Below are 57100 nucleotides of genomic sequence, written 5' to 3' on the forward strand. Positions count from 1 at the left end.
GCATGGGGTGCGATACGATCCAGGGTTACTACGTCAGTCGTCCCGTCCCGTTCATGGACCTGATCGATAATATCGAAAGGAAGCACGTCCGAATGAATGGTTAAAAAAGTCTTGCTGACTTCTTAACTCATTGTTATCCATATGGGCAGCCGCAAAAACGCGGCGGTTCACATGGGGAAATACAATGTACAGCTGGCTTTGGGGCGGCCTCGGTCGCTAAAAATCGGACTGTCAGCGACCTCTTCGAGAGTAAATGTCTCGACGGGTCGCGGCGTCTTCCAATACCGATTTCCGAGTATTTATCGCTCTAAATCAGGTATTTAACGGATGCATTTAGCTCCGTAACGAAGCGCTCTGGCCGCGTTGGCTCAGGGCGCTTTTGATATTTTGGCGATAGTAAGGTGCGGGGCGCCTGTTGTTCGCGAGACCTGGTTAACGGGCTGTGGTTCGCGACTCGCCTGAGTCCCGATTCGGGACTCGTTAACGATCCAAGAGGCTCGAAGGGGTGAATTCGTTAACGAATTCAGCTCTCGCCATGGCCGAGCGCAAGATAATCTGCGCTCTGCATTTCATTGAGGCGGCTTACCGTGCGCTCGAATTCGAACCGGCCGGTGCCGGCCTCGTAAAGCTCCTCGGGGGAGGCGTCGGCCGCCACGATCAGCTTTACCTTGTTCTCATAGAGCGCATCGATCAGGGTCACGAAGCGGGCCGCTTCGTTACGACGGTCGGGGCCCATCTTCGGAATGCCGACGAGGATGACCGTATGATAGGCGCGGGCAATGGCAAGATAGTCCGATGCACCGCGCGCTTCGTTGCACAGCCGCTTGAAACTGAACACGCCGACGCCCTTGAGGCTCTTTGGCACGAACAGGGTGCGACCGCCGCCGACATCGATCTCGGCGGATGGTACGTGTTCAGCATCCTCGGGCGGATAGTCGGTGAGGCGATAGAAGGCTTCGCGCGCTTGCTGGGTTGCCGGTTCGCCCAGAGGCATGTGCCAGGTCGGCATGCCGCCGAGGCGTGCAAGCCTATAGTCGGTTGGACCGTTCAGCGTCATCACGTCCAGTTCCTGCTCGATCAGACCGATGAAGGGCAGGAAATGTTCGCGATTGAGGCCGTCCTTGTAGAGCTGCGATGGCGCCCGGTTCGAGGTGGTGACGATCGTCACGCCCTCGTTCACGATCAGGTGCGTGAACAGGCGGCTCATGATCATGGCGTCTGCGGAATTGTTGACCACCATCTCGTCGAAGGCGAGACACTGGACGTTGCGCGCGATCTGGGCTGCGACCGGCGGGATTGGATCCCCGGTTTCCTTCTTGCGTTCGTCGCGCAGCAGCGCGTGTACGTCCAGCATGAAGGCATGGAAGTGGACGCGCTTCTTTTCGGTGATGTCGAGCGTCTGGTGGAAAAGGTCCATCAGCATCGACTTGCCGCGGCCGACGCCACCCCACATGTAGACGCCGCGCGGGGGCTGGGCCTTCTTCCCGAGCAGGCGTCCGAGCAGCCCGGTGGACGAGCGCGCCTTGTACATCTCGCGCTGGAGACGATCCAGGCGTTCGGCTGCCGCTGCCTGCTCCGGATCGACGCGGAGTTCGCCCGTGGCGACGAGCGCCTCGTAACGGTTGAGCATGCCGGTCATCGCGCTGACGGTTTCCGCAAGGTGCCCATGTAGGAAGCGATCAGTTCGCCCCCTTGTTCAAGATTTCCGCGAAGGAAGAACAGGCGACCGGTTTCCTTCATGATCTCGCAGACGGCATCGAGCGGCTCGCCGATGCGCCCGCTTCCAATGAACTGTGTCGACAGGTCGAGGGTCACGGAAGAGGCAGAATTGCCGCCGATCACCTGGTTAACGGTCGCGAACAGGGAGATGTCGATCAGGCCAAGAATCACGGCGCCGTGAATGTTGCCGTGTAGGTTTCCGTGCATCGTCCTGGTGCTGAGCAGCCGCAGACGGGCCGCCCGGTCGGCTTCCTGTCGCACGAGCATCTTGCCCATAACGACAGGGTTGAAGCGTTCCTGGTCGGTCATGTCCCACGTATGCCAACCCGGATGTTCCGGATCGGGGGCGTGGATGAATGCGCTGGTAGGTTCCACCTCGGCTCAGACCGCGAGGATCAGACCTGGCGCTCCGCCTGCATCTTCTTGATTTCGGCGATGGCGCGCGCCGGCGAGAGGCCCTTGGGGCACACGTTGGCGCAGTTCATGATCGTGTGGCAGCGGTAGAGACGGAAGGGATCTTCCAGCTCATCCAGGCGCTCGCCGGTCATCTCGTCGCGGCTGTCGGCCAGCCAGCGATAGGCCTGAAGCAGGATCGCCGGGCCGAGGAACTTGTCGGAATTCCACCAGTAGCTCGGGCACGAGGTCGAGCAGCAAGCGCACAGGATGCACTCGTAAAGGCCATCCAGCTTCTCGCGCTGTTCGGGGCTCTGCAGGCGTTCCTTGCCCGACGGCGTCGTCGAGACGGTCTGCAGCCAGGGCCGGATCGAGGCGTACTGCGCGTAGAAGTGCGTGAAGTCGGGAACGAGGTCCTTGATCACTTCCATGTGCGGCAGCGGGGTGATGCGGATGTCGCCCTTGAGGTCTTCGATCGCAGTGGTGCATGCGAGGCCGTTCGAGCCGTTCATGTTCATCGCGCACGAACCGCAGATGCCTTCGCGGCACGAACGGCGGAAGGTCAGCGAGGGATCCTGCTCGCTCTTCATCTTGATGAGCGCGTCGAGGACCATCGGGCCACAGTTGTCGAGGTCGATTTCGAACGTGTCGTAACGCGGGTTTTCGCCCGAGTCCGGATCATAGCGGTAGACGGTGAATTTCTTCACGCGCGCGGCGCCTTCCGCCTTGTGGACGTTGCCCTGCTTCTTGATCTTGCTGTTGGCCGGGAGGGTGAAGGTCGCCATGAAAGAATCCCCGTGATCTCGCATTGCGGCATGAACCGCTTCTGCAGACCCCTCTAGCGATTCAGCGGGCCGGGGCAAGGGGCCAGAGTGACAGGTTCTGCTGTTTGGATAGGGGGTGCCATTACGGTCATGTAAGGTCTGATTTGCGATTTAAGTCATTGAAAATTATGACATAAGTAACGAATTTCGATCTGTTTGGAGGAGGCTTGTGTGCTTTTGGGCGTGGGGCCGGTGCCCGGATTTGTGTTCAGGGCGATGGAAGATTTGCGCGAATCACAGCTGTTTCGCCGTGGAAGGCGGCCTTCCGGTGCGCCCTTTGAATGCGTTGGTGATCCGGTTGGGTCTGCGTCACACATGGGAACCGCTGCGCCCCGGTAGCGTAGAAGATGACAGGATCACGCGGTTTCGCTGGATTGAGCAAGGAGCGGGATTGATGACATGCGCCTGTGTGTTCGGGGCCGGAGGCGGGATTGGATCGGCGCTTGTGTCAGCGCTCGATGCGCGCGGCGATGTCGAACGGATATACGCTGCCAGCAGAAGCCCGGTGGCGGCCAGCGACAAGATCGTCCCTTTGATCTGCGATGTTACCGAGGAAAGCGCTATTGCCGAGGCTGCACGGCTTATGGAGAGGGAAGGGCGGCCCGACCTCGTGATCGTAGCCAGCGGCGCGCTCGACTTTGCCGATGGGACAGGGCCCGAGCGGTCCTATCGCAAGCTGGACCAGGCAAGGATGGCGCAGCTCTTTGCGCTCAATGCGATTGCTCCGGCCATGGTTGCGCGCCATGTCCTGCCGCTCCTGCCAAGAGACAGGCGTAGTGTCTTTGCAGCGCTATCCGCACGGGTTGGCTCGATCGGCGACAATCGTCTGGGCGGTTGGCACAGCTATCGCGCGTCGAAAGCGGCGCTGAACATGCTCATCCGCAATTTCGCGATCGAACTGCGGCGCACTCACAGCGAAAGCGTGATCGTCTCCCTCCATCCCGGTACCGTGGATACGCCGCTCTCACGTCCCTATCAGCGCAACTTGCCTGATGGCCAGGTAACGGGCGCTGCACAGGCTGCGCAAAGCCTGCTCTCCGTTATCGATGGGCTTGGTTCCGCCGATAGCGGCGGATTCTTCGCCTGGGACGGCCAACCGATCCCGTTCTGACGACGCTACAAATCCAGTCAGCAGTCGCGGATACGAAAAAGCCCCGCAGCACGCGAAGGCGCTGCGGGGCTTTTTCCCGTTAGCTGGGCTTATTCGCCGAACGTGCGCTGCCACCAGCCGCGACGGGGGCGTTCTGCGCTCTCGCCATCGGCAGCTTCGTCGCCCGACGATGCATCCGCAGTCACTTCCTCGCCAGCAGGCGCGGCTTCGGCAGGTGCCGCTTCGGGTGCAGCGGTTTCTACCGCGACCGGCTCGGCTTCTGCGGCCGCCTTGGGCTCGGCCTTCTTGCGGCGGGTGCGCTTGGGCTTGGCCGGCGCCTCCTCGGCAGCAGGGGCTTCCTCGGCGGGAGCTTCTGCCGCTTCCGCTTCGGGCTTGGGCTCGGCCTTCTTGCGGCGGGTGCGCTTGGGCTTGGCCGGTGCTTCCTCGGCAGCAGGGGCTTCCTCTGCGGGAGCCTCGGCAACTTCGGCTTCAGGCTTGGGCTCGGCCTTCTTGCGGCGGGTGCGCTTGGGCTTGGCCGGCGCTTCCTCGGCAACCGGAGCTTCTTCTGCCGGAGCTTCGGCGGCGACTGCTTCAGGCGCTTCCTCGGCTGCGGTTTCGGTTGCTTCGGTCTTGGGCTCTGCCTTCTTGCGGCGCGTGCGCTTCTTCGGCTTGGGAGCCTCTTCCGCTGCAGGTTCAGCCTCGGCTACCGGAGCTTCGGCTTCGACAGGAGCTTTCGCAACACCGGCTTCATCGTCCGAGTCCTGGCTCTCATCGCCGGTTTCGCCGGTCTCGCCTTCGCTATGCTCACCGGCCTCGCCATTGCGACGACCGCGCCTGCGGCGACCGCCACGGCGGCGGCGCTTGCGGGGCGCATCGCCTTCTTCCTCGTCACCGCCGACGAAGGATTCCTCGCCTTCGTTGTCGTTTTCGGCGCTTTCCGAAACCTCGGTCTCGGCGCCTTCCTCACCGGACTGCTCGTCACGGCGGTCGCGATTGCGACCACGGCGGCGGCGGCGGCGCTTGCGGCGACCTTCACCTTCGGCGCGGGATTCGGTTTCCTCGCGCTCGATCTCGTCCTCGTCTTCCTCGAAGATTTCGTCATCCTCGACCTCGACGGCGATCGGTTCGAAGCGGGGGACGAATTCATTGCGCGGACCGGACGAGATGACGCGCATCTTGGCGCCTTCGTTCTCGCCTTCCGGAATGACTTCGACGGCCACGCCGTAACGGGCCTCGATGTCGGCGAGGTCCGCACGCTTGGCATTGAGCAGGTAGACTGCCGCTTCGGTCGACGCGAAGAGCGAGACAATCACGCCCTTGCCCTTGGCTGCTTCGTCCTCGATGAGGCGCAGCGCCGAGAGGCCCGCCGAGCTGGCGGTGCGCACGAGGCCGGTACCGTCGCAGTGCGGGCAGGAGCGGGTGGTCGCTTCCAGCACGCCGGTGCGCAGGCGCTGGCGGCTCATTTCCATCAGGCCGAAGCTGGAAATGCGGCCGACCTGGATGCGCGCACGATCGTTCTTGAGCGCTTCCTTCATCGCCTTCTCGACCTTGCGGACGTTGGAGCCGTACTCCATGTCGATGAAGTCGATGACGACGAGGCCGGCCATGTCGCGCAGGCGCAGCTGGCGGGCGATTTCCTGCGCGGCTTCGAGGTTGGTTGCGACCGCCGTCTGCTCGATACCGTGCTCCTTGGTGGCGCGGCCCGAGTTGATGTCGATCGAAACCAGTGCTTCGGTCGGGTTGATGACAATGTAGCCGCCCGACCTGAGCTGGACGACAGGGTCGTACATCGCGGTGAGCTGGTCCTCAGCACCATAGCGCTGGAACAGCGGAACCGGGTCGGAGTAGGGCTTCACCCGCCGCGCATGGCTGGGCATGAGCAGCTTCATGAAGTCCTTCGCGGCGCGGTAGCCTTCCTCGCCCTCGACGACGACTTCCTCGATCTCGCGATTGTAGATGTCGCGGATCGCGCGCTTCACCAGGTCGCTGTCCGAATGGATCAGCGACGGCGCGGCCGAGTGCAGCGTCTTGTCACGCAGTTCGTCCCACAGGCGGGCGAGGTAATCGAAATCGCGCTTGATCTCGGTCTTGGTGCGCTGGAGGCCGGCCGTGCGCACGATGCAGCCCATCGAACGCGGCAGTTCCAGCTCGGCGATGATCGACTTGAGGCGCTTGCGGTCCGAGGCCGAGCTGATCTTGCGGCTGATGCCGCCGCCATGGCTCGAATTCGGCATGAGCACGCAGTAACGGCCCGCGAGGCTGAGGTACGTGGTCAGCGCCGCGCCCTTGTTGCCGCGCTCTTCCTTGACGACCTGCACGAGCAGGACCTGGCGCCGGTGGATGACGTCCTGGATCTTGTAGCGGCGACGCAGGGCGATGCGCTTGGCGCGCAGTTCGTCGGCTTCCTTCGAACGGCCCTTGCCCTGGCGACGGCGACCGCGACGGCGCGAGCCGCCGTTGTCGTCTTCCGACGTTTCGCCTTCTTCCTCGCTGCCGTGATCGAAGCCGTTCTCGACGTTGCCGTCCTCGATCGTGGCGACTTCGTCCTTCTCGGACGTGTCGACCTCGGTCAGGCCGCCGTCGTCGAAGTCCTCGCTGTCATTGCCGTGATCGTCGTCTTCATCGTCCTCGTCGCCGTCACGGGCGCGCAGGGCGGCCTCTTCCTCGGCGTGGGCCGCTTCCTCGGCGAGCAGCGCTTCGCGGTCTTCCTTCGGAATCTGATAGTAGTCGGGGTGAATTTCGCTGAAGGCGAGGAAGCCGTGACGGTTTCCTCCGAAGTCGACGAAGGCAGCCTGCAGCGAAGGTTCGACACGGGTCACCTTCGCGAGGTAGATATTGCCTTTTATCTGCTTGCGTTCGGTCGATTCGAAATCGAACTCTTCAATGCGATTTCCCTTGAGTACCGCCACCCGCGTTTCTTCCGGGTGGCGCGCATCGATGAGCATGCGCGTTGCCATTATGTGATCTCCAAACGCGCCTTATCCCGGCCGGATCAGCCGTGGTGGCGCGATTCTGTTCGAAAATGCCCGTTGCGTTTCCGAAGGCATGGCCAGTCGCGGCGAAGCTCTTCGTGTTCCGGGCGTGGGTAAGAATGAAGTCGGGGCAATCCAGCGCCCCGTTTTCGGCTATCGTTACGTCCGCTTCGTAAGCGGTGAGCGTGTCTGCGAGAGGAAGGCCGCGTGGCGAAATCGTACACGCGTTGAATTGCGACCAGACCGCCCACGCCCTCGGGGGCGTCGGCTGGCAAGGCGGCAATTGGCTTCTCATGTCTCGCGTCAACCTGTTAGGATCCAGAACAATTTCCGGCTTTGACGACCGGAGCTTCAGTGCTGTCGGTCCTGCCCGGCACCATTTCGTGGCGCTTGTCCGAATTGCAAGGACCGAAGCATTCCTGCCCCGGGTCGGTTCGGCCTAGCATTCATGGCCTTGCACGGCAAGTTACTTGCCTGACAGATATCTGACACGCTCATGGTTAAGGTTTTCTTTGCCGAATTCCGTGGGAACTGCGCAGGCAAAGGATTGTCGAGGCGCGGCGCGGCACTTAGTCACTCGGCCATGTCGCGGGTCGTTCGCCTGATCATACTGCTCTCTGCGCCGCTGTCGCTGGCACTGGCGGTCTTTGTCGTTCACCGCGAGCTCGAGCGCCCGGTCGGCGCACGGCACCACCTGATCCGCTTCGACATGCCGGCGATCGATGCCCCGGTCGACCTGCCCGGGGTCGAGGGGCCGCCCGATGCCAGTCGTCCGCTGGTGGTGATCGATGCCGGTCACGGCGGTTTCGATCCGGGCGCCGGGCAGGGCACGCTGAAGGAAAAGAATGTCGCACTGCAGATCGCGCTCGCCGTGCGCGACCGTCTTCTGGAGGGTGGCGGTGTGCGGGTGGCGCTGACGCGGGATAACGACCGCTTCATCGCTCTTGCCGACCGGCCCGATATCGCCCGGCGCCTAGGCGCGGACCTGTTCGTCTCGATCCACGCCGACAGTGCAGAGAACGATAGCGCGCGCGGGGCTAGCGTCTACGTCCTGTCCGAAAAGGGCTCGGACGAGGCGGCGCGGCGCTTTGCCGCCACCGACAGTCATTCGATCAAGGTGAACGGCGTGCCGCTTTCCGGGATCGATTCCGATGTGAGCAGGATCCTTCTCGACCTGTCGCAGCGCGACACCCAGGTCAGTTCGAGCGAAATCGCCGGGCTCATGCTGCGCGAATTGCAGGACGTGCGCGTCGGCCTTCACCGCGACCATGTCGAAACCGCCGCGCTGGCGGTGCTCAAGGCGCCCGATATTCCCTCGATCCTGCTCGAAACCGGTTACATCAACAATGCGGACGACGCGCAATTCCTAGGCTCGAAACAGGGACAGCGCACGATCGCCGGCGCGACGTCCCGGGCGATCCGTGCCTTTTTCGCCAGGAAAGCGGCGCTGTAAGCGCGTGATATCTGGCATATCGCCGAAGGCTCATGCTAGAGGGCTGGCGCAATGACCGACGAGACGAACGAGCAGGGCAGCCAGCAGCAGCCTGAAGACTTCACTTTCCGGATACGCAGGGAAGCGTCGGGAGGACTCTCTGTAGTCCGCCAGCTCTGGCGCACCAGCAACTGGGTGCGCCGCTTCGCCTATCTGTGCGTCGTGGGCCTTATCGGCCTGATCGGTTTCTGGATCTTCCTGACGCGCGACCTGCCGGACGCCAACAAGCTGCTCGAGTATCAGCCGCCGCTGCCGACCATGGTGCGCGGCCTCGATGGCGAGATCATCTACAGTTATGCGCGCGAAAGGCGCGTGCAACTGCGCTTCGTCGATTTCCCGCGTCCGCTGGTCAATGCCTTCCTTTCGGCCGAGGACCGTACGTTCTGGACCCATGGCGGCGTCGACTTCGGCGGTTTTGCCGGCGCTGTGGTCGACTACATCGCCAAGTACGGCAGCGGTGAACGCGCCAAGGGCGGCTCGACCATCACCCAGCAGGTCGCCAAGAACATCCTTATCGGTGACGAGTACTCGGTCACCCGCAAGCTCAAGGAAATGGTGCTGGCCCGCCGCATTGAAGGCGTGTTGAGCAAGCAGCAGATTCTCGAACTCTACCTCAACGAAATCCCGCTGGGCCGCCGCTCCTTCGGCGTGCAGGCCGCGGCGCGCGCCTATTTCGACAAGGACGTCGACGAACTGACGCTCAGCCAGTCGGCCTTTCTCGCGATTCTGCCGCGCGCCCCGGAGGTCTACGGGCGCAAGAAGCACGCCGACCGGGCGATTGAACGCCGCAACTGGGTGCTCGACCAGATGGTCCGCAACGGTTGGGCCAGCAGGGAAGACGCGGAGAAGGCCAAGGCCGAGCCGCTCGGCCTCGTGACCCAGCGCGGGACGAACTACGATCCGGGTAATGGCTACTTCATCGAGGAAGTCCGTCGCCGCCTGATCGAACGCTATGGCGAAAAGGCTGAGGACGGTCCGAACAGTGTTTATGCCGGCGGCCTGTGGGTGCGTACGTCGCTCGACACGCAACTGCAGGACTCGGTTCGCGCGGCCTTGCGCAAGGGGCTGCTGAGCTATCACGGCAACCGTGGCTGGACCGGTCCGGTCGCGCACATCAAGGACATGGACAGCTGGCAGACCCAGCTCATCGTCTCGAACAAGACGATCGACTACAAGAACTGGAAGGTCGGCGTCATCCTGAGCGTTGCCGACGGTAACGGCCAGATCGGTTTCTCAGATGGCAATACCTTCGCCCTGACCAATATTCCGGACAATGCCAAGGTCGGCGATTTCGTTGCGGCAGAACCGATTTCTTCCGGCACTTACGCCGTGCGCACCATTCCCGAGGTTTCGGGCGGCATGGTTATTGAGCAGCCCTGGTCCGGACGCGTCCTTGCCATGCAGGGAGGCTTCGATTCCGGGCTCGGTTCGTTCAACCGCGCCACGCAGGCCGAGCGCCAGCCTGGCTCGACCATCAAGCCCTTCGTCTACGCGACGGCGCTGCAGTACGGCATGACTCCGGCGACCCAGGTGCTGGACGGGACGTTCTGCGTCTTCCAGGGCGCGGGGCTTGGCGACAAGTGCTTCCGCAACTTCGGCAACGAGGGCGGATCGGGCAGCCACACGATGCGCTGGGGCCTCGAGCAGTCACGCAACCTGATGACCGTGCGCATTGCCAACGATACCGGCATGCCGCGCGTCATCCGCACCTTCCACAATCTCGGCATCGGCGACTACAAGCCCTACCTGTCCTTCGCGCTTGGCGCCGGAGAGACGACGGTGGCGCGCATGGCCAATGCCTATTCGGCGCTCGCCAACAATGGCGTGCAGTTCCCATCTACGGTCATCGACTATGTTCAGGACCGCAACGGCAAGGTGATCTGGAACGGTGACAAGCGCCGCTGCGATGCCTGCAACATGCCCGAATGGGACGGCAAGCCGATGCCGCGCATCAAGCGCAAGGGCAAGCAAGTGCTTGACGCGGACACCGCCTACCAGGTGATCCACATGCTCGAAGGCGTGGTCATTCGCGGCACTGCGGTGCGTCTGCGTGACCTGAACCTTCCGCTGTTCGGCAAGACCGGCACCACCAATGGCCCGACCGACGTATGGTTCATGGGCGGAAACCAGGACTACGTGGGCGGTGTCTATGTCGGCTACGACAATCCGCGTTCGCTGGGCGGTTACGCACAAGGCGGCCGCATTGCCGCGCCGATCTTCAAGGACGTCGTGCTCGACACCCGCTCGCGCTGGAGCGATCAGCCCTTCATCGCGCCGGCCGGGATCCGCATGGTCCGCATCGACCGCGTGACCGGCAAGAAGGTCATGGGAGTCGAACCCACCAACGAGCCCAAGGCTTCCGTCATCTGGGAAGCGTTCAAGGCCGACACCGAACCGCGCCAGTACACTGCCGAGGACGAATTCACCCGTCGCCGGGACGCACTGGTGACGGAAATCCGCGAGGCCCGTGAAGCGCGTGCCGCTGCAACTGCGGCGTCAAGCGAGGCGCGTGACTTCGCCGAGGAACAGGGCGGGGTTTACTAAGTTGCGGGAGTGACGGCGCGCTCGGTCGGGCGCGGCCGTCTTCTTCGCATGTCAGTCCGACTTCGTGACGAGCTTGGCACGCAGGGCCTTGAGCTGTTCGTTGAGCAGTTGAAGCTGTTCGGGCGGCGTGCCCGTGGCTTCCATGACTTCCAGGGGCACGCAGCGGGCTTCTTCCAGGATCGCCTTGCCCCGATCGGTGAGGGAAACGCGCACGACGCGCTCGTCGCGCGTGTCGCGTCGACGGGTGACGGTACCGGCTGCTTCGAGGCGCTTGATAAGCGGCGTGACCGTGCTCGATTCCAGAAACAGGCTCTCGCCCAATTCGCTGACGGTCTGTTCACCGCGCAGGGCGAGGGCGATCAGCGCAAGATACTGCAGATAGGTCAGCCCGTAGCGATCGAGCAGGGGCTTGTAGAGGCGGTTGAAGGCCAGACCCGTCGAGTACACCGAAAAGCAAAGGAAATCCGCAAAGGGATCGGTGGCTGAAGGCTGCGGCAGGTCGGGTTTCTTGGACATGGCTGCAATATAATTCGCGCGCGATTTAATCGCAAGGCTTGACGAATCGCGTCGCTGCGATCATTTAAATCGCATACGAGTTAATCGTGTACGATCTATATCAGGAAAGGTACTCAGCGATGTCCATCAATGCCCTTTACAAGACCAGCGCGACGGCCACCGGCGGCCGCGACGGCAAGGCCGAAACCGACGACGGCAGCTTCTCGATCAAGCTGGGAACGCCCAAGGAACTGGGCGGCAACGGTGACGGCAACAATCCCGAACAGCTCTTCGCTTCCGGCTTTGCCGCGTGCTTCCTCAGTGCGATGAAGTTCGTCGCCTCGCAGAACAAGGACCTTCCGGCGGTCCCTGCCGACGCCAGCGTCAATGCCACGGTCGGCATCGGGCTGCGCAGCGACAAGGGATTTGCTCTCGCAGTCGCGCTTGAAGTGAGGATGCCCGGCGTCGATCGCAGCGCAGCCGAAGCGCTGGTCGCCGAAGCGGACACCGTCTGCCCGTACAGCCATGCGACGCGCGGCAATATCGAAGTGACCCTCGCCGTCGCCTGACACCACGGGCAGTCGCGAAAGGGCCGGGCGACGGTTGTCGCTCGGCCTTTTTCGTTCATGACCGACAGAAACGACAAATCCCTTGGAGGTACTCCAAAAGTCTTGAGCGTTTCGTCCATCACGCGAATGGAGCCTCGCTGCGGATTTCATTAAATTGAGCCAAGTCGCGGGCGTCACGGCGGCGGTCTGGCGTCCGATGTCAAAGCAAGAATCGTAGATCCCGAGGGTGCCGGTGTCATGATCGACCAAGCTTTGCACGTTATCGATAAGGTGCCATTTCTGCTGCTCTCCTATGTGACCGTACTGGTCTTCGGCACGGCCATTTGCGCTTCGGCGGTGCTGCACGGGCAGGACCGATTCTCCCTTCGCGGACTTCTGCGAACCTGCTTTCCGCCTGAATTCTACCTGTCCCGCAGCACGGCCCATGACTGCGTGCTCTGGACGATTTCCAAGCTGCTGACGGTGTCCCAGCGGTACGTTCCGCTCGTCGTCTCGGCCATCATCATCACGCAGTTCCTCGATTACATGGCCGGGCCGGAGCGGGGCGTGGATGCGCGTATCCATGCCGGTGTGGCAATCACCGCGCTCGTCCTGATTTTTGCCTATTCGGGATTGTTCAACAAGGTCATCACCACGGTGACGCTCGATCCCCTGCGTCACTCGCACTTTCCGATCGGGCTGGGGCCGTTCGACCGGATATTCATCAGTCCGCACATGCATCAGGTCCATCACAGCAAGCTGGTCCACCACTGGGACCGTAACTTAGCTACGAACCTGGCCTTGCTCGACTGGATTTTCGGTACCGCCTATCGGCCCGGCAAGGGCGAGATGCTGGTCTACGGGATCGGTGCCGAAGCCGATGACAGGCAGTTCACTTCCCTGAAGGGGATACTGGTCGATCCGGTCGTGAATATGGGGCGACTGATTTTTGCCGGACTGCGCACAGGTCGATTGGCGGCGCACTGAAAGTGCGCCTCAGCGTTGTTCCACGGCGCTATCGAAGTCGCTGGGAGCACGGCTTGACGCTATGGTGCCGCCAATATTCTTGCCCGTCGGTTGACTAATCCCTTTGTGGCCACGACCTTGTGCGCGAAGTGATCCACCGGCAGGGGAGTTCGATGCCGTCACCAGCCTTTCACGCACCCGACACCGTGGAGGGCGTCGTCGCACTCCTGTCCGGCGATCCCACCGCACGGCCGCTTGGTGGCGGAACCGATCTGATCGTTCAGATGCGCTCGGGCCGGATCGCTCCGGGTGCCGTGGTCGACCTCAAGCGGATTGCGGCGCTGTCTGGCGTCAGGCGCGAAGGCGATGTTTTCGTGATCGGCGCGGCAACGCGGTGCACCGCGCTCAAGGATAATGCCGATCTGTGCGCCGCCTGGCCGGGTGTCGTCGAGGCGGCGAACCTGATCGGCTCGGTCCAGGTTCGCAACCGCGCGACGATGGCCGGCAACCTGTGCAATGCCTCGCCCGCTGCAGACAGCGTTCCGGCGCTCGTCGCAGCTGGCGCGACCTGCGTGGTCGCCGGGCCTGCGGGCACGCGCGAAGTCGCCGTGCAGGACATTCCCGTCTCCCCGGGCAAGACCTCTCTTGCGTCCGGCGAATTCGTGGTCGAGTTCCGCCTTCCTGCGCGAGGTGCGCGCGCAGGCGATGCCTATCTGCGCTCCATTCCACGCACGGAGATGGACATTGCCGTGGTCGGCGTGGGCGCCAATCTCGATCTCGATGCCGAGGGCACCTGCACTGCGGCGCGGATCGCGCTGGGCGCTGTCGCGCCGACTGTCGTGCTGGTCGAGGCTGCTGGCGCGGCGCTGGTGGGCACGAAGCTCGACGATGGCGCGCTGTCGGCCATGGTCGAGGCCGTGACAGCGGCTTGCGCTCCCATCGACGACAAGCGCGGGACCGTGGCCTATCGCAAGGCGATGGCCGGCGTCCTTGCGAAGCGCACCGTCCAGATTGCCGCCGAGCGCGCAGGAGCGAAGGCATGAACAGAATTCACGTCAATTCCACGATCAATGGCGATGTCACGGAATTCCTCTGCGATCCCGGCGCATCGCTGCTCGACGTCCTGCGCGATACGCTTCACCTGACCGGCTCCAAGGAAGGGTGCGGCTCGGGTGACTGCGGGGCCTGCACGGTCGAACTCGATGGCGAAATGGTGTGTTCCTGCCTTGTCCTTGCAGCCGAGGCCGAAGGACGCACCGTTGCCACGATCGAAGGCGTTGCCGAAGGTTCGGTGCTGCACCCGGTGCAGCAGAAGTTCCTTGAGCATGCCGCGCTCCAGTGCGGTTTCTGCACGCCCGGATTCATCGTTGCCGCCAAGTCGCTGCTCGATCGCAATCCCAATCCGACCGAGACCGAAGTGCGCTACTGGCTGGCGGGCAACCTGTGCCGATGCACCGGCTACGACAAGATCGTGCGTGCGGTGATGGATGCCGCGGCCGAGCTTCGCCAGGAAAGGACGGCGGCATGAACGCACCCGAAAAGATCGAGACTTTCCGCCATATCGGTACGCGCCCGGTTCGCCCCGACGGGGTCGACAAGGTTACCGGCAAAGCGCTTTACGGCACCGACTTCAAGGCGCCGGGCATGCTGTGGGGCGCGATCCTGCGCAGCCCGCATCCCCATGCGCGGATCCTGTCCATCGATACCCGCGCCGCAGAAAAGCTGGCGGGCGTGAAGGCGGTAGCGACGGGCAAGGACCTGCCGACGCTGGAGTCGCTCGTCATGCACGTGGGCGAGGGCGCTTCGGACATCGTCGACATCTCCCACAATTGCCTGGCCTTCGACAAGGTTCTCTACGAGGGCCATCCGGTCGCGGCGGTCGCTGCAATCACCCCGGAACTTGCGCGTGAGGCGGCGGCGCTGATTTCGGTCGAGTACGAAGTCCTGCCGCATGTCCTTGGGCTCGAGGAAGCGCTGGCCGACGATGCCCCGCTGATCCGGGAGCCGGCCAAGGGGGGGACGGGCGAAACGCCCTCCAACGTGGCGATGGATGTGACCATGGGCAGGGGCGAGGTCGAAGCCGCGCTTTCGGGCGCTGCTGTCGTCGTCGAGGGACGCTACACGATGGAGCCGGTCCATCAGGGCTACATCGAGCCGCACGCCTGCGTCGCTTCGTGGAACGGGGACGGGCAGGCGCAGATCTGGTGTTCGAGCCAGGGCCATTTCATGGTCCGTTCGCTTACGGCATCGGTGCTGGCGATCCCGCAGTCGGACATTCGCGTAACGCCGCTTGAGATCGGCGGCGGGTTCGGCGGCAAGACCACGGTATATCTCGAACCGGTGGCTATGATCCTCTCGCGCAAGTCGGGCCGGCCGGTGCGCCTGGGCATGAGCCGCGAAGACGTCTTCCGCGCCACGGGTCCCGCGCCCGGTGCCATCATTGACGTACGCCTCGGCGCCGATGCGGACGGAACCCTTGTCGCCGCCGAAGTGACGTTCAAGTACCACTCCGGAGCCTTTGCCGCGAACGATGCCGGCGCGGGCGTTTCCAGCGCCATCGGACACTACCGCATCGCCAATACCCGCGTTTCGGGGATCGAGGTTCTGTGCAACCGTCCGGCGGCGAAAGCCTATCGCGCTCCGGGGGCGCCGCAGGTCAACTTCGCGGTCGAAAGCGCGATGGACGAACTGGCGATCAGGCTCGGCATGGACCCGCTCGAACTGCGCATGAAGAACGCGGCCAGGCCCGGCGACCTGCAGACATCGGGTCTGCCCTGGGGCGAAATCGGGTGGATGCAGTGCCTGGAGGCGGCCAAGGCGCATCCGCACTGGTCTGCGCCGCTAGGCCCCAACCAGGGACGCGGCATCGCCGGCGGTTACTGGGGTAACTACGGCGGTCCCTCTACCGTCAATCTCAGCGTTGCCGAGGACGGGACCTTCACCGTCGCCACCGGCAGCCCGGACATCGGCGGCAGCCGCGCCTCGATGGCGATCATGGCGGCCGAAGTGCTCGAGGTGCCGTACGAGCAGGTTCGTTGCGTGGTGGCGGACACCTCGTCGATCGGCCTGTCCTTCGTCACCGGCGGCAGTCGCACCACCTTTGCGACCGGCATGGCAACGGTCGAAGCCGCCAGGGAAGTGAAGCGCCTCCTGTGCGAGCGCGCCGCGCGCACCTGGCAGGTCCCCGCCCAGCACGTCGAATGGCGCGATGGCCATGCCGTGTGCACCTCGGGCGAAAGGCAGGGTTCGAAAATGAGCGCGGCGCAAGTCGCGGGCAGTTCACTGCATTCGGGCGGGCCGGTCACGGCGACCTCGGCGCTCAGCGCGCAGGGCTGGCTGCCGGGCTTCGGCTTCCACATCTGCGACGTCGAAGTCGATCAGGAAACCGGCCACGTTTCCATCGTTCGCTACACCGCCGTGCAGGATGTGGGGCGCGCAATCCATGCCGACTATGTCGAAGGCCAGATCCAGGGCGGGGTCGCCCAGGGCATCGGCTGGGCGCTGAACGAGACCTACATCTACAACAAGGATGGCAAGCTCGAAAATCCGGGCTTTCTCGACTACCGTATGCCGGTCGCATCGGACATGCCGATGATCGATACGGTGATGGTCGAGGTGCCCAATCCCGTTCACCCTTATGGTGTGAAGGGCGTGGGTGAAGTGCCGATCGTGCCGCCGCTGGCTGCCGTCGCCAATGCGGTGCGCGCCGCCACCGGCAAGCGGATGCGTTCGCTGCCGATGTCGCCGGACAAGGTCCATGCCGCGCTTCATGGCGAGGGTTGAGCGCGGGTGAGCGCGTCGCCCTTGCGCATCGTGATCATGCCGCCGTTCGACAAGGAGTTCTTCGGCGCCGAGCGGCTGTCGCTCGATGCGGGCAATCTTTTCGAGCTGATCGAGAAGCTCGACGCACAAGGGCCCGGGTTCGCGAAGATCGCCCGGGCGCGCGTACATCTTGCTGTCGATGGTGTTCTCGAGACAGACTGGACCCGCCCGCTTGCCGATGTCCGCGAGGTGATCGTGCTGCCGCGCGTAGGGGGAGGGTAGGATCTTGGGCGTGACCTTGCAGTTCACCCGGATCGATCCCTTCGGCGTCGAGATCCTGAGCGACCTGTCCCGGCCCTTTGGTCCGTCCGAGGCCTTTCACTTCCGGGATCTTTTCGGCAACCACGGTGTGATCCTTGCGCGCGGCGCCGAGCTTACCGACGAGCGTCGCAACGAACTGCTGGCACAGTTGGGCGACACCGCCCGACTGTGCCCTGCAGGGCCGGCAAAGTTCACCAACGCAGACGGGGTTGTCCTCGAACTGGTGTCGCAATCGGTCGACTTTCTCGTCTGGGACGAGGGAACGCTGACGAGTTCGTGATTCCCGCTCGCCGCCGGATCAGAACGCGCGCGAGGTCAGCACGCAGCGCATTTCCATTTCCTTGCCGGCATCGTCGATCTGGCGCAGGAAGCCGGTCGATACGCGGCGGAACTTCAACCCCTTGAGCTTGCCGCCGGTCATCGCCACCCGGTCACCGGTGTAAAGGTAGCTGCCGCGTACGCCGCCCGCCTTGTAGTTGGAGGCATTGACCACCCGGAACGCATAGTCGGGCAGTTCCTTGCCCCGCGGTCCGCTGGCATCGCCGGGCAGTTCGCAGGTATAGGTGCCGAGAGTGAGCGTGCCGATCGGGCCACCGGGAACCGGGGGAGGCGGGGCCCCGGCGCTCGCACTTGCGGCAAGGGTGCAGGCGGCCATCAGGCCCGTGACGATTCCGGGTGCGCGTTTCATGGCAACCGGCTAGCATTGGCGCGAAGCAATTGCCACAAGGACCGAGCTTCGCTAAGGGCGCATCCTTTCCCGGCCACGCGTGGGCCGGAACCAGGCTCTTTCCCATCGAAGGCATGAACCCATGAAGATCAGCGGCGTCGACATTCGTCCCGGTAACATTCTCGAATACGAAAACGGCATCTGGAAGGTTGCGAAGACGCAGCACACCCAGCCGGGCAAGGGCGGTGCCTTCATGCAGGTCGAGATGAAGAACCTCATCGACGGCCGCAAGACCAACGTGCGCTTCCGCAGCGCCGACACGGTCGAGAAGGTTCGCCTCGACACCAAGGACTTCCAGTTCCTCTACCCCGAGGGCGACCAGCTGGTGTTCATGGACATCGAAAACTACGACCAGATCCAGCTGCCCGCCGACCTGCTGGGCGATGCCGCCGCGTTCCTGCAGGATGGCATGCAGGTTCTTCTCGAACTGTGGGAAGAGCGCCCGATCTCGGTACAGCTGCCCGAGCAGGTCGAAGCCACCATCGTCGAAGCCGACGCCGTAGTGAAGGGCCAGACCGCTTCGTCGAGCTACAAGCCGGCGGTTCTCGACAACGGCGTGCGCGTCATGGTTCCGCCGCACATCGAGAGCGGCACCCGCATCGTCGTCGACGTCTACGAGAAGGCTTACGTCCGCAAGGCGGACTGATTCCTTCCCGGCAAGAACAAGGTAGTTAGAAACATGGCCGCAATTTCCGGTCTCATCCGCGTCATGGAAAAGGCGGCCCGCAAGGCGGGCGCCCGCCTGCGTCGCGACTTCGGCGAAATCGAACACCTGCAGGTGAGCCGCAAGGGGCCTTCCGACTTCGTTTCGAAGGCCGACCAGGCTGCCGAGCGCACCATCTGGGACGAACTCAAGGCCGCGCGCCCGGACTGGGGCTTCCTGTTCGAGGAAGCCGGCGAGATCGAGGGCGACCCGACCAAGCCGCGTTTCATCGTCGACCCGCTCGACGGCACCACGAACTTCCTGCACGGCATGCCGCACTTTGCGGTTTCGATTGCGGTGCAGGAACCGCGCCTTGACGGTCGCGGCTGGGGCGAAGTGACCGCCGGTATCGTCTACCAGCCGATCACCGACGAGAGCTTCTGGGCGGAAAAGTCGCGCGGCGCCTGGCTGCACGACCGTCGCCTGCGCGTTTCCTCGCGCCGTCACCTCGACGAGAGCCTGATCGCCACGGGCATTCCCTTCGCCAACAAGGGCGATGCCGGTCAATGGACCAAGATCTATCATGGTCTTGCCCCGCAGGTCGCGGGCATCCGCCGCTTCGGTTCGGCCGCGCTCGACCTCGCATGGGTTGCCGCGGGCCGCTACGAGGGGTTCTGGGAATCCGACCTCAGCCCCTGGGACACGGCGGCAGGTTGCCTGCTCGTGCGCGAGGCTGGCGGTTTCGTTTCCGACTACAAGGGGCGTTCGCTGCCGATCTGCGACAGCGAAGTCCTGGCCGGCAACGATGCGCTGCACACGCGCCTGCACAAGATCCTGGTGACCTCGCTCAAGGCCTGAGCCGTCCAGAACATCGATCAGGGGCAAGGAGCGGGCAGGCCGTTGAAGTAACGGCGGCCCTGCTGCTTGCCCTTTTTCGCAATTAGTTAGGGCGCAAGGCGCTTGCGTACTTGAATGCGGCAAGACCTGCGGCTAAGCGTCGCCGGCTCATCCCGTGCCCCTGTGGCGGAATGGTAGACGCGAACGACTCAAAATCGTTTGTCGCAAGACGTGCCCGTTCGAGTCGGGCCAGGGGCACCACCGACGCCGCGCTCGGCGCTACGACCGCGGCTTTACGGGCGAATGGGTATTTCCGACCAAGGCACTTGCGACTTTGACAGGCACGCCATAGCCTTGTCTTTCATGAGGAAATCGCCGCACAAGGCCGCAACGCTCGGCCCTCTCGCTTCGGTAGCCCTGGCTGCTTGTGTCACCCCGGTCGCCGCGGAGCCCGTTTCCGATTCGATTGCCCGGGACATGCCCGGCCTCATGGCGATCTATCGCGATCTCCATGCCCATCCCGAACTCAGCTACCAGGAAATGCGCAGTGCCAGGGTCATGGCCGATGCGGCGCGCAAGGCCGGATTCGCGGTTACGGAGAAAGTCGGCAAGACGGGCATCGTCGCAGTGCTGAAAAACGGTGAGGGGCCGACTGTCCTGATCCGCGCCGACATGGACGGCCTGCCGGTAACCGAGCAGACCGGGCTGCCTTTCGCTTCGAAGGAACGGGGTGTCTCAACCGCCGGGGTCGAAAGCGGGATCATGCATGCCTGCGGCCACGATACGCACATGACCGCCTGGATCGAGACCGCGCGGCTCATGGCGGCGCGCAAGGGCGAGTGGTCGGGTACGCTGGTCATGATCGGGCAGCCGGCCGAGGAAGTCGGCACCGGCGCCACGTCCATGCTGGAAGACGGGCTTTACACGCGCTTTCCGAAGCCGGACTACACACTGGCGTTCCACGATACGCCCGAACTGCCTTCTGGCGTTGTCGGTGCGGCCAAAGGCTGGGCGCTTGCCAATGTCGATTCGGTCGACATCCTGGTGAAGGGCGTCGGCGGTCACGGCGCCTATCCGCATACCACCAAGGATCCAATCGTGCTGGCCAGCGCCATCGTGATGAAGCTGCAGACATTGGCGAGCCGGGAGAGCGATCCGCTCGATCCCGTGGTTGTCACGGTCGGCTCGTTCCATGCCGGTACCAAGCACAACATCATCTCCGATCAGGCCAAGCTGGAACTCACCGTGCGCAGTTTCTCCGATGAAACCCGCCGGAAGCTGCTCTCGGGCATCAGGCGCATCGTCGAGGGAGAGGCGATTGCCTCGGGCATCCCCAAGGACCTGATGCCGGTGGTCTCTGTGAAGGAAAACTACACCCGCTCCACCTACAATTCGCCCGAGTTTACAGAGCAGGCGATTGCCTACCTGCAGGACAAGATGGGCAAGGACCGCGCCCTGCTGACTCCGCCGGTCATGGGTGGGGAGGATTTCGGCGAATTTCGCCGGGCGGACGAAGACCGCATCAAGTCGGTGATCTTCTGGGTTGGGGGCTCGTCACCGGAGAAAATCGCCGTTGCCAAGTCCGGCGGAGCGCCGCTGCCCTCGCTGCACAGCCCGTTCTGGGCCCCCGAGGCGGACAAGGTTGTCGGCGCCGGCTCGCAGGCCCTGACGCTCACCGCTCTGCGGTTGATGGCAAAGTAGTTCAGGTCGGGCAGGACCCGCGTACCGATTAACCAAGGTTGGAGTGCCGCACCCCGATATCTCCGGGCGCCGGAGTCGATGCAGGCAAGTGACGGCAGCGGCCGGGGAGGGCCGGCCACTGTAATCGTCGCCGACACTGCGGGGCATTAAATCGAGAAATTGCAAGAAACTGGTCGCCGGCAACGAGAATTCGATTGTCGGCCACTGTCAGTTTTACCGACATTTTACGCCTTTGCCTTAGGCAAGGCTCTCGAAGCCCCCCTTGCGGCCTTTGAGATTGGTTCGATGCGACGATGATTCGTCTTTTTAAACATTACATCCCGCATTCGGTCGTGCTGCTCTGGCTCGTCGACATCGTGCTGCTGATCAGCGCGAACGAAATTTCGTGGCGGGTGCGAGCCGGGCAGATCGGCATGGACGCCGGAGACATCGGCGATCGCCTGCTGCCGCATGGCGCCTTTGCCGCCGTCCTCGTGCTCTCCATGATCTCGGTGGGGGTCTACGGCACCGATGCCCTGCGTTCGATGCGCTTCGCCGCCGCGCGCCTGCTGGTGGCGATCTCGCTGGGGGTGATCGCGCTGTCCTTCGTCGATTTCCTGGCGGCCGGGCAACACTTCTGGCGTTCGACGCTGGCCTATTCGATGGGCATTGCGATCGCGCTGCTGATCCTGAACCGCCTGCTTCTGAGCGGTATCCTCGGCACGTCGGCATTTCGGCGCCGCGTCCTTGTCCTCGGGGCCGGCGCGCGCGCGCAGCGCCTGCGCGAACTGGGTGAGCGGCCCGAGAGCGGCTTTGTCATCGTCGGCTACATTGCCATGAGCGAGGCGCATCCCGTCGTCGAGGAAGCCATCGCGCGCGGCGCTATCCACAACCTTACCCGCTACGTCGAGAACCTGGGCGTGAGCGAAGTGGTGCTGGCGCTGGAAGAGCGACGCAATGCGCTGCCGCTCAAGGACCTCCTGCGCATCAAGACGGCAGGCGTGCACGTCAACGAGTTCTCCAGCTTCCTGGAGCGCGAGACAGGGCGTGTCGATCTCGACACGGTCAATCCGAGCTGGCTGATCTTTTCGGACGGCTTCTCTTCGGGCCGCATGATCTCCAGCGCCGCCAAGCGCGTCTTCGACATTGCCGCCAGCGCCCTGTTGCTGGCCCTGACGGCTCCGGTGATCGTGCTTTTCGCGATCGTCGTGAAGATCGACAGCAAGGGACCGGCCTTCTATCGCCAGTCGCGAGTCGGCCTGTTCGGGCAGTCGTTCAACGTCATCAAGCTGCGCTCGATGCGCACGGATGCCGAGGCGGCAGGCGCCCAGTGGGCCTCCAGGGACGATCCGCGCGTAACCCGCGTCGGCAAGTTCATCCGCCTCACTCGCATCGACGAACTCCCGCAGGCATGGACTGTCCTGAAAGGTGAAATGAGCTTCGTCGGACCGCGTCCCGAGCGTCCCGAATTCGTCGCCGATCTTGAGGATCAGCTACCCTTCTATGCCGAGCGCCACATGGTGAAGCCCGGCATCACCGGCTGGGCGCAGATCAATTATCCCTACGGTGCCTCGATCGAGGATTCGCGCAACAAGCTGGAATACGATCTCTACTACGCGAAGAACTACACGCCGTTTCTCGACCTGTTGATCATTCTCCAAACCTTGCGCGTCGTCCTCTGGCATGAGGGAGCCCGCTGATGACGGGTAGCGACAAGTTCTGGGCGCTTCTGGGCATCGGGCTCGATCTTTCGGGAGCCATTGCGGTGGCGAGCCTCGCAATCTGGCTCTGGCCGCGGCGTGAGCGCTTCGGCAATGTCGGAACCCCGGTCGTCGTCGCCCTGTTCCTGACGGCGGCATGGTGTCTGGCGATTGCTTCCGCGATGACCGGACGCCTCATCCTGCTGCCATCGCTGGCCGAAAGCGCCCGCAACCTGGGTTGGCTTTTCGTAATCTACCGATTCTTCGCCAGTGACGGGCGTCACGCCAGTCTCGCGCCGATCCGTCCGGTGATCGTGGCGCTGGCTTTCGTGGAACTGTTGCACCTTGGCGTGGATGCCGCGCTGACACGTGCCTCCTTTGACGGAGCTTTCCTGCGCGTTGCGTTCGAATCCAATGTCCTGTTCCGCTTGTTGGTGACCGTCGGCGGGCTGGTTCTCGTCCACAATCTCTACGCCGGCGCCTCGCGCGAGACGCGGCCGGGACTGCGCTGGCCGGCGTCGGGTTTGGCCTTTCTCTGGGCTTTCGACCTCAACCTTTACACGATCGCCTATCTCGGCGGGGACTGGCCGATCGAGATCGCGGCCTTCCGCGGCGTGGCCGCACTGGCGCTTGCCGGGGCTTTCTTGCTGGCCATCGCGCGCAACCGCGACGAACTGCGCCTCAAGCCTTCCCGCGCCGTTACCTTTCAGACTTTTTCGCTGCTCGTGATCGGCGTCTATCTCGTGGCGATGGTGTCGGTGGCGCAGTGGCTGTCCTATGCCGGAGGTGACTTCGCGCGCCTGATCGAACTGACTTTCCTGACTCTGGCGAGCGCCTTCGCGCTGGTCGTCCTGCCATCGCGCCGCGTGCGCGGCTGGTTCAAGGTCACGCTGACCAAGCATTTCTTCCAGCACCGCTACGACTACCGCGAGGAGTGGCTGCGCTTTACCCGTACCATCGGCAGCAGCGGTCTGGAGGCCAAGCCGCTGGGCGAACGCGTCGTCCAGTCGATTGCCGACGTTACCGACAGCCCCGCTGGCCTGTTGTTGGCGCCGGGCGAGCAGGGCGAACTGACGCTGGCCTCGCGCTGGAACTGGGCGGAGATCGAGGTGCCCGCCGAAGCCATGCCGATGCGCGCGCTCGAGGTCTTCGAACGGACCGGCTACATCACCGATCTCGACGACATTCGCGCCGGCGACGATTCCACCAGTCCGGGCATCGTCGTGCCGCAGTGGCTGATCGACGAACGCCGGGCCTGGGCACTGGTGCCTCTGGTCCACTACGAGCGTCTTGTCGGCATGGTCGTGCTGGCGCGGCCGCAGATCGTGCGCAAGTTCGACTGGGAGGACTTCGACCTCCTGCGCGTCATCGGCCAGCAGGTCGCCAGTTACCTTGCCGAGAATTCGAGCCAGGAAGCGCTTGCGGAATCCAGCCGCTTCGAGGACTTCCACCGCCGCATCGCTTTCGTGATGCACGACATCAAGAACCTCGCCAGCCAGTTCAGCCTTCTGGCGCGCAATGCCGAGCTTCATGCCCACAAGAAGGAATTCCGCGACGACATGCTCGTCACCCTGCGCAATTCCTCCGAGAAGCTGAACGCCCTGATCGCTCGCCTTTCGCGCTACGGAAACGGCGCCGTGGAGAAGCTGGAGCAGGTTCCGGTACTCGACGTGATCGATGCCGTGGCCCAGCGGTTCAAGGACAATCCGCAGGTAGTCGTTGCGGAACGCCACGATCTGACCGTCACCGGCAACCGTCATTCGCTCGAGCAGGTGCTCGTCCACCTCATCCAGAACGGGCTCGACGCCAGCGGGCCCGACAGCCCAGTCTTCCTTGCGGTGAGCGCGGACGGCCTCAATGCCCGCTTCGAAGTGCTCGATGCCGGCTGCGGCATGAGCGCGGAGTTCGTCCGCAACCGACTGTTCAAGCCGTTCGTGTCGACCAAGAACGGCGGTTTCGGCATCGGCGCATTCGAAGCGCGCGAGTTGGTGCGGGCGATGCGCGGCCGTCTCGAAGTGGAATCGCGCGAGGGCCTGGGATCGCGCTTCGTCGTGCGCGTGCCGCTCGCCGCGGCCCAGGATCTCTATGACAACATTGCCAACAAGGACCAGAGGGTAGCCTGATGACCGACGCCCGCAGCAAGGTGCTTCCCAAGCTCCTGATCGTGGAGGACGATGCCGGCCTCCAGGCCCAGCTCAAGTGGGCCTACGAGGATTTCGACGTGCTGATCGCGGGAGACCGTCAGTCGGCCCTGACGCTGTTGCGTTCGGAAATGCCGGACGTCGTGACGCTTGACCTCGGCCTGCCGCCCGATCCGGACGGCGTGAGCGAGGGCTTTGCCGTTCTCGACGAGATCATGGCGCTCAAGCCCGATACCAAGGTGATCGTGGCAAGCGGCCACAATGCCCGCGAATCCGCGCTGCAGGCGATCGCGCGCGGGGCCTATGACTTCTACCAGAAGCCGGTCGACATCGATGCTTTGGGCCTGATCGTTCGGCGCGCGCTGCAGCTTCATCGGCTGGAAGAGGAAAACCGACGTCTCGCCGCCAAGGTGGAGAAGGACGAGAAGGTGCTGGGCCGGATGATCACCGGCGCGCCGGAAATGATCCGTGTTGCCCGTACCATCGAGCGTGTCGCGAACACCAATGTCTCGGTCATGCTGCTGGGGGCGAGCGGCACCGGCAAGGAACTGCTCGCGCGCGGGCTCCACGATGCCAGCGACCGCGCCAAGGGCGAGTTCGTGGCAATCAACTGTGCGGCGATCCCGGAAAACCTGCTCGAAAGCGAGCTGTTCGGGCACGAGAAGGGCGCCTTCACCGGTGCGGTAAAGACTACGCCGGGCAAGATCGAGCAGGCCGGCGGGGGTACCCTGTTCCTCGACGAGGTGGGCGACATTCCCCTCCAGCTCCAGGTCAAGCTGTTGCGCTTCCTGCAGGAGCGCGTCGTCGAGCGGGTCGGTTCGCGCGAATCGATTCCGGTCGACACGCGGATCGTCTGCGCTACGCACCAGGATCTGGAGACGATGATCACCGATGGACGGTTCCGTGAAGATCTTTACTACCGCCTCGCCGAGATCGTGGTGAAGATCCCCAGCCTGGCCGAACGTCCCGGGGATGCGACGCTGCTCGGCAAGGCGTTCCTCAACCGCTATGCCAAGGAGATGAACCCGCGCGTGCGCGGCTTTGCCTCCGATGCGCTGGCCGCGATCGATTCGTGGGGCTGGCCGGGGAATGTGCGCGAACTGGAAAACCGCGTGAAGCGTGCGGTGATCATGGCCGACGAGAAGCTCGTTTCGGCAGCGGACCTCGATCTCAACGAACCGGACGAGGAAGTGATCAACGCCCTCAATCTCAAGTCCGCGCGCGAGCAGGCCGACCGCAAGGTGATCCGTCATGCGCTCGCCCGCAGCGAAGGGAATATCTCCAGCACCGCCAAGATGCTCGGGATCAGCCGCCCGACGCTTTATGACCTGCTCAAGCAGTACGATCTCCAGGCCTGACCCATCCCTTGCGCCGAAACGACGCAGGGCAGGGGGCTGGCAGCGCAAGGCGCTTACGCTGCTGCTGCCGGCCTTGCTTGCCGTCCCGCTTGCGCTCATGGCGAGGCCGGGGCGCGGTGAGGAGACTTCGGTCGCGGCGCTGATCGAGGAAGCGCGCGGCGCGATTGCCCGGGGCGACGGGATCGACGGCGAGGCCAAGCTGCGCAGCGCGCTGGATCGCGGGGCGAGCCGCGCGGATGTCGCGGCCTTCATGGGCGAGGCTTACCTTGCGCAGGACAATCGCGACAAGGCGCGCGAGTGGCTGGCGTCCGGGACATTCTCACCGCAGAGCGCGGCCGGGGGCTGGCGCGCACTTGCACGGCTGGAACGGCTCGACGGCAATCTGGGCGCCGCAGGCAAGGCTTTCGACAAGGCTCTTGCCATAACGCCTGACGATGCCGGGCTGTGGGTCGAGATAGCCCGTCTGCGCTATTCCGGCGGGCAGCACCGGCTTGCCATAAGCGCGGCGGGACATGCCCTGCAGCTCGATCCCGGCAATGTGCGCGCACTCGAGTTTCGCGGCCAGTTGGCCCGCGATCGCTACGGCCTGCTTGCGGCGATCCCCTGGTTCGAAAAGGCTCTCCGGCAGGCACCGGACGATGTGTCGGTCATGCTCGAATATGCCGCGACGCTGGGGGACCTGGGACGGGCAAGCGATTGCCTGACGCTGACGCGGCAGGTTTTGAAGATCAGCCCCGGACACCCGCGCGCCTATTACCTGCAGGCGGTTCTCGCCGCGCGTGCCGGGAACCATGAGTTGGCGCGTAGCCTGCTCGCGCATACCGATGACCGGCTCGACGGGCAGCCCGGCGTACTGCTGCTGCGCGGGGTGAGCGAGCTGGGCGTGGGCAACCCGGCAGCCGCGTCTGAGCTGTTCGAACGGGTCTTGCGGATGCGGCCCGACAACCGGCAGGCGCAGGAGCTGCTTGCCCGGTCCATCTACCTGAGCGGCGAATACCGTTACGCAACCTTACGCTTTCGCGACCAGATCGCGCACGACGATGCCTCGCCCTACCTTCTGACCGTGGTTGCGCGCGCCTACGAGGCACTGGGCGACCGCCAGCGTGCCGGAGAACTGCTGGACCTTGCGGCACGACCGCAGGCAGCGGCATTGCGCGTACTTCCCGGCGGCAATGCCATTGGCGCGATGCTGGCCCGGGGCGAGGCGTCAGCGGCCGAAGCGCAGGCCGAAGCGGCGCAGCGCAGCGATCCGGGCTTCTTCGACAACCTGTCGCTCGCCGGTGACGTCCAACTCGCGCTCGGCAGGCCGCAGGCAGCGCAGGCGCGCTATATCGCAGCTGCGCAGATCCGCATGCCTGCCCATCTCTTCGCGCGGCGCTTCGAAGCCTACATGATGGCGGGCGACATCCGCGGCGCGCAGCAGCTCGTGGGAAGCTATCTGCGGGAAAGCTCGAGCAGCCGCGAAGCCCTGCGCGCCGGGGCCCGGTTGGCCATGGTGCAGGGCGATACCGTAAGGGCGCTCGCCGTCCTGAGGTGGCTGCGCGACAACGGCGGCGCGCGCGATGTCCGGCTCTTGTGCGATCTGGCCCTGATCGAGGCCGACACCGGCGATGTGGAGGCGGCAGAGGCCGATGCCCGCGCGGCCTACCGCCTGCAGCGCTCCAGCCCCGTCGCCACGCAGGCACTCGCTTACAGCTACGCGTCGAGCGCGCGCAATTCGCGGATGGCGGCGGCGCTGCTCGACAAGGCGCAGGCGATGCTCGGCGATACGCCACTCATAGCCGCTACCCGGCGGAAGCTGTCGACGCCGGGCGAGGGCTAGTGCTCCTGAGCGACCTCAGGCAGGCTTTTTCGGCTGGTAGGTCTGCTCTACGCCGGGGAACGTGCGCGCGCGCACTTCCTGGGCGTATTGCTCGGCAGCGCCCGAGATCAGGCCGGCGATGTCGGCGTAGCGTTTCACGAAGCGGGGCACGCGCTCGAACATGCCGCACATATCCTCGGTGACGAGCACCTGGCCGTCGCACTGCGCCGAACCGCCGATGCCGATGCTGGGGCAGGTGATCGCCTTGGTCGCCTCGATCGCGATGGGCTCGACTACGCCTTCGATGACGATGGCGAAGGCTCCGGCGTCGTCGAGTGCCTTTGCATCGGACACGATCTTTGCCGCTTCCGCGTCGCTGCGGCCGCGGGCGTTGTAGCCACCCAGCACGTTCACCGCCTGCGGGGTCAGGCCGATGTGGCCCATGACCGGGATGCCGCGATTGGAAAGAAATGCCACCGTTTCGGCCATGGCTTCGCCGCCTTCCAGCTTCACGCCCGCGCAGCCGGTTTCCTTGAGCAGGCGCGACGCGCTTTCGAAAGCCTGTTGGGGCGATTGCTCGTATGTGCCGAAAGGCATGTCGACGATGACGGCGGAATGATAGCTCCCGCGTACGACTGCGGCGCCATGGGCGGCCATCATGTCGAGCGTCACCGGCACGCTGGATGGCAGCCCGTAGATCACCTGGCCAAGACTGTCGCCGACCAGAAGCAGGTCGCAATGGGCGTCGAGCAGCTGTGCCTGCCGGGCGGTATAGGCAGTCAGCATGACGATGGGTTCATCCGTTACGCCATCCTTCTTGCGGCGGCGAATGGCCGGAATCGTCAGGCGCTTCATGGGCGCGGGCGTGGGATTGGCGCGGCTGGTCGCGGTGTCGAGCTGGAAGGTCGTGGACATGCAATGACTTCTAGCCGCCGGACGCGAGTCTGGCAAAGGTACTTGCACTCGGTTCCGACGCGCCACATTGGATCCCAATGATGACCGCAGAGTGACAAATGAACGGGTCCAGACCTGTTCGCTCTTGCCAAGCGTTTGCATGGCGCTAGCTTCGCGCCATCCATGGAAATTCCGGGGGTTCACCGCATGTTCGGTCGCGTAAAGCCGTTAGACGCCATTCTGGCGACGGCTGAGAAAAAATCACTACATCGTTCGCTGGGCGCAATCCAGCTCACGCTCCTGGGTGTCGGCGCCATCATAGGCACCGGTATCTTCGTGCTCACGTCGGAGGCCGCGCAAAAAGCGGGGCCGGGGATGATGTGGGCCTTCGTCATTGCTGCCGTGGTCTGCGGCGTGGCGGCCCTGTGTTACTCCGAGATCGCCTCAATGGTTCCGGTTTCGGGTTCGGCTTATACCTATACCTATGCGGTTATGGGTGAACTGCTGGCCTGGATGGTCGGCTGGGCGCTCATCCTCGAATATGCCGTTGCCGCCAGTGCGGTCTCGGTCGGCTGGTCGGGCTATTTCGTCGGCCTGCTGCACAGTTGGGGTATCGAGTTGCCCCACGCGCTGATCGTCGGTCCTTACGCCGACGGCATCGTCAACCTGCCGGCGCTTGTCATTGCGCTTCTGGTCACCCTTCTGCTGATGATCGGCACAACCGAGAGCGCGCGGGTCAATGCGATCCTCGTCGGCATCAAGGTGACAGCGCTGACAGTCTTCATCGTGCTGACCATCCCGGTGATGAAGGGCGCGAACTTCGAACCGTTCATGCCCAACGGCTGGTTCGGCAACGGACATGGCGCGGGCCTTGGCGCCGTCGGCGCGGCGGCCTCGATCTTCTTCGCCTACGTCGGTTTCGATGCGGTCTCGACCGCGGCCGAGGAAACCAAGAACCCGCAGCGCAACGTGCCGATCGGCCTGATCGGCAGCCTCGGCATCTGCACGGTGTTCTACCTGCTGGTGGCCGCGGGCGCGATCGGTGCACTGGGTGCGCAGCCGGTCAACGGACCCAATGGGGAAATCCTCGCCCCGGGCACGCCCGAACTGGCCTCGCAGTGTCAGGCGATCGCTGCCAGGACGATCGAACCCCTGGTCTGCTCGCGCGAGGCGCTGGCCCATGTCCTGCGCTCGATCGGCTGGGAGCGGATCGGTGACCTTATCGGCGTGGCGGCCTTCCTGGCGCTGCCGTCTGTCATCCTGATCATGCTTTTCGGTCAGACCCGCATCTTCTTCGTCATGGCCCGCGACGGCCTGCTGCCCGAGAAGCTCGCGTCGATCCACCCGCGCTGGAAGACCCCGCACGTCGTGACGATGATCACCGGCGTTGCGGTGGCCTTCTTCGCGGCCTTCCTGCCGGTCGGTCAGCTGGCCGACATCTCGAACTCGGGCACGCTCTTCGCGTTCTTCATGGTCGCTTTGGCGGTGATGATCCTGCGCAAGACCCAGCCTGACCGGCATCGTCCGTTCCGCACCCCTCTGGTGTGGGTGGTCGCGCCGATCGCGGTACTGGGCTGTCTCGGCCTGTTCTTCAACCTGCCGTTCGAGGCGAAGATGGTGCTCCCGGTCTGGGGCGGCATCGGTCTCGTGGTCTATTTCTCCTACGGCTATCGCAAGAGCCACGTGGGCCTCGGCAAGATCGAGGTGCACGAGGAGGATCCCGACGCACCGCCGCAGCCGGTTCCGCCGATGTGAGACGTCCGATCGCGCATTGAGGAAAAGGGGGGCTTTTGCCCCCCTTTTCTTTGCCTTGGCAGAGGCGGATGCGTTCCGTCACCGCGTTGGCCCATGGCCTTGCCGGGAAGTTATCCCGGGTTGTCCCGGAGTTTTGCGCCGGCTTTGCCCGAGTTTTGCGCCGATCATCCCCCGGGTTGTCCCCAGGGCTGTCCACATCCGCACCATTGCCAGTCACGGCAAATGAGAACATAATAAGAACATTATTTCTCCGGTGCGATTCGATGGTTGAAATCAGTTCCATTCCCACTGCCGCCAGCCTCACTGTCAGGCAGGCCGATGCATGGCGCCCCGACCTGGTTTCCGGGGAAGTCCCCCACGGTGAAGTTTTCGCCGCGGGAAACGAAGGCGCCGGGGCCGGCCTTGCCCTTGCCCTTGCGCTCGATCGCATGGCTGCCCGGTCTTCCGATGGGCCTTCTGCCGATGCGCAGGAGGATCGCATGTGGCTTTGGGTGCAGGACCGCGAGGCGCTCCGGCGCAGCGGCCGGCCCTATCTTCCCGGCTTGCCGCGCGCCTTGCGTCATCGCCTCGTCCATGTCTCCGCCCGTAGTGCAGAAGATGCACTCTTCGCACTGGAAGAAGGGCTGCGCTGCCGCGACTTCGCTTTCGTCGTCGGCGAAGTGACCGGCAATCCCCGCGCGCTCGACTTCACCGCCTCGCGCCGTCTCAGCCTTGCTGCCGAGCGTCACGGCGTGCCGCTCTGGCTGGTCCGTCTCGACGCGAAGGCCGACCTGTCGTCCGCCCGCATGCGCTGGCGCGCGCAGTCCTGCGCCTCGCCGCAGCCGCGCTGGAATCCGCAGGCTCCCGGCGTGCCGAGCTGGCAGGCCGAACTGTTCCGCGCCCGCCGCCATCCCCCGGGAACCTGGGTGCTGCGTGACGATGGCCGGTTGGTGGCCGAACGGGCAGGGGGCATCGCGGCCATCGCTCCATCCCGCTTTTCGTCCCACCATGCCCAGCCGGTCGAAGCCCGCGGGTAATGCCGCCCCGCCTCGCCGGATCCTCGCCATCTGGCTGAGGCAGCTTGCGCTCGACCGCTGGCGGCTGGTCGAGGGGCTGGCCGCGGGTGAGGGCGTCGATGCGCAGCCGCTGGCGTTGATCGCCGAGACCGCGCATGGGCCGCGCCTTGCCGCGGTCAACGATGCGGGGCTGAACGGCGGGGCACAGCCGGGCGCGATGCTGGCCGATGCCCGCACGCTCTGTCCGCAACTGGCTGTCGCGCCTTCGGACCCGGCGGGCGATCTTGCCTTTCTCGAAAGCCTTGCCGCCTGGGCGATGCGCTGGGGACCGTGGAGTGCGCTCGACCCGCCCGACGGGCTGCTTGTCGACGTTACCGGCGTCGCTCACCTGTTCGGGGGCGAGGCGGCTCTGCTGGCCGATGCGCGGGCTGCTTTCGCCCGGCGCAGGCTGTCGGTGCGCCTGGCCCTTGCGCCGACCGCCGGAGCAGCCTGGGCGCTGGCCCATCATGGGCCGGACGGGGCGATCCTGCATCCCGACGACGATCCTGCCGCGCGCCTGTCCGGCCTGCCTGTCGCGGCGCTGCGACTTGACGATGACGTGCTCACGGTGCTGCGCCGTCTTGGTCTCAAGCGTCTTGGCGATCTGGGCGGGGTGGCGCGCGATGCCCTTTCGCGCCGGTTCCGCAACCGCCGCTCGGCTGCCGCCAATCCGCTGCTGCGCATGGACCAGTTGCTTGGCCGCGTGCCCGAGCCGTTGCTGCCGGTCACCGTCATCCATGCCCCGCTGGTGCAGCGCCGGTTGCTGGAGCCGATCCGCCATCGCGACCTGCTCGACCGTGTCGTCGCCGATCTGGCGCAGGACATGGCCCGCCAGCTCGAAGGGGAAGCGCTGGGCGCGCGGCGGCTTGAGCTGGGGCTGTGGAAGGTCGACGGGGAAGTCCTCGTGCGCCGTCTCGAACTGGCCGCCCCGAGCCGCGATGCCGAACATCTTGCCGGTCTCTACGGGCGCAAGCTGGAAGGGCTCGACGCAGGCTTCGGCATCGAACTGGTTCGCATGCGCGCGCCCTGGTGCGAGCCGCTGGCCCTGTCCCAGCAGGATTTCGAAGCGGCGGCCGAAGCCCATGGCACCAGCCTTGCGGCCTGTATCGACCGGCTCTTGGTGCGGCTCGGTGAGGAGGCCGTGCGCCGGCCGGTGCCACGCGCCAGTCACCTGCCCGAACGGGCGCAGCGCTGGCAGGGGCCGCTGGAGCGCGAGACATCTTCGCAAGCTGCTTTCGATTTTTACTTCAGGCCCCTGAAAATGCTGGATCGGCCTGAGCAGATCGCGGTGATCTACGAGACCCCCGACGGTCTGCCCAAGCGGTTTCGCTGGCGGGGGCAGGTTCACGAGATCGCCCGCGCCGAAGGCCCCGAACGGATCGCGCCCGAATGGTGGCGTGAACGCGGGACGGCACGCCTGCGCGACTATTACCGCATCGAGGACGGACAGGGCCGGCGTTACTGGATCTACCGTAGCGGCGTGATCGGCGACGGGCGCGGCGGCACGCCGGCTTGGTTCCTCCAGGGCATCTGCGCCTAGGACCGCCGCCATGCCCGAAGCCCCGCTGACGCCAGAGCGCCATCGCGTCGAGATCGACCCGGACAGCGTCGTTCCGCCCCGGCGTGCGCCTTTCGTCGAGCTGGGCGTGGCGAGCTGCTTTTCGTTCCTGCGCGGGGCCTCGGACGCGGCGGATCTGGTCAGCGAAGCCTACAGGCTGGGCTACGATGCGCTCGGGATTGCCGACGTCAATTCGATGGCCGGCGTCGTGCGGCTGCACACCGAGGCGCAGACGCTCAGGCTGAGGCCGGTGATCGGTTGCCGGATCGAGACGGTCGAGGGGCTGGTGTTCCTTGCCTATCCCGCCGACCGCACGGGTTACGGGCGCCTGTGCCAGATGATTTCCGCAGGGCGCATGGGCACGCTTTCGGGCCAGTGGCAGGAGAAGGGGGTATGCGAGATCTCGCTGGGGATGCTCGCCGCCCATGCGCAGGGCGTGCACCTCGTGCTGGTGCCGCCGCGGGACCTCGACACGCGGCTTACGGTTGCGGTGGAAAGCAACGTGGTAGCCTTTCCCCGTCCTGCGGGGGGCGAGGATCCGGGAAAGCGCGACATTGGGCCTGACCGGAATGGCGAACGGCAGGTGACCGGCCCGCTCTCGACCCTCCTGCCGCATCTGGCTGCACGCCTGCCGAGCCTGCGCCACGTGGCAGTCTGCCGCTTTCACAAGGGGGACGACATTGCCCGGATCGAGGCGCTTGACGTCATGACGCAGGCCCATGGCCTGTCGATCCTGGCCACCAACGACGTGCTCTATCACGCGCCCGACCGGCGGCCCTTGCAGGACGTCATGACCGCCATTCGCCACCGGACGAGCGTGACCCGGGCGGGATGGGCGCTCGAAGCCAATGCCGAACGGCACCTGAAATCGCCCGAAGAGATGGTGCGCCTGTTCGATCGCTGGCCGCATGCCGTCACGGCGGCGCGCGAACTGGCCGATGCCTGCACTTTCAGCCTTGAGGAACTGCAGTACGAATATCCCGAGGAGATCTGCCCGGGCGGTCTCGATCCGCAGGCGCATCTCGACAGGCTGACATGGGAGGGCGCGGCGCGGCGCTATCCCTCGGGCGTGCCCGAAGGCGTAAGCGAAACGCTGGTGCGCGAACTGGCACTGATCGGCAAGCTGAACCTCGCAAGATACTTCCTGACCATCAAGGACATCGTTGATTTTGCGAGAAATCAGGAACCGCCAATCCTGTGTCAGGGACGCGGCTCGGCAGCCAATTCAGCAGTGTGCTACTGCCTGGAGATCACTGCCGTTGATCCGGCCAAGCATGCCCTCCTGTTCGACCGCTTCATTTCCGAGGAGCGGAAGGAGCCGCCCGACATCGACGTCGATTTCGAGCACGAGCGGCGCGAGGAAGTGATCCAGTACATCTACCGCCGTTATGGTCGCCACCGTGCGGGGCTGTGCGCGACGGTGATCCACTACCGCCCGCGCATGGCGATCCGCGAGGTGGGCAAGGCCATGGGCCTGTCCGAGGACGTGACCAGTGCGCTCGCCCGCACCGTGTGGGGCGGTTACGGCAAGGAGATCGGCGAGAAGCATGTCCGCGAGACGGGCATGAACCTGACCGACCCGCACCTCAGACGCGTTCTGAAGTTGACCGAGCAGATGATCGGCATGCCCCGCCATCTTTCGCAGCATGTCGGCGGCTTCATTCTTACGCAGGGGCCCCTGACCGAAACCGTGCCGATCGGCAACGGCGCCATGCCCGAGCGCAGCTTCATCGAATGGGACAAGGACGACATCGATGCGCTGGGCATTCTCAAGGTCGACGTCCTGGCCCTAGGCATGCTGACCTGTATCAGAAAATGCCTCGATCTTCTTGAAAAACATCATGAAAGGCCGCTGACCCTGGCCACTGTCCCGCGTGAGGATCCGGAGACTTACGCGATGCTGCGCCGGGGGGATTCGCTCGGCGTGTTCCAGGTCGAAAGCCGGGCGCAGATGAACATGCTGCCTCGCCTCAAGCCGCGCGAGTTCTACGATCTGGTCATACAGGTGGCGATCGTGCGGCCCGGGCCGATCCAGGGCGACATGGTCCATCCCTATCTCAAGCGCCGACGCGGCGAGGAGGCGGTGGCGATCCCGGCGCCGGCACCCGAGCACGGCCCGCCCGACGAACTCTCCTCGATCCTCGGGCGCACGCTGGGCGTGCCGATCTTCCAGGAGCAGGCGATGAAGATCGCGCTCGATGCGGCGCGCTTCACCAGCGCCGAGGCGAACCGGTTGAGGAAGGCGATGGCGACGTTCCGTTCGCGCGGGATGGTTTCGGAACTGCAGGACATGATGGTCGGTCGGATGATCGCGCGCGGCTACGATCCCGACTTTGCCGAGCGTTGCTTCAACCAGATCAAGGGCTTCGGTGAATACGGCTTCCCCGAAAGCCACGCGGCGAGTTTCGCCCACCTCGTTTATGTCTCGAGCTGGCTCAAGTGCCACTTTCCGGGGGCCTTCGCCTGCGCCCTGCTCAATTCGCAGCCGATGGGCTTCTACGCCCCGGCCCAGATCGTGCGCGACGCGCGCGAGCATGGGGTCAGGGTGCTGCCCGCCGACGTCAATCATTCGGATTGGGACTGCACGCTGGAAGTGATGGACAAGCCGGTTTCTCGGTTTGCGCATCATCCCCGCGAAGGTGGGGGGGGCGCTTTCCGCAAGGATGAGGAAGCAGGGCGGGCTTCCCGCCTCTGCAGGGACGACGGGACGGGGCGGTTGGACCGTCACATTGCGCTTCGCCTGGGCCTGCGCCAGATCGACGGCTTTCCGGAACACGCCGCCGCCCGCCTCGTCGCAGCACGGGCGGAGCAGGGGGCTTTCGCCGATGTCGGGGCCTTGCGGGAGCGGGCGGGACTATCCCCGGCGCTGGTCGAGCGGCTTGCCTCTGCCGATGCCTTCGGTTCTCTGGGGCTGTCGCGGCGTCAGGCCCTGTGGGATGCGCGCAGCCTGATCGCCGCGCCCGACCTGCCGCTTTTCGCCGCGGCCGCCGCGCGCGACGAGGGGGCCGAGAAGGCTGCCACGCGCTTGCCGCGGATGCCGCTCAGCGAGGAAGTGGTGGCCGACTACCAGACGCAGCGCCTGTCGCTCAAAGCCCATCCCATGGCCTTCCTGCGTGCCTCGCTGGCCGAGCGCGGATTCGTGCGCGCAGCGGACCTGCTGGCGCGCAAGTATCGCTCGATGGTGCAGGTCGCGGGTGTCGTGCTCATCCGCCAGCGGCCGGGCAGCGCCAAGGGGGTGTGCTTCATCACGCTCGAGGACGAGACCGGCGTCGCCAATGTCGTCGTCTGGCCGCACGTCATGGAGCGCCAGCGCAAGGTCATCATGGGCTCGCGGCTGATGGAGGTGCGCGGGCGTGTCGAGTACGACGACGAGGTGATCCACGTGATTGCCGCGCACCTCACCGATGCGACGCACGACCTGCACCGCCTTTCCGAAGACCTGCTGCCCGCGACCATCGCCCGGGCCGATCACGTGAACAACCCGCTCCCCACGCGCGCGCAGCAACTGGGGGTGAAGGAGGATGCGCCGTTCGAACCGGTAGAGCCGTGGCAGCCCCCCGGGCCCGGAAACCGCGACTGCGGCTACCACCAGGGCCATCCCCGCGACACGCGCGTGATCCCGAAATCGCGAGACTTCCATTGAGGAAGGAGGCGGCGTAGCCCGATCTTAACCATTCGCTGCGACACTGGCGCCGCAGTCGAACATCAATCAGGTAGTCATCATGGCATTCCTCAAGGGTCTCATTCCCGGATTTCTGCTGACCTGGGTCGTGTCTTTGATCATCGGTTCCAACGGCTCGAAGGGCGGTATGCTCACGATCCAGCACACCTATATCGAGGGGCACAGCTTCTATTGGTCCTGGCCGCTGTTCATTGCCGGGACCGCGCTGTCCTGGGCGCTGTTTGCGATGATGGACTGAACGCCGCCCTCGCTTCGCCGCACCGTACTGCCATATCCTTGGCGCGGTGCGGGCTTCAGAATGCAGTTTGCCTTAATATCAGGTTCTAAAGTGCCGTTCTTGCGAGGGCGTCAACGCAGCGTCTTGCTTCTTCGATCGACCAGTCGTGCAAGGGGCCCCGAACATGGGGGGACAGGACCTCGCAGACGCCGAGGCGCATGTGCGCTTCGAGTGCATCGTCGGCGATCGCCTGCCCGGCCCAGAGCGTGACTGCGCTTACCATGCGCATCGTGACCAGCCCGTTGAGCACGTCGATGACTGCCGGGTCCAGCGCATCCCGGTCGACCAGTTCCTCCAGCGCTCTTCCGACATAGCGGCGATAGACTTCGTGCAGGGCGACGAGATCCGTCTGCTGGACGAGCACCGGCGCCAATGCCCGCGCCACTTCGGGCGCTTCAAGGGTTCGGCGCGAGAGCGTTTCGCATAGGGAAAGGAAGAAGCCGATGCCGTGATCGGCCGCCTTGCTCCAGGCTTCCTCGATGAAGCCCTCGCTGCGTTCGCGCGCGGCGGTGGCGATCAGGGCGTCCTTGGTCTTGTAGATGTTGAACAGGGTGCGCTCTGCAACGCCCGCTTCGCTGGCGATCATCTTCGTCGACATCGCGTCGTAGCCATGGCGGACCAGCAGGGCATAGGCCGCATCGAGAATACGCGCGCGTCGTTCCCGCTGTCGCGGCGTCAGGCTGCGGATGTGATTCGCAGCTCGGGCTGCCTCTGCCAGATCGGACATCGGCCATCCTTAGAGGGATGTCGCAGGTCAGATCAATCGCGCGAACGAAATCGCGTATCGCTTTGCGCGGTATGGAGGATTTTCGGGGGTGCGAAAGGTCGCTACGGCGCCGGTCGCGCCGGAAGAGATGGTGACCCCTACGGGACTCGAACCCGTGTTTCAGCCGTGAAAGGGCCGCGTCCTAGACCGCTAGACGAAGGGGCCATGAAAGCCATTCGCATGGCCTGTCTGGCATCTCTTACGGCTGGTGACCCCTACGGGACTCGAACCCGTGTTTCAGCCGTGAGAGGGCCGCGTCCTAGACCGCTAGACGAAGGGGCCATATAGCCATTTGAAAGCCTGCCTGGCGCAGCACCGGATGGTGACCCCTACGGGAATCGAACCCGTGTTTCAGCCGTGAAAGGGCCGCGTCCTAGACCGCTAGACGAAGGGGCCATTCCGAGCTGCGCCGGAGGCAGGACCGGCCCTCTAGCGGTGGGTTGCGGGGGGGTCAACCCCCTGATCGCAGATAAATTGCACTCTTTGTGGCACGCCATTGAGGCAGGCTGATTTCAGTCCGCGAATGCGGCGTCGTCGATGTGCAATTCAGCCTGAGGGCGGCTGCCCCAGTCGTCGATCTTCGCCCGTCCGGCAAGCCAAAGGCGGCGACCCTGCGAGGCATGGAGCAGGGCCTGGCCCATCTCGGTTTCGGCAGAACGGAAGGCCATGGCCTTGAAACGGCCGCCATCCGTGCCGCCGACGATCAGCCGGACGTGGTCTGCGCCCACGACGTCGGCCTTGACGATCCGCACCGGCCCGACCGCCACGCGCGGTCCCGGCCAGCCCATGCCGTAGGGGCCGGCGCTTTCCAGGGTCTCGACCAGCGTGGGCGTCAATCCGCCCGGCGCGAGCGCGAGATCGAGCAGCATCGCCTGATTTGCGCTGGCGTGTGAAACGTCGGTGGCAAGACGCGAATCGAGCCATTCGGACAGGGCTTCGAGCTTGTCGGGCGCGATCGTGAGGCCCGCTGCCATGGCATGGCCGCCGCCCGCCACCAAGAGGCCCGTCTCGCGTGCGGCAATGATCGCTGCACCAAGATCGACCCCGGTGATCGAGCGTCCCGATCCCTTGCCATTGCCCGCTTCGTCCGCGTCGAGCGCGATGACGAGCGTGGGCTTGCCGGTCTTTTCCTTGATCCGTCCGGCCACGATACCGATGACGCCCGGGTGCCATCCGGCGCCGGCAAGTACGAGGACCGCGCGGTTGTGCTGGCGATCGATCTGCGCTTCGGCGGTTTCCTGAACCGCCTGCTCGATCGCACGCCTTTCGTCGTTGAGGCGCGAGAGCTGGGCGGCGATGTCGCGCGCTTCGTCCGGATCGGTAGTGGTCAGCAGGCGGACGCCCAGAGTCGATTCGCCCACGCGGCCCCCGGCATTGATGCGCGGGCCGAGCGCGAAGCCGAGGTCGCTGCAGGTGGGCGCGCGGTTGAGGCGGCTTGCGTCGATCAGGGCCGACATGCCGATGTTGTCGCGCCGGGCCATGACCTTGAGCCCCTGGGCGACGAGCGCACGGTTGAGGCCATGAAGCGCGGCAACGTCGGCCACGGTGCCCAGTGCCACGAGGTCGAGAAGGGCGAACAGGTCAGGCTCGCGGCGTTCGGCGAAGAAGCCCTGACGACGCAGGGTGCGCACGGTGGCGACGGCGAGCAGGAAGGCGACGCCAACAGCGGCAAGATGGCCGTGATCTGCGCCTGTGGCGCTCTCGTCGAGGCGGTTCGGATTGACCAGAGCGGCGGCGCGCGGCAGTTCCGGTGAGCACTTGTGATGGTCCACGACGATCACGTCGACACCCACGCCATGTGCCATTTCCAACGCTTCATGGGCCATCGCACCGCAGTCGACGGTGACGATCAGACTGGAGCCTTCCCCGGCAATGCGCACGAGCGCTTCGCCCGAGGGGCCGTAGCCTTCGAGCAGCCGGTCGGGAATGTAATAGCGGGCATCGTGGCCCAGCGAGCGCATGAGCAGGATCAGCAGGGCCGCACTCGTTGCGCCGTCGACGTCGTAGTCCCCGTAGACCGTCACGGCCTCGCCGGTCATGATCGCCTGCGCCAGCCGTTCGGCGGCCGCGTCCATGTCACGGAATTCGGACGGATCGGGCAGGAAGGCGCGCAGCGAAGGGGTGCGATGCCGGTCCAGGTCCTCACGCGGAACGCCGCGCGAAAGCAGGAGCTGGGTGACGATGTCGTTTTCCAGCCCGCCGGGACCGTCCGAGAGGTCCATGTTGCCGCCGCGCCAGCGCCAGGCCTTGCCGGTGAGGGATTTGTCGATGCCGAAGAGCGAAGCAGATCGAGAAGCCATGCCTTTCCGATTATACGAGCGCGTGACCAGCGGGAAGGCTTGAGCCCACAGGTTCATGCCCTTTCAACAGCACAAGGCGTGACAGCAGGCCACTAACGCGACTAGTTTTGACGGATGGCAGCGCCCCGTTCCACGCCCGCAATGCGGCCCATCGGCCCTGACTTGCCGTGAGCGAGCCTGTCCTTGCCGTGATCTGGCATTCCCGGACCGGCGCCTCGCGGGCGATGGCGGCGCAAGTGGCAGAGGGAGCTGGCAGCCGCGCTCGCCTGATTGCGGCCGCCGATGTCTTGCCGGAGGATTTGCTGGCTGCGGGGGGCTACGTCTTCGTCTGCCCCGAAAACCTCGCGACGGTGTCGGGCATGATGAAGGAGATGTTCGACCGCTGCTATTACCCGGTGCTCGGTCGGATCGAGGGCAGGGCCTATGCCACGGTCATCGCCGCGGGATCGGATGGATCGGGCGCGCAGGCCCAGATCGATCGCATTGCCACGGGCTTGCGTCTCAAGCGGGTGGCTGACCCGATGATCGTCAATCTGCAGGCGCAGACGCCCGAGGAAATTCTTGCCGATAAGACTGTCCCTCGCGAGCGTCTGCAGGAATGCCGCGATCTCGGCGCGGCGATGGGCGAGGGGCTTTCGCTCGGCATCTTCTGAGACGGCGGCCATCGGGATTAAGTTTCGGCAACCGGCTCGACGGTTTCGGGAACAAGCGGAAGAATCCCGATTTAACGCCTAAGTCTCTGAAAGTAAGTTCCATGTCGCCCCCGGACAGCCCTGTCGAAAATTCCAATCCCGGTGCTACGCTCGTCTTCGCGGAAGGTGCGCGGCCAACAGCCTGCGCTCTTGCGTCCCTATTCGATTCACCGGCGATGCTGGGGATCGGTTCCGTTGTCGCCAATCGATCCCATCTCACCGGAAATGGGATCGAGGTGCTTGCTGGCGGTCTGGCATTCGACCTGCGCTTCGCGGATGGTCCAGCGCCGGACGGACAGGTCATCCGGATCGAGCCCGGCGAGCATGTTGCCGCTGGCGTGACCTTGCTCCCGGTCGTCAGGGCGCTCGCGGGGCTCGTCGCCAACCTGGCGCTTCACTTGCCCGTCGCAGCGATCGCCTGGGACATGGCGGGGACCGTCGCACAACCGCAGGAGTTCTCACGCGCGGCACTCAACTGGCTGGCCGGGGGACCTTTTCCGGCGCAGTGCCTGACCTCCCTGACGGTCAAGTCGGACGGCAGCATCGCCAGCGAAGGGCTGGTTCACTTCACCGGACAGGAAATGTACCTTGTCGGTGCGGAGGGCGAGGACGAGGCGACGGCGATACGGCTCGCCGTTGGCGTGGTCGATCAACTGGTTCGCCAGGGGCGCCTGCTGGCCCCGCGGGAGTTTACCATTGCCGGCACCGGATTGCTGGCCGAGCCCTCGCAATATGAGGATCGGGTCTGGGTCTGGCGCAAGCGCTAGGCTTTGCCGGTCAAGTTCCTCCGGTGCGGGCCCGCAGGTCTGCCTTGGCAGCCTCGTACTCGGCATGGAGCTTGGCGACGCGGTCGGCAACCGGTTCGATTGCCTTGATCGCGCCGATGCCTTGCCCTGCGCCCCAGATGTCCTTCCAGGCCTTGGCTTCCATCTTGCCGCCCGAACCGAAATCCATCTGGCTCTTGTCGCCCTCTGGCAGATTATCGGGGTCCATGCCCGCTGCCTCGATCGAGGGGCGCAGGTAATTGCCGTGGACACCGGTGAAGAGGCTGGAATTTACGATGTCGGCGGCGTGGCTGTCGACGATCGACTGCTTGTACCCTTCGACGGCATTCGCCTCCGGCGTCGCGATCCAGGGCGAGCCGATATAGGCGAAGTCGGCGCCCAAAGCCTGGGCTGCGAGAATCGAGCGACCGCAAGCGATGGCGCCCGAGAGGGCGAGCGGGCCGTCGAACCACTCGCGGATTTCCTGTACCAGCGCGAAGGGCGATTGCGTGCCCGCATGACCGCCGGCTCCCGCAGCCACTGCGATCAGGCCGTCCGCGCCCTTTTCCATCGCCTTGCGTGCAAAACGGTTGTCGATGACGTCATGTAGGACGAGCCCGCCCCAGCCGTGAACCGCGGCATTGATGTCTTCGCGTGCGCCCAGCGAGGTGATGACAAGCGGCACTTTCCACTTCGCACACATCGCCAGATCCTCTTCCAACCGGTTGTTGGAGCGGTGAACGATGAGATTGACGGCGAAGGGCACGCCGCAATCGGCGGTTTCCTCGTTGATCCGGTGCAGCCATTCGTCGAGTTGGCTGGCGGGGCGCGCATTGAGGGCGGGAAAGCTGCCGACAATTCCCGAGCGCACTTGAGCGATGACGAGGTCCGGATTGGAAACGATGAACATCGGCGAGCCGATGACCGGGAGGCGCAGATTGTCGAAGAGTGCGGGCAGGGCCATTTCAGTTCCGTTTAATCGAGCAATTAAACGGCAGGCTAATGCGGTCCGGCAGCGCTGTCGAGAGGCTGCATAAACCGATCCGGCAAGGGAAAGCCGGGGGCGTTAAAAGCGAAAGGGGCCTGCCATCCGGCAAGCCCCTTGTCTTGATCGGTCGGATCAGGCGGCGTTGCTGGCAGCATTGGCCGCGCTGAGCACGGCCCTAACGCTGGCGGTCGCGACGTCCTCATCGATGCCCACGCCCCAGATCGTGCGGCCATCGCTCGTCACGCACTCGACGTAGGCTGCCGCGCGCGCGTCCGAACTGGAGCCCATCGAGTGTTCGGCGTAGTCGCGCACTTCGAGGGTGACGCCAAAGCTTTCGGCCAGGGTCGCCGTGACCGAGGAGATCAGGCCGTTGCCACGACCCGATACGGTCTGTTCCTTGCCGTCGACGCCGATCTTGCCGGCAAAGACGCGGGTCCCGTCGGATGCGCGCTTCTCGTCCCAGTCGATGAGCTGGAAGTGCTGCGGTTCATCGATGCGATAGACCTTCCGGAACACGTCCCAGATATCGCCGGCCTGCAGTTCGCGGCCCAGTTCGTCTGCCAGGTCCTGCACGTGCTTGGAGAAGTGCGCCTGCATGCGCTTGGGCAGCTTGAGACCCTGATCCTGCTCGATCACCCAGGCAAAGCCGCCCTTGCCCGACTGCGAGTTGACGCGGATGACCGCCTCGTAGTTGCGGCCCAGATCCGCCGGATCGATCGGCAGGTAGGGAACGGCCCAGGTCTCGTCGTTGCGCTTCTCGCGCGCGGCAAAGCCCTTCTTGATCGCATCCTGGTGCGAGCCGGAGAAGGCGGTGAAGACCAGTTCGCCGCCATAAGGATGGCGTTCGGGGACCTTGAGCTGGTTGCAGTACTCGACGGTCTGGATGACTTCGTCGATGTCCGAGAAATCCAGCTCCGGATCAACACCTTGCGTGTACATGTTGAGAGCGACTGTCACCAAGCAGCAGTTGCCGGTGCGCTCGCCATTGCCGAACAGGCAGCCCTCGACGCGGTCGGCGCCGGCCATCAGCCCCAGCTCGGCAGCAGCCACGCCGGTGCCGCGGTCGTTGTGCGTGTGCAGGCTGATTACCGCGCTCTCGCGGTTGGGCAGGTTGCGGCAGAAGTATTCGATCTGGTCGGCGTAGATGTTCGGCGTTGCCGCCTCGACCGTCGCCGGCAGGTTGAGGATGATCGGATGCTCAGGCGTGGGCTGGAGCACTTCCATCACCGCTTCGCAGCACTCGATCGAGAAATCGAGTTCCGCGGTCGAGAACGTCTCGGGCGAGTACTCGAAGTGCCACTTGGTCTGTGGGTACTTCGCCGCCTGGTCACGCATGACCTTGGCGCCGTTGACCGCGATCTGGCGCACTTCGGACTGGTCCATCCCGAAAACGACCTGACGCCACAGCGGCGAGACTGCGTTGTAGAGGTGGACGATGGCGGCATGAACGCCGGCCAGGCTTTCGAACGACTTTTCGATCAGGTCCTGCCGCGACTGGGTCAGCACCTGCACCAGTACGTCCTCGGGGATACGTCCGGTGTCGACCAGACCGCGGATGAAGTCGTAGTCGGTCGCGCCCGAGCTGGGGAAGCCGACTTCGATCTCCTTCAGGCCCACCTTGACCAGCAGGTCGAAGAAGCGGGTCTTCTTCTCCGAGCTCATCGGGTCGATGAGCGCCTGGTTGCCGTCACGCAGATCGGTGGAGAGCCAGCGCGGTGCCTTGGTGATGACCTGCGAGGGCCATTGGCGATCCTGCAGCTGGATCTGCGGGAAAGGGCGATATTTGACCGAAGGGTCTTTCAGCATAGTCATGGGTAGTGTCTCGCTCGGGAAAGTCTGCGCTTTGCGTGTCGTCTTATCAGGTCCCTTGAGCGCCGAGCGCGCCGACCGGACGACGCGTCACCTCACGCCCAAGGGCGGGTAAGTCGCAGAAGAAGGCCAAGCCGGAGAGTCATGACAGTGCCTATGGGGACAGCCGGAGGAGATGTAAAGGGGGAAACGCGGTCAGGCCCGCGCGCTGCGCAGCGTCTGGGGATGTCGCCGATAAGCGCGCGCGGGCGTGGGATCAGGGCGTCAGTTGCACCCGAACTTTTCGATCATGCCCTTGTCGTCGAGGAACACGTTGAGGCGGTTCGGGCGGTAATCCATGGTCATGGCCGAGCCGGGCTTGAGTACACGGATCGGGTTGTCGCCGCGCCATTGCCGGATCAGGCCCAGCACTTCCTCATTGGCTGGCTGTCCGACATAGGCGCCGAGCTGTTCGGCGCCGCAACTTTCGGCGATCGGCGGCGGCGGTGCGGTTTCGGGCGCAGTCTGGTCCCCGGTACAGGCGCTCAATGCCAGGACACTGGCGCCCAGTACGCCAGCAAGCATCAGCGAACGCGGTGCGGTCATATTTTCGTACTCCATTTCAAGAGGTTGTCCTGAATGAATTCGTGCGCTGGAGCAATGCACCTGTACAGATAGTGACCTGGAGTATCAGGCCGCGTTCAGGACCCCGGTTTGTCCGCGGCAGCTTTCATGAAGGCGGCAGCGATCTTGAGTTCGACCTCGTCGGAAACCATCGGAATTCCGAAATCGAGCCCGAAGTCGCTGCGCTTGAGCGTACCCGTCGCATCGAAGCCAAGGCCCTCGCCGCCGCCCATCTGTGGCGGCATAGTCCCGGCGCCGTGGAAGAGCACCTGCAGGGTGACGGGCTTGGTGATGCCGTTCAGAGTTAGATTGCCGGTCATCTCTGCCTGCTGGTCTCCGGTGATCCTGACCAAGGTGGAGACGAAGCGCGCGTCTTCCGGCTTGGGGCCGAAGAAGTCGGGCTTCCCGCCTTCGCTGGCGGGGGCCTTGAGCAGGTGGCTCTTCAACCCGGCGCTGGCAACGGTGACGCTTGCCACGGGAATGCTCATGGCGACGCGCGCCTGTTCGGGGCGTTTGGGATCGATGTCCAGCGTTCCGGCGACGTCGCCGAAGATCCCGAAATAGGGCGTGAAGCCGAGGTGATCGACGCTCCATTCGACGAGCGTGTGGTGCGGATCGGCCTCGTAGTGCCCACCGCTTACCAACGATGGATCGGGTTTGCCGAAAGCGGAGGGTGGCGCAGCAGGTGCGGGGTCGGCTTCCGCTTCCTGCGCAGGGAGCGGCGTGGAAAGCGCGAAAGCAGCTGCAAAGGCAATTGCGGGCGGAAGCGCGCAGACAGCGCCGAGCAGTCGGTTCATCAGGAAGTCCTCCCGGTCGTTACGTTCTGTTGCGAACGGCCCGGCCGGGAGTTTGTTCCGAAAAGACGAACGACGCAAGCCGTTCGTCTTTTCCGTCTGTTTTGAATTAGTTCTTGGTCTTGTCGACCAGTGCGTTGGCACCGATCCAGGGCATCATGGCGCGCAGCTTGGCGCCGGTTTCCTCGATCGGGTGACGCAGGGCAGCCTTGCGCGAAGCCTTCAGCTCGGGCTGGCCGGCGCGGTTGTCCATCACGAAGTCCTTGACGAATCGGCCCGACTGGATGTCTTCCAGAACGCGCTTCATTTCCTTCTTGGTCTCTTCGGTGATGATGCGCGGACCGGTCTTGATGTCGCCGTATTCGGCGGTGTTCGAGATCGAGTAGCGCATGTTGGCAATGCCGCCTTCATACATCAGGTCGACGATCAGCTTCAGCTCGTGAAGGCATTCGAAGTAGGCCATCTCGGGAGCGTAGCCGGCTTCGACGAGGGTTTCGAAACCAGCCTGGACGAGCGCGGTCGCACCGCCGCACAGAACGGCCTGCTCACCGAACAGGTCGGTTTCGCACTCTTCACGGAAGTTGGTTTCGATGATGCCCGAGCGGCCGCCACCGACGCCCGAAGCGTAGGCGAGGGCGATATCCTGCGCATTGCCGGTCACGTCCTGATGGATCGCGATGAGGCAGGGCACGCCGCCACCGCGCTGGTATTCCGAACGCACGGTGTGGCCCGGGCCCTTCGGCGCGATCAGGAACACATCGATGTCGGCGCGGGGTTCGATCAGGCCGAAGTGGACATTGAGGCCGTGGGCGAAGGCAAGCGCCGCGCCGGGCTTCAGGTTCTCATGGATGTCGGCGGCGTAGATCGCGGCCTGGTGCTCGTCGGGCGCCAGGATCATGAGCACGTCGGCCCATGCGGCTGCTTCCTTGTTCGTCAGGACCTTGAAGCCGGCGGCTTCGGCCTTCTTGGCAGTTGCCGAACCTTCGCGCAGCGCGATGGCCACGTCCTTCACGCCGCTGTCGCGCAGGTTCTGCGCGTGGGCATGGCCCTGGCTGCCGTAGCCGAGAATGGCGATCTTCTTGCCGGTGATCAGGTTGATGTCGCAATCGGCGTCGTAATAGACTTTCATTGGTCTTTCCTTCCGTCATCCCGACACTGGCCGGGATCGCTGTCGATCATGCGCCGCCGCTCGGGACGGAGATCCCGAAATTCGGTTCGGGACGACGCAAACTCAAAAAAATCAGGCTTCTTCCGCCCCGCGGATCATCGCCACGATACCCGTTCGTCCGACCTCGACGAGGCCGAGTTCGCGCATCAGCGTGACGAAAGTGTCGATCTTGTCCGGCGCACCCGTCAGTTCGAAGATGAAGCTGCCGGTGGTCGTGTCGACCGGCTTGGCCCGGAACACGTCGGCGATGCGCAGCGCCTCGACGCGCTTCTCGCCAACGCCGGCCACCTTTACCAGCGCCAGTTCGCGCTGCACGTAAGGGCCGACTTCGGTCAGGTCGACGACCTTGTGGACCGGAACCAGACGCTCGAGCTGGGCGTGGATCTGGTCGATCTGGCTCGGCGGGCCGTGCGTGACGATCGTGATCCGGCTCACCGAATGGTTCTCGGTGATGTCGGCCACGGTCAGGCTGTCGATGTTGTAGCCGCGCGCGGTAAACAGGCCCGCGATCTTGGCGAGGATACCGGCCTCGTTGTCGACCGTGACGGTCAGGACGTGCCGTTCCTCGGCCTCGTGCTTGATATGCATCATCATGTTTTCCTTCGGGGCCGGCTCAGACGAGTGCCTTGGCTTCGTCGTCCATGGTGCCGGCCACGGTGTCTCCGTAGAGGATCATCTCGGTGTGCGAGGCGCCCGAGGGAATCATCGGGAAGCAGTTCGATTCCTTGGCGACCAGGCAATCGACGATCACCGGGCCGTCATGCTCGATCATGGCCTTGATGCCGGCGTCGAGCTGGCTTTCGTTCTCGATGCGGATGCCCTTCCAGCCATAGGCTTCGGCGAGCTTCACGAAGTCGGGCAGGCTGTCCGAATAGGAGTTCGAATAGCGGCTCTCGTAAGTGAGTTCCTGCCACTGACGGACCATGCCCATCCACTCGTTGTTGAGGATGAAGACCTTGACCGGCAGGCGATACTGCGTGGCGGTGCCCATCTCCTGGATGTTCATCTGAATCGAGGCGTCGCCGGCGATGTCGATGACGAGGCTGTCCGGGTTGCCGCACTGCGCGCCGATCGCGGCGGGCAGGCCGTAACCCATGGTGCCCAGACCGCCCGAGGTCAGCCACTTGTTCGGACCGAAGAAGTGGAAGTGTTGCGCCGCCCACATCTGGTGCTGGCCCACTTCGGTGGAAATCACCGGGTCCTTGTCCCTGGTCAGCTCGAACAGCCGCTGTATCGCCAGCTGGGGCATGATCGCCTCCTTGCTGAGCGGGAACGACAGGCTCTTCTTCTCGCGCCAGCCGTCGATGCGGGCCTTCCACGCGGACAGGTCCTGCGGCTTGCGGCTGCCCCAGCCTTCGAGGATCTGCTCGATCACCGAAGCACAGTCGCCGACAATCGGCAGGTCGACCTGCACCGTCTTGTTGATCGACGAACGGTCGATGTCGACGTGGATCTTCTTCGAGTTCGGCGCGAAGGCGTCGAGGCGACCGGTGACGCGGTCGTCGAAGCGCGCGCCGAGACAGACGATCAGGTCCGCCTGGTTCATCGCCAGGTTCGCTTCGTAGGTGCCGTGCATACCCAGCATGCCCAGCCAGTCGGCGTGGTCGGCCGGGAAGGCACCAAGACCCATCAGGGTCGAGGTGACCGGCGCGCCGGTCTTTTCCTGCAGTTCGCGCAGGAGCTGCGTGGCGCGCAGACCCGAATTGATGATGCCGCCGCCGGTATAGAGGACCGGAGCCTTGGCCGAGGCGATCATGTCGATGGCCTGCGCGATCTCGTCCGCCCCGCCCAGCGTCGGGGGCGAGTAACGGTTGCGGCGCTGCGCCGGAGCGTCGGTCCAGGGCGCGGTGGCGATCTGAACGTCCTTGGGGATGTCGATCAGGACCGGGCCGGGGCGGCCGGTCGTCGCGATCTGGAACGCCTCGTCGATGGTCGCGGCAAGGTCGGCCGGGTCCTTCACGAGGTAGTTGTGCTTGGTGCAGTGGCGCGAGATGCCAACGGTATCGGCTTCCTGGAACGCGTCCGAGCCGATCAGCGCGGTCGGAACCTGGCCGGTGATGACGACGAGCGGAATCGAATCGAGGAAGGCATCGGCGATGCCGGTGACGGCATTGGTCGCGCCCGGGCCCGAAGTGACCAGGACGACACCGGGCTTGCCGGTCGAACGGGCGTAGCCTTCGGCCGCATGGGCCGCGCCGGCTTCATGGCGCACGAGGATGTGGCGAAGCCGTTCGTCGCCGAAGAGAGCATCGTAGATCGGAAGCACGGCACCACCAGGATAGCCGAATACGAACTCGACTCCCTGACGGACCAGGCTTTCAACCAGGATGTTCGCGCCGCTGCGCTCTTCACTCACAACACATTCCTCTTCGTATTCCGGTGCACGGCCCCCGAAAGGCCGCTTCAGAAAGCCCGCTTCCATAGGAGGATCGGCCCCGGAAACAAGCATTTCCGCAGGCCACGCGCTCTCTAATGAAACCGACCCGACACGACAATCGTCGCGCCGGGTCATCCTCTCCTCCCTGCATAACTTCCATCAGCAGGTGCTGGTGGCCTCTACGGGACCGTAAATGTTACGTCAAATGAAAAATTCGAAATAAAATTTCACGCATTGCATTGGAATCAAAATTTTCAAACGGCAATCTTGGCCAATCTTCCGGGGGTTGGTGCCGCAGCCATGTGAACTGTCGTTTGGCGTAATTGCGGGTTGCCTGGCTGCCGCGGGCTGTGGCTTCCCCGAGCGTCCATTCGCCGCGCACGACTCCGGCAAGCTCAGGGACGCCGATGGCGCGCATGACAGGCAGGGTGGGATCGAGATCGCGGGCAAGGAGCGCCTCGACTTCGGCAAGTGCGCCGCGCTCCATCATTCGCTCGAAGCGCAGATCGCAGCGCCGGTAGAGCGCCTGCCGTTCGGGCAGGAGAATTGCGGGAAACACGGTGACGGTATCGGCGATGCCGCCTGTGGTTTCGGTCTGCCATTGTGCCAGCGTCTTCCCGCTCGACCTGACGACTTCGAGTGCGCGGGCGATGCGGGCGGCGTCGGCGGGGGCGAGGCGGGCGGCGCGTTCCGGGTCCTCCTGCCGGAGCGCGGCATAGGCATCTTCGACGGGCAGCGCGCGAACCGCCTCGCGAATTCCGGGCTCGATAGCAGGTACCGGCGCGATGCCTTCCAGCAGTGTCCTTATATATAGGCCGGTACCGCCAACGAGGATGGGCAGGGCGCCGTCGGCGTGGATCTGGCTGATCGTGCGGCGCGCGGCATCGGCCCAGTCTGCTGCTGAGCAGCTTTGCGCCCCGTCCCAGTCTCCGAACAGGCGGTGCTCGATTCCCCCCATTTCCTCAGGCGTCGGCCGTGCGCTGAGAACCTGCAGGTCGGCGTAGACCTGCGAGCTGTCGGCATTGACGACGACGCAGCGACGGCCGTGCCTCTCGAGTTCCTGCGCCAGCATGACCGCACAATCGCTCTTGCCGCTGGCGGTCGGCCCTGCGATGAGCGCCAGCGGTGGCCGGTCTCCGGTTGCAATATTCAACGATGCATCAAGGATATTCGCAGTGCTCATTGCCCGGCTGATAGCAGAACCGGATCATCTCTCCGCAAGAATCGACGCGGCCCGGGCCGATATGGAAAAACGGGGTGTGCGCCTCGCCGAGGCTTCCATGCTCGATTTCTGCGGACAGACGATGCAGATCGAGTCGCCCGACAGCGATGCTTCGGCCATGCGCGCCTCGCTCGATGCCCATTTCGAGGAGACCGACGGCCTCGTTTGCGAGAGCGAGCCGCAAGTGCCCGCGCTGTTCATTTCCGACATGGATTCGACCATGATCGGGCAGGAATGCATTGACGAACTGGCCGACTTCGCTGGCCTCAAGGACCGCATTGCCGACATTACCGAGCGCGCCATGCAGGGCGAGCTGGACTTCGAACAGGCCCTGCGTGAACGCGTTGGACTGCTCGAGGGTCTGTCGATCGAAGCGATCGACCAGTGCCTCGCCGGTCGCATCCAGCCCATGCCGGGATCGAAGGTCCTGGTGCAGACGCTCAAGAAGCTGGGTTGCCGTACCGTTCTGGTGACGGGTGGCTTCCACCACTTTGCCGATCCGGTCGCCGAGTGGCTGGGCTTCGAAGAGGTCGTGGGCAATCGCCTGGAGGTCGCGGATCGCAAGCTGACCGGTGGCCTTGTCGGCGGCATCGTCGACAGCTCGGTCAAGAAGGGCACGCTGCAATCGATCATGGCCGAACTGGCGGAAGGCGCGACCAGTCTCGCCACCGGCGATGGCGCCAACGATATTCCGATGCTTGAAGCGGCCACGTACGGCATCGCCTATCACGCCAAGCCCAAGGCGCGCGCTGCCGCCAATGGCTGGATCAACCGCGGTGACCTGACTTCGGTTTTGCGCCTGCTCGGCATTCCCGAGAAGGACTGGGTTCGCGATTGATGCGATGACCTGACCTGGCCCTCATCCTCGATGTTGCTTAGCGGCGGGGAGGATGAGGGGAGGTCGTTGCTGATCCAGTGGTAGCGCCGAAGAGGGATTCGGGTAAGCAATCTCACGCGCTTGCTCGAAGCGCTGAGATTGCCCCTGCGTCAGTCGATTTCGCGACCGCCCCCTTCCCATTTTGCCATGCAAGACAGGGAGGAGTTTCCAGAATGAGATCCTCCCCATCGCGATGATCGGGGGAGCGAAGCCAACCGCAGGCTGGCGGAGGGTTTTACGCCTCCATCCAGTCCCGGAAGAATGCCTCGTTGGCTTCGCGAAGATCGGCGATTTCGACGCCGGCAACCTTGCTTCCGCCGACGGTGCCGATCTTGACCGCGCCGGGCAGATCGGTTCCGGCCGGGGCGGTCACGACGTAACGGCCCTGGTCTTCACCGAAGGCTTCGGCGGTGGTGAGGTCGGTGTCGAGCGTGCAGCCCTTGCCGCTCGCAAGGGCCATTTCGGCCAGCGCGACGAGCAGGCCGCCGTCGCTGACGTCGTGGACGGCGGTAACCTTGTCCTGACCGATCCACTCACGCACGGTTGCGCCGTTGGCGCGTTCGGCTTCGAGGTCGACCTTCGGCGCTTCGCCCGCTTCCTGGCCGGCAATCTCGCGCAGCCACAGCGACTGGCCGAGGTGCGTGCCCGAACCGCCCAGCACGAAGATGGCGTCGCCTTCGTTCTTGAAGGCGATCGTGGCCATCTTGTCGTGGTCGACGAGCAGGCCGACGCCGCCGATCGCCGGGGTCGGCAGGATGGCCGATCCGCCGCCGGTGGCCTTCGATTCGTTGTAGAGCGAGACGTTGCCGGACACGATCGGATAGTCGAGCGCGCGGCAGGCATCGCCCATGCCGTTAAGGCAGCCAACGATCTGCGCCATGATCTGCGGACGCTGCGGGTTCGCGAAGTTGAGGCAGTTGGTGATCGCCAGCGGCAGACCGCCGACCGCGCAGATGTTGCGGTAAGTCTCGGCGACAGCCTGCTTGCCGCCCTCATAGGGGTCGGCATAGCAGTAGCGCGGGCTGCAGTCGGTGCTGATCGCCAGCGCCTTCTGCGTGCCGTGGACACGCACGACCGCGGCGTCGCCGCCGGACTTCTGCATGGTGTCGGCGCCGACCTGGCTGTCGTACTGTTCCCAGATCCACTTGCGCGAGGCGAGGTCCGCGCCGCCCATGAGCCTCAGCAGGTCGGCTCCCGGATCGGTGGTTTCCGGCACGTCAACCAGCGCAGGCACCTGGGCCCAAGCCTTGTATTCTTCGGGGCTGACGTAAGGACGCTCGTATTCCGGCGCATCGTCGGCGAGCGGGCCGAGCGGAATGTCGCAGACCACTTCGCCGTCGAATTCGAGGACCATGTGACCGGTGTCGGTCACTTCGCCGATCACCGCGAAGTCGAGTTCCCACTTCTTGAAGATCGCTTCGGCCATGGCTTCCTTGCCCGGCTTGAGGACCATGAGCATGCGCTCCTGGCTCTCCGAAAGCATCATCTCGTAAGGCGTCATCGCCTCTTCGCGGCACGGCACCTTGTTCATGTCGAGCCGGATGCCGGCGCCGCCCTTGCTGGCCATCTCGACCGAGGAGGAGGTGAGGCCGGCCGCGCCCATGTCCTGGATCGCGACGATCGCGTCGGTGGCCATCAGCTCGAGGCAGGCCTCGATCAGCAGCTTTTCGGTGAAGGGGTCGCCGACCTGCACGGTCGGGCGCTTCTCGTCCGAATTCTCGTCGAAGTCGGCCGAGGCCATGGTGGCGCCGTGGATGCCATCACGGCCGGTCTTCGAGCCGACGTAGACGATCGGGTTGCCGAGGCCGGTGGCGGCGCAGTAGAAGATCTTGTCGGTTTCGGCCACGCCCACGGTCATCGCGTTGACGAGGATGTTGCCGTCGTAGGCCTTGTGGAAGTTCGTCTCGCCGCCGACGGTGGGGACGCCCACGCAGTTGCCGTAGCCGCCGATTCCCGCGACCACGCCCTGGACGAGATGCTTCATCTTCGGGTGCTCGGGGCGGCCGAAACGCAGCGCGTTCATGTTCGCGACCGGGCGCGCGCCCATCGTGAACACGTCGCGCAGGATGCCGCCGACGCCCGTCGCCGCGCCCTGGTAGGGCTCGATGTAGCTGGGGTGGTTGTGGCTCTCCATCTTGAAGATGGCCGCCTGGCCGTCGCCGATGTCAATGACGCCGGCGTTCTCGCCGGGGCCCTGGATGACCCAGGGCGCCTCGGTCGGCAACTTCTTGAGGTGGAAGCGACTCGACTTGTACGAGCAATGCTCCGACCACATGACCGAAAAGATGCCGAGTTCCACAAGGTTCGGCTCTCGGCCGAGCGCATGAAGGACGCGCTCGTATTCCTCGGGGCTGAGGCCGTGGGCCTCGACGACTTCAGGGGTGATTCCGCTCATGCGACGCGCCTTAGCCATGTCCACGCGCGCGCGCTAGTCCGCTTCACGCGCTGAATGGTCCGCATCGTGCCCTGAAGCGGCGTTCCGGGCCTCAAGAACATGGCAAAACGCGTTTCTCCGGTTCCTACCTTGACCGTCCGACACGAGACGGCCATTGCTGCGGCATGAACGGAGAGACCCCGAACATCGACGCCTTGAGCTTTGAGGATGCGCTGCGCGCGCTGGAAGACGTGGTGCGCAAGCTGGAAAGCGGCGATGTGCCGCTTGAGGATTCGATCACGCTTTACGAACGTGGTGAAGAACTGCGCAAGCATTGCCAGAAGCGCCTCGATGCGGCCCAGGCGCGGATCGAGAAGATCGTCGCCGGACCCGATGGAGTGCCGTCCGGCACCCAGCCTTTCGATACTGCGGATCGCTGAGTCGTGGCCCAGGGCGTAGCCGACTCGCTGCTCGCAGAGGGTCTTGTGCGCATCGCGTCCGAGATCGACGGCGCATTCGATGCACTCCTGCCGGTACCCGAAGATGCGCGCGCGCGACTGGTGGAAGCCATGCGTTATGCCGCGATCGGCGGCGGCAAGCGGCTGCGTCCGCTGTTGCTGACTTCGGTCGCCGAATTGTACGGGGTCGACCGCGGGGCCGCAGTGCGGGCCGCCGTCGCGATCGAGGCGATCCACGTCTATTCCCTTATCCATGACGATCTGCCGTGCATGGACGATGACGCCCTGCGTCACGGCAAGCCGACCGTTCACATCGCTTTCGACGAGGCGACGGCGGTTCTGGCCGGGGATTCGCTGCACGTTTTCGCTTTCGAGGTGCTTGCCGATCCGGCGACCTGTGCCGATCCGTTCACCCGGATCGAACTGGTCCAGGCGCTTGGCCACGCGAGCGGCGCTCAAGGTATGGCCGGCGGCCAGATGATGGACCTCGTCGCCGAGACGAGCGAGTTCGACCTGCAGACCGTCACGCGCCTGCAGCAGCTCAAGACCGGGGCGCTGCTTGGCGCGGCGGTCGAGATGGGCGCCATCCTGGGCCGGGTTTCGCCGGAAGGGCGTACACACCTTCGCGGCTATGCGCGCGACATCGGTCTCGCATTCCAGATCGCCGACGACTTGATCGACTATGAAGGCGATGCCGCCACGGCGGGCAAGGCCGTGGGCAAGGATGCCGGCGCGGGCAAGGAAACCTTCGTTTCGCTGCTCGGGCCCGAACGCGCGCGTGAGCAGGCGCGGCTGCTGGTTGACCAGGCGATCTCGTACCTTGCGCACTACGGCAAGGAAGCGGACCTGCTGCGTGCCGTGGCGCGCTACATCATCGAGAGGGATCATTGATGACGGCCTTGAAGACTGCTGGCGAACGTGTCGGCGTTTATCCCGGCACTTTCGATCCGATCACGCGCGGTCATGCCGACATCATCCGGCGCGGGGCCAAGCTGGTCGATCGGTTGATCATCGGCGTCACCACCAACATGTCGAAGAACCCGCTTTTCACGCCAGACGAGCGTATAGCGATGGTGGAGCGTGAAGTGGCAAGCCTGGGCATCGAGAACGTCTCGGTGGTGGGTTTCAACGCACTGCTGATGAAATTCGCCGAAAAGCAGGGCGCAACGGTGATCGTGCGCGGCCTGCGCGCCGTGGCTGACTTCGAGTACGAGTACCAGATGGCTGGCATGAACCAGCAGCTTAACTCGAACATCGAGACCGTCTTCCTCATGGCCGATGTCAGCCTGCAGCCGATCGCATCCAAGCTCGTGAAGGAAATCGCGATGTTCGGCGGCGATATCACCAAGTTCGTCAGCCCCGCAGTGCGCGACGACGTCGTCGAGCGCATTGCCGCGACGGGTCTCAAGGGCGACTACTGAACAGATCGGTCCGTTTCGTTCATTGTCACGTCATCGCCGGCGCTCTATCGCCCCCACGATGACTGGCTTCAGCTTGTGAGTAATCGATGAAATTTCGCCTTCCTCTCACCGCGACGATGATCGGGCTTGCGCTGGTGGCTGCACCGGCCCTGGCGAAGAAAAAGGATGTACCCGCTCCTGCTGCGCCGGCGCTTTCGTCGGTCGTCGACACGGACATGTCGCACGATCCGCAGAACATCCTGTTGCTCGATCTTTCGGACGGCGGCCGCGTGGCGATCCGCCTGATGCCGGAATGGGCGCCCCACCACGTGGAGCGGATCAAGTCGCTTGCCGAGCAGGGCTTCTACAACGGTGTCATCTTCCACCGCGTGATCGACGGCTTCATGGCGCAGACCGGCGACCCGACGGGAACCGGTCAGGGCGGCTCGCAACTGCCTGACCTGCAGGCCGAGTTCAATTCGCTGCCGCACTTGCGCGGCACCGTTTCGATGGCGCGCACCAACGATCCGAACAGCGCGAACAGCCAGTTCTTCATCGTGTTCTATCCGCGCTTCTCGCTCGACCACAAGTATACCGTGTTCGGCCGCGTGATTTCGGGCATGCAGTACGTCGATGCGATCCAGCGCGGCGAACCGCCGCAGAACCCGACGCGCATCGTTCAGGCGACGCTCGCCTCCGATCACAAGGCGCCGCCTGCACCGGGTACTGTCGCAGCATCGGCCACGGCGGCTCCGATTACCGCGGACCAGCTCAGCAATTCGACATCCGACTGAGCTGCGCACAGGGCCCTATTGCAACGCCCGATCTTGTCGAAGTCCGCGCGCTGCTCTAGCGCGCGGCCATGCGCGTTGACCTCTTCGATTTCGACCTTCCCACCGAACGCATAGCCCTTCGTCCGGCCAAGCCGCGCGATGCCGCGCGCATGCTGGTGGTGGAGGGCGATGCACTGTTCTCCGACCGCCATGTACGCGACCTGCCGCAGAGGCTGCGCAAGGGCGACGTGCTGGTCTTCAACGATACCCGCGTGATCCCGGCCCAGCTGGAAGGTCGCCGCGGAGAGGCCCGGATCGGTGCGACCTTGCACAAGCGCATCGACCTGCGCCGCTGGCAGGCCTTCGTGCGCAATGCCAAGCGGCTCAAATTGGGCGACCGGATCGAATTCCCGGCCGAAGTGACGGCGATTGCCGAGGCACGGCACGACGACGGCAGCTGGACGCTAGCCTTTGAGGGCGACGAGCCGGTCGAAGTGCTGCTCGAGCGGGCAGGGCGCATGC

The 57100-nt window shown here is 64.5% G+C and carries 49 protein-coding genes and 4 tRNA genes (2 of these 53 cut by a window edge); 32 read left to right on the plus strand and 21 right to left on the minus strand.

The annotated features are described in order from the left end of the window. On the plus strand, nt 1-104 hold the 3' end of the coding sequence (locus tag B5483_RS03030) for an EAL domain-containing protein (protein WP_245828801.1). Its footprint begins 2089 nt before the window's first position; 104 of the gene's 2193 nt are visible here — the last part of the coding sequence; the start codon falls outside the window, past its left edge; its stop codon occupies nt 102-104. Between the two features lie 419 nt (nt 105-523). Here the strand turns inward: B5483_RS03030 and zapE are convergent, their stop codons facing one another. Genes zapE through B5483_RS03045 form a run of 3 tightly spaced genes read right to left on the minus strand, consistent with a single transcriptional unit; the run spans nt 524 to nt 2897 of the window. Next, nucleotides 524-1639, minus strand: coding sequence for a cell division protein ZapE (zapE, locus tag B5483_RS03035; protein ID WP_054946483.1), 1116 nt, complete (start codon nt 1637-1639; stop codon nt 524-526). Further along, the gene (locus B5483_RS03040; RefSeq protein ID WP_079729429.1) at nt 1636-2094 is read right to left on the minus strand and encodes a PaaI family thioesterase; all 459 of its coding nucleotides are present in this window, start codon (nt 2092-2094) and stop codon (nt 1636-1638) included. The genes zapE and B5483_RS03040 overlap by 4 nt, the downstream gene beginning before the upstream one ends. A gap of 20 nt (nt 2095-2114) precedes the next feature. Next, the gene (locus B5483_RS03045; protein ID WP_054946485.1) at nt 2115-2897 is read right to left on the minus strand and encodes a succinate dehydrogenase iron-sulfur subunit; all 783 of its coding nucleotides are present in this window, start codon (nt 2895-2897) and stop codon (nt 2115-2117) included. 433 nt (nt 2898-3330) lie between these two features. On the opposite strand from B5483_RS03045, the gene B5483_RS03050 reads away from it, so the two are divergent. Then, nucleotides 3331-4047, plus strand: coding sequence for an SDR family NAD(P)-dependent oxidoreductase (locus tag B5483_RS03050; RefSeq protein WP_079729430.1), 717 nt, complete (start codon nt 3331-3333; stop codon nt 4045-4047). Between the two features lie 89 nt (nt 4048-4136). Here the strand turns inward: B5483_RS03050 and B5483_RS03055 are convergent, their stop codons facing one another. Beyond that, nucleotides 4137-6983 carry an Rne/Rng family ribonuclease gene (locus B5483_RS03055; RefSeq protein WP_079729431.1) on the minus strand — a complete coding sequence of 949 codons (2847 nt, stop codon included), beginning with the start codon at nt 6981-6983 and terminating at the stop codon, nt 4137-4139. A 598-nt stretch (nt 6984-7581) separates the two neighbouring features. Between B5483_RS03055 and B5483_RS03060 the strand changes: the two genes are divergently transcribed. Further along, nucleotides 7582-8451 (plus strand): N-acetylmuramoyl-L-alanine amidase family protein, encoded by an 870-nt coding sequence (locus tag B5483_RS03060; protein ID WP_079729432.1) that lies wholly within the window; start codon nt 7582-7584, stop codon nt 8449-8451. A gap of 51 nt (nt 8452-8502) precedes the next feature. Then, nucleotides 8503-11034, plus strand: coding sequence for a penicillin-binding protein 1A (locus tag B5483_RS03065; RefSeq protein WP_079729433.1), 2532 nt, complete (start codon nt 8503-8505; stop codon nt 11032-11034). A 51-nt stretch (nt 11035-11085) separates the two neighbouring features. Here B5483_RS03065 and B5483_RS03070 read toward each other — a convergent pair whose 3' ends face one another. After that, nucleotides 11086-11550 carry a MarR family winged helix-turn-helix transcriptional regulator gene (locus B5483_RS03070; RefSeq protein WP_079729434.1) on the minus strand — a complete coding sequence of 155 codons (465 nt, stop codon included), beginning with the start codon at nt 11548-11550 and terminating at the stop codon, nt 11086-11088. Nucleotides 11551-11669: 119 nt separating this feature from the next. On the opposite strand from B5483_RS03070, the gene B5483_RS03075 reads away from it, so the two are divergent. The 7 genes from B5483_RS03075 (at nt 11670) to B5483_RS03105 (ending at nt 17406) form a co-directional block, all read left to right on the plus strand. Continuing rightward, complete coding sequence (locus tag B5483_RS03075; protein WP_079729435.1) at nt 11670-12098, plus strand: organic hydroperoxide resistance protein; 429 nt, start codon at nt 11670-11672, stop codon at nt 12096-12098. 237 nt (nt 12099-12335) lie between these two features. Further along, complete coding sequence (locus B5483_RS03080) at nt 12336-13064, plus strand: sterol desaturase family protein (RefSeq protein ID WP_079729436.1); 729 nt, start codon at nt 12336-12338, stop codon at nt 13062-13064. A 152-nt stretch (nt 13065-13216) separates the two neighbouring features. Further along, nucleotides 13217-14086: an FAD binding domain-containing protein gene (locus tag B5483_RS03085; protein ID WP_054946514.1), complete on the plus strand. Its 870-nt coding sequence runs from the start codon at nt 13217-13219 to the stop codon at nt 14084-14086. Further along, nucleotides 14083-14571 carry a (2Fe-2S)-binding protein gene (locus B5483_RS03090; RefSeq protein ID WP_079729437.1) on the plus strand — a complete coding sequence of 163 codons (489 nt, stop codon included), beginning with the start codon at nt 14083-14085 and terminating at the stop codon, nt 14569-14571. Before B5483_RS03085 ends, B5483_RS03090 begins: the two co-directional genes overlap by 4 nt. Next, nucleotides 14568-16826: a xanthine dehydrogenase family protein molybdopterin-binding subunit gene (locus tag B5483_RS03095; RefSeq protein ID WP_079729438.1), complete on the plus strand. Its 2259-nt coding sequence runs from the start codon at nt 14568-14570 to the stop codon at nt 16824-16826. The genes B5483_RS03090 and B5483_RS03095 overlap by 4 nt, the downstream gene beginning before the upstream one ends. A 30-nt stretch (nt 16827-16856) precedes the next feature. Beyond that, the gene (locus B5483_RS03100; RefSeq protein WP_245828843.1) at nt 16857-17087 is read left to right on the plus strand and encodes a MoaD/ThiS family protein; all 231 of its coding nucleotides are present in this window, start codon (nt 16857-16859) and stop codon (nt 17085-17087) included. 10 nt (nt 17088-17097) lie between these two features. Continuing rightward, complete coding sequence (locus B5483_RS03105; protein ID WP_079729439.1) at nt 17098-17406, plus strand: hypothetical protein; 309 nt, start codon at nt 17098-17100, stop codon at nt 17404-17406. A gap of 18 nt (nt 17407-17424) precedes the next feature. On the opposite strand, the gene B5483_RS03110 is transcribed toward B5483_RS03105, so the two are convergent. Further along, entirely contained in the window at nt 17425-17814 is a 390-nt protein-coding gene (locus B5483_RS03110; RefSeq protein ID WP_245828802.1) for a hypothetical protein, read from the minus strand. A 121-nt stretch (nt 17815-17935) separates the two neighbouring features. Between B5483_RS03110 and efp the strand changes: the two genes are divergently transcribed. From efp to B5483_RS03150, 8 genes are all read left to right on the plus strand, one after another. Continuing rightward, the gene (gene efp, locus B5483_RS03115; RefSeq protein WP_054946498.1) at nt 17936-18499 is read left to right on the plus strand and encodes an elongation factor P; all 564 of its coding nucleotides are present in this window, start codon (nt 17936-17938) and stop codon (nt 18497-18499) included. Between the two features lie 33 nt (nt 18500-18532). Continuing rightward, the gene (locus B5483_RS03120; protein WP_054946499.1) at nt 18533-19354 is read left to right on the plus strand and encodes an inositol monophosphatase family protein; all 822 of its coding nucleotides are present in this window, start codon (nt 18533-18535) and stop codon (nt 19352-19354) included. Nucleotides 19355-19510: 156 nt separating this feature from the next. Beyond that, nucleotides 19511-19594 (plus strand) — tRNA-Leu (locus B5483_RS03125). A 102-nt stretch (nt 19595-19696) separates the two neighbouring features. Beyond that, complete coding sequence (locus tag B5483_RS03130) at nt 19697-21034, plus strand: amidohydrolase (protein ID WP_079729440.1); 1338 nt, start codon at nt 19697-19699, stop codon at nt 21032-21034. Between the two features lie 293 nt (nt 21035-21327). Then, entirely contained in the window at nt 21328-22713 is a 1386-nt protein-coding gene (locus B5483_RS03135) for a TIGR03013 family XrtA/PEP-CTERM system glycosyltransferase (RefSeq protein ID WP_079729441.1), read from the plus strand. Beyond that, on the plus strand, nt 22713-24836 hold the full coding sequence (gene prsK, locus B5483_RS03140) for an XrtA/PEP-CTERM system histidine kinase PrsK (RefSeq protein ID WP_079729442.1): 2124 nt from the start codon (nt 22713-22715) through the stop codon (nt 24834-24836). Before B5483_RS03135 ends, prsK begins: the two co-directional genes overlap by 1 nt. Then, nucleotides 24836-26212 carry a PEP-CTERM-box response regulator transcription factor gene (prsR, locus tag B5483_RS03145; protein WP_054946503.1) on the plus strand — a complete coding sequence of 459 codons (1377 nt, stop codon included), beginning with the start codon at nt 24836-24838 and terminating at the stop codon, nt 26210-26212. Before prsK ends, prsR begins: the two co-directional genes overlap by 1 nt. 97 nt (nt 26213-26309) lie before the next feature. Then, nucleotides 26310-28034, plus strand: coding sequence for a tetratricopeptide repeat protein (locus B5483_RS03150; protein WP_245828803.1), 1725 nt, complete (start codon nt 26310-26312; stop codon nt 28032-28034). Between the two features lie 15 nt (nt 28035-28049). Here B5483_RS03150 and panB read toward each other — a convergent pair whose 3' ends face one another. Next, entirely contained in the window at nt 28050-28928 is an 879-nt protein-coding gene (gene panB, locus B5483_RS03155; protein WP_054946505.1) for a 3-methyl-2-oxobutanoate hydroxymethyltransferase, read from the minus strand. A gap of 186 nt (nt 28929-29114) precedes the next feature. On the opposite strand from panB, the gene B5483_RS03160 reads away from it, so the two are divergent. From B5483_RS03160 to B5483_RS03180, 5 genes are all read left to right on the plus strand, one after another. Continuing rightward, entirely contained in the window at nt 29115-30662 is a 1548-nt protein-coding gene (locus B5483_RS03160; protein ID WP_079729856.1) for an amino acid permease, read from the plus strand. A 263-nt stretch (nt 30663-30925) separates the two neighbouring features. Then, a complete protein-coding gene (locus B5483_RS03165) occupies nt 30926-31678 on the plus strand; it encodes a hypothetical protein (RefSeq protein WP_054946507.1) in 753 nt (250 codons plus the stop codon). Beyond that, complete coding sequence (locus B5483_RS03170; protein ID WP_079729444.1) at nt 31650-33236, plus strand: DUF6504 family protein; 1587 nt, start codon at nt 31650-31652, stop codon at nt 33234-33236. The genes B5483_RS03165 and B5483_RS03170 overlap by 29 nt, the downstream gene beginning before the upstream one ends. A 10-nt stretch (nt 33237-33246) precedes the next feature. Continuing rightward, on the plus strand, nt 33247-36897 hold the full coding sequence (locus B5483_RS03175) for an error-prone DNA polymerase (protein ID WP_079729445.1): 3651 nt from the start codon (nt 33247-33249) through the stop codon (nt 36895-36897). Nucleotides 36898-36976: 79 nt separating this feature from the next. After that, entirely contained in the window at nt 36977-37174 is a 198-nt protein-coding gene (locus B5483_RS03180; RefSeq protein WP_054946510.1) for a hypothetical protein, read from the plus strand. Between the two features lie 85 nt (nt 37175-37259). Here the strand turns inward: B5483_RS03180 and B5483_RS03185 are convergent, their stop codons facing one another. From B5483_RS03185 to recJ, 5 genes are all read right to left on the minus strand, one after another. Then, nucleotides 37260-37940 (minus strand): TetR/AcrR family transcriptional regulator, encoded by a 681-nt coding sequence (locus B5483_RS03185; RefSeq protein ID WP_054946511.1) that lies wholly within the window; start codon nt 37938-37940, stop codon nt 37260-37262. 128 nt (nt 37941-38068) lie between these two features. Further along, a tRNA-Glu gene (locus tag B5483_RS03190) sits at nt 38069-38144 on the minus strand. A gap of 41 nt (nt 38145-38185) precedes the next feature. Then, nucleotides 38186-38261: transfer RNA gene (locus B5483_RS03195), tRNA-Glu, on the minus strand. A 38-nt stretch (nt 38262-38299) separates the two neighbouring features. Further along, a tRNA-Glu gene (locus tag B5483_RS03200) sits at nt 38300-38375 on the minus strand. Nucleotides 38376-38491: 116 nt separating this feature from the next. Beyond that, nucleotides 38492-40279 carry a single-stranded-DNA-specific exonuclease RecJ gene (gene recJ / locus B5483_RS03205; protein ID WP_079729446.1) on the minus strand — a complete coding sequence of 596 codons (1788 nt, stop codon included), beginning with the start codon at nt 40277-40279 and terminating at the stop codon, nt 38492-38494. A gap of 167 nt (nt 40280-40446) precedes the next feature. On the opposite strand from recJ, the gene B5483_RS03210 reads away from it, so the two are divergent. Together B5483_RS03210 and B5483_RS03215 are read left to right on the plus strand one after the other, a co-directional pair. Beyond that, a complete protein-coding gene (locus B5483_RS03210) occupies nt 40447-40932 on the plus strand; it encodes a flavodoxin family protein (protein ID WP_079729447.1) in 486 nt (161 codons plus the stop codon). Between the two features lie 101 nt (nt 40933-41033). After that, complete coding sequence (locus B5483_RS03215; RefSeq protein ID WP_079729448.1) at nt 41034-41738, plus strand: hypothetical protein; 705 nt, start codon at nt 41034-41036, stop codon at nt 41736-41738. A 10-nt stretch (nt 41739-41748) separates the two neighbouring features. Here B5483_RS03215 and B5483_RS03220 read toward each other — a convergent pair whose 3' ends face one another. The 8 genes from B5483_RS03220 to miaA form a co-directional block, all read right to left on the minus strand. Continuing rightward, the gene (locus B5483_RS03220; RefSeq protein ID WP_079729449.1) at nt 41749-42699 is read right to left on the minus strand and encodes an NAD(P)H-dependent flavin oxidoreductase; all 951 of its coding nucleotides are present in this window, start codon (nt 42697-42699) and stop codon (nt 41749-41751) included. 156 nt (nt 42700-42855) lie between these two features. Next, nucleotides 42856-44535 carry a 2-isopropylmalate synthase gene (gene leuA, locus B5483_RS03225; protein ID WP_054946193.1) on the minus strand — a complete coding sequence of 560 codons (1680 nt, stop codon included), beginning with the start codon at nt 44533-44535 and terminating at the stop codon, nt 42856-42858. A 261-nt stretch (nt 44536-44796) separates the two neighbouring features. Continuing rightward, on the minus strand, nt 44797-45117 hold the full coding sequence (locus tag B5483_RS03230; protein ID WP_231634642.1) for an I78 family peptidase inhibitor: 321 nt from the start codon (nt 45115-45117) through the stop codon (nt 44797-44799). Nucleotides 45118-45212: 95 nt separating this feature from the next. Continuing rightward, entirely contained in the window at nt 45213-45932 is a 720-nt protein-coding gene (locus tag B5483_RS03235; RefSeq protein WP_054946194.1) for a YceI family protein, read from the minus strand. A gap of 106 nt (nt 45933-46038) precedes the next feature. Further along, entirely contained in the window at nt 46039-47058 is a 1020-nt protein-coding gene (gene ilvC / locus B5483_RS03240; RefSeq protein WP_054946195.1) for a ketol-acid reductoisomerase, read from the minus strand. Between the two features lie 111 nt (nt 47059-47169). Beyond that, nucleotides 47170-47688 carry an acetolactate synthase small subunit gene (gene ilvN, locus B5483_RS03245; RefSeq protein ID WP_038576682.1) on the minus strand — a complete coding sequence of 173 codons (519 nt, stop codon included), beginning with the start codon at nt 47686-47688 and terminating at the stop codon, nt 47170-47172. A gap of 22 nt (nt 47689-47710) precedes the next feature. Further along, nucleotides 47711-49453: a biosynthetic-type acetolactate synthase large subunit gene (gene ilvB, locus B5483_RS03250; protein ID WP_054946234.1), complete on the minus strand. Its 1743-nt coding sequence runs from the start codon at nt 49451-49453 to the stop codon at nt 47711-47713. 217 nt (nt 49454-49670) lie between these two features. Then, the gene (gene miaA, locus B5483_RS03255; RefSeq protein ID WP_079729857.1) at nt 49671-50657 is read right to left on the minus strand and encodes a tRNA (adenosine(37)-N6)-dimethylallyltransferase MiaA; all 987 of its coding nucleotides are present in this window, start codon (nt 50655-50657) and stop codon (nt 49671-49673) included. 61 nt (nt 50658-50718) lie between these two features. On the opposite strand from miaA, the gene serB reads away from it, so the two are divergent. Further along, complete coding sequence (gene serB, locus B5483_RS03260) at nt 50719-51534, plus strand: phosphoserine phosphatase SerB (protein WP_245828804.1); 816 nt, start codon at nt 50719-50721, stop codon at nt 51532-51534. 274 nt (nt 51535-51808) lie between these two features. Here serB and purL read toward each other — a convergent pair whose 3' ends face one another. After that, the gene (gene purL / locus B5483_RS03265; protein ID WP_054946196.1) at nt 51809-53968 is read right to left on the minus strand and encodes a phosphoribosylformylglycinamidine synthase subunit PurL; all 2160 of its coding nucleotides are present in this window, start codon (nt 53966-53968) and stop codon (nt 51809-51811) included. Between the two features lie 164 nt (nt 53969-54132). Between purL and B5483_RS03270 the strand changes: the two genes are divergently transcribed. The 5 genes from B5483_RS03270 to queA form a co-directional block, all read left to right on the plus strand. Further along, nucleotides 54133-54387: an exodeoxyribonuclease VII small subunit gene (locus B5483_RS03270; RefSeq protein ID WP_054946197.1), complete on the plus strand. Its 255-nt coding sequence runs from the start codon at nt 54133-54135 to the stop codon at nt 54385-54387. Nucleotides 54388-54390: 3 nt separating this feature from the next. Then, a complete protein-coding gene (locus B5483_RS03275) occupies nt 54391-55296 on the plus strand; it encodes a polyprenyl synthetase family protein (protein ID WP_054946198.1) in 906 nt (301 codons plus the stop codon). After that, nucleotides 55296-55826 (plus strand): pantetheine-phosphate adenylyltransferase, encoded by a 531-nt coding sequence (coaD, locus tag B5483_RS03280; RefSeq protein WP_079729451.1) that lies wholly within the window; start codon nt 55296-55298, stop codon nt 55824-55826. Before B5483_RS03275 ends, coaD begins: the two co-directional genes overlap by 1 nt. A gap of 86 nt (nt 55827-55912) precedes the next feature. After that, nucleotides 55913-56599, plus strand: a complete 687-nt coding sequence (locus B5483_RS03285; RefSeq protein ID WP_079729452.1) for a peptidylprolyl isomerase — start codon at nt 55913-55915, stop codon at nt 56597-56599. A gap of 68 nt (nt 56600-56667) precedes the next feature. Then, nucleotides 56668-57100: the beginning of a tRNA preQ1(34) S-adenosylmethionine ribosyltransferase-isomerase QueA gene (gene queA / locus B5483_RS03290; RefSeq protein WP_079729453.1), read on the plus strand. It continues 596 nt past the right edge of the window; only the first 433 of its 1029 coding nucleotides appear in the window; it begins with the start codon at nt 56668-56670; its stop codon lies beyond the right edge, outside the window.

This window comes from Novosphingobium mathurense, from assembly GCF_900168325.1.
Classification (GTDB): Bacteria; Pseudomonadota; Alphaproteobacteria; order Sphingomonadales; family Sphingomonadaceae; genus Novosphingobium; species Novosphingobium mathurense.

Excerpts from the sequence above, each read along its gene's own strand:
- zapE (WP_054946483.1), bottom strand. The coding sequence starts at position 1,639 with ATGACCGGCATGCTCAACCGTTACGAGGCGCTCGTCGCCACGGGCGAA.
- B5483_RS03045 (WP_054946485.1), bottom strand. The coding sequence starts at position 2,897 with ATGGCGACCTTCACCCTCCCGGCCAACAGCAAGATCAAGAAGCAGGGC.
- B5483_RS03050 (WP_079729430.1), top strand. The coding sequence starts at position 3,331 with ATGACATGCGCCTGTGTGTTCGGGGCCGGAGGCGGGATTGGATCGGCG.
- B5483_RS03055 (WP_079729431.1), bottom strand. The coding sequence starts at position 6,983 with ATGGCAACGCGCATGCTCATCGATGCGCGCCACCCGGAAGAAACGCGG.
- B5483_RS03060 (WP_079729432.1), top strand. The coding sequence starts at position 7,582 with ATGTCGCGGGTCGTTCGCCTGATCATACTGCTCTCTGCGCCGCTGTCG.
- B5483_RS03065 (WP_079729433.1), top strand. The coding sequence starts at position 8,503 with ATGACCGACGAGACGAACGAGCAGGGCAGCCAGCAGCAGCCTGAAGAC.
- B5483_RS03070 (WP_079729434.1), bottom strand. The coding sequence starts at position 11,550 with ATGTCCAAGAAACCCGACCTGCCGCAGCCTTCAGCCACCGATCCCTTT.
- B5483_RS03075 (WP_079729435.1), top strand. The coding sequence starts at position 11,670 with ATGTCCATCAATGCCCTTTACAAGACCAGCGCGACGGCCACCGGCGGC.
- B5483_RS03080 (WP_079729436.1), top strand. The coding sequence starts at position 12,336 with ATGATCGACCAAGCTTTGCACGTTATCGATAAGGTGCCATTTCTGCTG.
- B5483_RS03085 (WP_054946514.1), top strand. The coding sequence starts at position 13,217 with ATGCCGTCACCAGCCTTTCACGCACCCGACACCGTGGAGGGCGTCGTC.
- B5483_RS03090 (WP_079729437.1), top strand. The coding sequence starts at position 14,083 with ATGAACAGAATTCACGTCAATTCCACGATCAATGGCGATGTCACGGAA.
- B5483_RS03095 (WP_079729438.1), top strand. The coding sequence starts at position 14,568 with ATGAACGCACCCGAAAAGATCGAGACTTTCCGCCATATCGGTACGCGC.
- B5483_RS03110 (WP_245828802.1), bottom strand. The coding sequence starts at position 17,814 with ATGAAACGCGCACCCGGAATCGTCACGGGCCTGATGGCCGCCTGCACC.
- efp (WP_054946498.1), top strand. The coding sequence starts at position 17,936 with ATGAAGATCAGCGGCGTCGACATTCGTCCCGGTAACATTCTCGAATAC.
- B5483_RS03120 (WP_054946499.1), top strand. The coding sequence starts at position 18,533 with ATGGCCGCAATTTCCGGTCTCATCCGCGTCATGGAAAAGGCGGCCCGC.
- B5483_RS03130 (WP_079729440.1), top strand. The coding sequence starts at position 19,697 with ATGAGGAAATCGCCGCACAAGGCCGCAACGCTCGGCCCTCTCGCTTCG.
- B5483_RS03135 (WP_079729441.1), top strand. The coding sequence starts at position 21,328 with ATGATTCGTCTTTTTAAACATTACATCCCGCATTCGGTCGTGCTGCTC.
- prsK (WP_079729442.1), top strand. The coding sequence starts at position 22,713 with ATGACGGGTAGCGACAAGTTCTGGGCGCTTCTGGGCATCGGGCTCGAT.
- prsR (WP_054946503.1), top strand. The coding sequence starts at position 24,836 with ATGACCGACGCCCGCAGCAAGGTGCTTCCCAAGCTCCTGATCGTGGAG.
- B5483_RS03150 (WP_245828803.1), top strand. The coding sequence starts at position 26,310 with ATGGCGAGGCCGGGGCGCGGTGAGGAGACTTCGGTCGCGGCGCTGATC.
- panB (WP_054946505.1), bottom strand. The coding sequence starts at position 28,928 with ATGTCCACGACCTTCCAGCTCGACACCGCGACCAGCCGCGCCAATCCC.
- B5483_RS03160 (WP_079729856.1), top strand. The coding sequence starts at position 29,115 with ATGTTCGGTCGCGTAAAGCCGTTAGACGCCATTCTGGCGACGGCTGAG.
- B5483_RS03165 (WP_054946507.1), top strand. The coding sequence starts at position 30,926 with ATGGTTGAAATCAGTTCCATTCCCACTGCCGCCAGCCTCACTGTCAGG.
- B5483_RS03170 (WP_079729444.1), top strand. The coding sequence starts at position 31,650 with ATGCCCAGCCGGTCGAAGCCCGCGGGTAATGCCGCCCCGCCTCGCCGG.
- B5483_RS03175 (WP_079729445.1), top strand. The coding sequence starts at position 33,247 with ATGCCCGAAGCCCCGCTGACGCCAGAGCGCCATCGCGTCGAGATCGAC.
- B5483_RS03180 (WP_054946510.1), top strand. The coding sequence starts at position 36,977 with ATGGCATTCCTCAAGGGTCTCATTCCCGGATTTCTGCTGACCTGGGTC.
- B5483_RS03185 (WP_054946511.1), bottom strand. The coding sequence starts at position 37,940 with ATGTCCGATCTGGCAGAGGCAGCCCGAGCTGCGAATCACATCCGCAGC.
- recJ (WP_079729446.1), bottom strand. The coding sequence starts at position 40,279 with ATGGCTTCTCGATCTGCTTCGCTCTTCGGCATCGACAAATCCCTCACC.
- B5483_RS03215 (WP_079729448.1), top strand. The coding sequence starts at position 41,034 with ATGTCGCCCCCGGACAGCCCTGTCGAAAATTCCAATCCCGGTGCTACG.
- B5483_RS03220 (WP_079729449.1), bottom strand. The coding sequence starts at position 42,699 with ATGGCCCTGCCCGCACTCTTCGACAATCTGCGCCTCCCGGTCATCGGC.
- leuA (WP_054946193.1), bottom strand. The coding sequence starts at position 44,535 with ATGACTATGCTGAAAGACCCTTCGGTCAAATATCGCCCTTTCCCGCAG.
- B5483_RS03230 (WP_231634642.1), bottom strand. The coding sequence starts at position 45,117 with ATGACCGCACCGCGTTCGCTGATGCTTGCTGGCGTACTGGGCGCCAGT.
- B5483_RS03235 (WP_054946194.1), bottom strand. The coding sequence starts at position 45,932 with ATGAACCGACTGCTCGGCGCTGTCTGCGCGCTTCCGCCCGCAATTGCC.
- ilvC (WP_054946195.1), bottom strand. The coding sequence starts at position 47,058 with ATGAAAGTCTATTACGACGCCGATTGCGACATCAACCTGATCACCGGC.
- ilvN (WP_038576682.1), bottom strand. The coding sequence starts at position 47,688 with ATGATGCATATCAAGCACGAGGCCGAGGAACGGCACGTCCTGACCGTC.
- miaA (WP_079729857.1), bottom strand. The coding sequence starts at position 50,657 with ATGAGCACTGCGAATATCCTTGATGCATCGTTGAATATTGCAACCGGA.
- serB (WP_245828804.1), top strand. The coding sequence starts at position 50,719 with ATGGAAAAACGGGGTGTGCGCCTCGCCGAGGCTTCCATGCTCGATTTC.
- purL (WP_054946196.1), bottom strand. The coding sequence starts at position 53,968 with ATGAGCGGAATCACCCCTGAAGTCGTCGAGGCCCACGGCCTCAGCCCC.
- B5483_RS03270 (WP_054946197.1), top strand. The coding sequence starts at position 54,133 with ATGAACGGAGAGACCCCGAACATCGACGCCTTGAGCTTTGAGGATGCG.
- coaD (WP_079729451.1), top strand. The coding sequence starts at position 55,296 with ATGACGGCCTTGAAGACTGCTGGCGAACGTGTCGGCGTTTATCCCGGC.
- B5483_RS03285 (WP_079729452.1), top strand. The coding sequence starts at position 55,913 with ATGAAATTTCGCCTTCCTCTCACCGCGACGATGATCGGGCTTGCGCTG.